Source organism: Pseudomonas sp. S2_A10 (genome assembly GCF_054668465.1).
On record NZ_CP162773.1, the window covers coordinates 2,007,694 to 2,052,500 of the forward strand.

At 60.3% G+C, this 44,807-nt stretch carries 47 protein-coding genes and 1 pseudogene (2 of these 48 only partly in view); 14 read left to right on the top strand and 34 right to left on the bottom strand.

Translation table 11 applies throughout. The features are described 5' to 3' along the window. The 5 genes in view from AB4N41_RS09255 to AB4N41_RS09275 are tightly spaced (at most 10 nt apart) and all read right to left on the bottom strand, a layout consistent with a single transcriptional unit that may run on beyond the window. Positions 1-557, bottom strand: partial view of an SCO family protein gene (locus tag AB4N41_RS09255; protein WP_252877191.1) — the 5' portion only. The gene continues 79 nt to the left of window position 1, outside the view; only the first 557 of its 636 coding nucleotides appear in the window; its start codon is at positions 555-557; its stop codon lies off the left edge, out of view. After that, complete coding sequence (cyoE, locus tag AB4N41_RS09260) at positions 554-1,453, bottom strand: heme o synthase (protein WP_252877192.1); 900 nt, start codon at positions 1,451-1,453, stop codon at positions 554-556. The genes AB4N41_RS09255 and cyoE overlap by 4 nt, the downstream gene beginning before the upstream one ends. Further along, on the bottom strand, positions 1,441-2,520 hold the full coding sequence (locus tag AB4N41_RS09265; protein WP_056791248.1) for a COX15/CtaA family protein: 1,080 nt from the start codon (positions 2,518-2,520) through the stop codon (positions 1,441-1,443). The genes cyoE and AB4N41_RS09265 overlap by 13 nt, the downstream gene beginning before the upstream one ends. A 10-nt stretch (positions 2,521-2,530) precedes the next feature. Next, positions 2,531-3,124 carry a hypothetical protein gene (locus AB4N41_RS09270; protein WP_236167896.1) on the bottom strand — a complete coding sequence of 198 codons (594 nt, stop codon included), beginning with the start codon at positions 3,122-3,124 and terminating at the stop codon, positions 2,531-2,533. Then, positions 3,090-3,830 carry an SURF1 family protein gene (locus tag AB4N41_RS09275; protein ID WP_252877193.1) on the bottom strand — a complete coding sequence of 247 codons (741 nt, stop codon included), beginning with the start codon at positions 3,828-3,830 and terminating at the stop codon, positions 3,090-3,092. The genes AB4N41_RS09270 and AB4N41_RS09275 overlap by 35 nt, the downstream gene beginning before the upstream one ends. A 70-nt stretch (positions 3,831-3,900) precedes the next feature. Here AB4N41_RS09275 and AB4N41_RS09280 point away from each other — a divergent pair, with 70 nt between their 5' ends. Then, on the top strand, positions 3,901-4,104 hold the full coding sequence (locus AB4N41_RS09280) for a twin transmembrane helix small protein (protein ID WP_016772330.1): 204 nt from the start codon (positions 3,901-3,903) through the stop codon (positions 4,102-4,104). Between the two features lie 9 nt (positions 4,105-4,113). On the opposite strand, the gene AB4N41_RS09285 is transcribed toward AB4N41_RS09280, so the two are convergent. The 4 genes from AB4N41_RS09285 to coxB all read right to left on the bottom strand — a co-directional run bounded on the left by AB4N41_RS09285 (position 4,114) and on the right by coxB (position 8,633). Continuing rightward, the gene (locus AB4N41_RS09285; RefSeq protein ID WP_095182286.1) at positions 4,114-5,001 is read right to left on the bottom strand and encodes a cytochrome c oxidase subunit 3; all 888 of its coding nucleotides are present in this window, start codon (positions 4,999-5,001) and stop codon (positions 4,114-4,116) included. 25 nt (positions 5,002-5,026) lie between these two features. After that, a complete protein-coding gene (locus tag AB4N41_RS09290) occupies positions 5,027-5,578 on the bottom strand; it encodes a cytochrome c oxidase assembly protein (protein WP_252877194.1) in 552 nt (183 codons plus the stop codon). A gap of 258 nt (positions 5,579-5,836) precedes the next feature. Continuing rightward, positions 5,837-7,423, bottom strand: a complete 1,587-nt coding sequence (ctaD, locus tag AB4N41_RS09295) for a cytochrome c oxidase subunit I (protein ID WP_016772327.1) — start codon at positions 7,421-7,423, stop codon at positions 5,837-5,839. Positions 7,424-7,505: 82 nt separating this feature from the next. After that, entirely contained in the window at positions 7,506-8,633 is a 1,128-nt protein-coding gene (coxB, locus tag AB4N41_RS09300) for a cytochrome c oxidase subunit II (protein ID WP_016772326.1), read from the bottom strand. Positions 8,634-9,003: 370 nt separating this feature from the next. Between coxB and AB4N41_RS09305 the strand changes: the two genes are divergently transcribed. Beyond that, complete coding sequence (locus tag AB4N41_RS09305; RefSeq protein WP_041476468.1) at positions 9,004-9,654, top strand: hypothetical protein; 651 nt, start codon at positions 9,004-9,006, stop codon at positions 9,652-9,654. A gap of 136 nt (positions 9,655-9,790) precedes the next feature. Here AB4N41_RS09305 and AB4N41_RS09310 read toward each other — a convergent pair whose 3' ends face one another. The 3 genes from AB4N41_RS09310 to AB4N41_RS09320 all read right to left on the bottom strand — a co-directional run bounded on the left by AB4N41_RS09310 (position 9,791) and on the right by AB4N41_RS09320 (position 13,432). Next, positions 9,791-11,317: a SulP family inorganic anion transporter gene (locus AB4N41_RS09310; protein ID WP_252868549.1), complete on the bottom strand. Its 1,527-nt coding sequence runs from the start codon at positions 11,315-11,317 to the stop codon at positions 9,791-9,793. 90 nt (positions 11,318-11,407) lie between these two features. After that, on the bottom strand, positions 11,408-12,136 hold the full coding sequence (locus AB4N41_RS09315; protein WP_016772323.1) for a carbonic anhydrase: 729 nt from the start codon (positions 12,134-12,136) through the stop codon (positions 11,408-11,410). Positions 12,137-12,373: 237 nt separating this feature from the next. Then, positions 12,374-13,432 carry a PA0069 family radical SAM protein gene (locus tag AB4N41_RS09320; protein ID WP_252877195.1) on the bottom strand — a complete coding sequence of 353 codons (1,059 nt, stop codon included), beginning with the start codon at positions 13,430-13,432 and terminating at the stop codon, positions 12,374-12,376. 271 nt (positions 13,433-13,703) lie between these two features. On the opposite strand from AB4N41_RS09320, the gene AB4N41_RS09325 reads away from it, so the two are divergent. Continuing rightward, positions 13,704-13,979 (top strand): hypothetical protein, encoded by a 276-nt coding sequence (locus tag AB4N41_RS09325; protein ID WP_095182282.1) that lies wholly within the window; start codon positions 13,704-13,706, stop codon positions 13,977-13,979. 59 nt (positions 13,980-14,038) lie between these two features. Here the strand turns inward: AB4N41_RS09325 and AB4N41_RS09330 are convergent, their stop codons facing one another. The 3 genes from AB4N41_RS09330 to AB4N41_RS09340 are packed head-to-tail and all read right to left on the bottom strand — an operon-like array spanning position 14,039 to position 17,886. Next, positions 14,039-15,340, bottom strand: coding sequence for a c-type cytochrome (locus tag AB4N41_RS09330; protein ID WP_252877196.1), 1,302 nt, complete (start codon positions 15,338-15,340; stop codon positions 14,039-14,041). 12 nt (positions 15,341-15,352) lie between these two features. Beyond that, positions 15,353-17,137 (bottom strand): GMC family oxidoreductase, encoded by a 1,785-nt coding sequence (locus AB4N41_RS09335; RefSeq protein ID WP_110599617.1) that lies wholly within the window; start codon positions 17,135-17,137, stop codon positions 15,353-15,355. 2 nt (positions 17,138-17,139) lie between these two features. Next, positions 17,140-17,886, bottom strand: coding sequence for a gluconate 2-dehydrogenase subunit 3 family protein (locus AB4N41_RS09340; protein ID WP_095182280.1), 747 nt, complete (start codon positions 17,884-17,886; stop codon positions 17,140-17,142). Between the two features lie 280 nt (positions 17,887-18,166). Between AB4N41_RS09340 and AB4N41_RS09345 the strand changes: the two genes are divergently transcribed. Next, positions 18,167-18,814 (top strand): phosphatase domain-containing protein, encoded by a 648-nt coding sequence (locus AB4N41_RS09345; protein ID WP_252877197.1) that lies wholly within the window; start codon positions 18,167-18,169, stop codon positions 18,812-18,814. Between the two features lie 5 nt (positions 18,815-18,819). On the opposite strand, the gene AB4N41_RS09350 is transcribed toward AB4N41_RS09345, so the two are convergent. The 3 genes from AB4N41_RS09350 to prlC all read right to left on the bottom strand — a co-directional run bounded on the left by AB4N41_RS09350 (position 18,820) and on the right by prlC (position 23,299). Further along, complete coding sequence (locus tag AB4N41_RS09350; RefSeq protein WP_252877198.1) at positions 18,820-20,847, bottom strand: M3 family metallopeptidase; 2,028 nt, start codon at positions 20,845-20,847, stop codon at positions 18,820-18,822. 113 nt (positions 20,848-20,960) lie between these two features. Next, positions 20,961-21,251, bottom strand: coding sequence for a YheV family putative zinc ribbon protein (locus AB4N41_RS09355; protein WP_016772316.1), 291 nt, complete (start codon positions 21,249-21,251; stop codon positions 20,961-20,963). After that, the gene (prlC, locus tag AB4N41_RS09360; RefSeq protein ID WP_252877199.1) at positions 21,248-23,299 is read right to left on the bottom strand and encodes an oligopeptidase A; all 2,052 of its coding nucleotides are present in this window, start codon (positions 23,297-23,299) and stop codon (positions 21,248-21,250) included. The genes AB4N41_RS09355 and prlC overlap by 4 nt, the downstream gene beginning before the upstream one ends. Positions 23,300-23,388: 89 nt before the next feature. On the opposite strand from prlC, the gene AB4N41_RS09365 reads away from it, so the two are divergent. Both AB4N41_RS09365 and AB4N41_RS09370 read left to right on the top strand, forming a co-directional pair. Continuing rightward, a complete protein-coding gene (locus tag AB4N41_RS09365) occupies positions 23,389-23,934 on the top strand; it encodes a gamma carbonic anhydrase family protein (protein ID WP_150637331.1) in 546 nt (181 codons plus the stop codon). Positions 23,935-23,962: 28 nt separating this feature from the next. Then, positions 23,963-24,613, top strand: a complete 651-nt coding sequence (locus AB4N41_RS09370; protein WP_150743239.1) for an HAD family hydrolase — start codon at positions 23,963-23,965, stop codon at positions 24,611-24,613. Between the two features lie 99 nt (positions 24,614-24,712). Here the strand turns inward: AB4N41_RS09370 and AB4N41_RS09375 are convergent, their stop codons facing one another. Continuing rightward, positions 24,713-25,804, bottom strand: coding sequence for an aminopeptidase (locus tag AB4N41_RS09375; RefSeq protein WP_252877200.1), 1,092 nt, complete (start codon positions 25,802-25,804; stop codon positions 24,713-24,715). Between the two features lie 58 nt (positions 25,805-25,862). Here AB4N41_RS09375 and AB4N41_RS09380 point away from each other — a divergent pair, with 58 nt between their 5' ends. Both AB4N41_RS09380 and AB4N41_RS09385 read left to right on the top strand, forming a co-directional pair. Next, positions 25,863-26,285: a PA0061/PA0062 family lipoprotein gene (locus AB4N41_RS09380; protein ID WP_056791288.1), complete on the top strand. Its 423-nt coding sequence runs from the start codon at positions 25,863-25,865 to the stop codon at positions 26,283-26,285. A gap of 39 nt (positions 26,286-26,324) precedes the next feature. After that, positions 26,325-26,744: a PA0061/PA0062 family lipoprotein gene (locus AB4N41_RS09385; RefSeq protein ID WP_095182275.1), complete on the top strand. Its 420-nt coding sequence runs from the start codon at positions 26,325-26,327 to the stop codon at positions 26,742-26,744. A 7-nt stretch (positions 26,745-26,751) separates the two neighbouring features. Here AB4N41_RS09385 and AB4N41_RS09390 read toward each other — a convergent pair whose 3' ends face one another. Further along, positions 26,752-26,991, bottom strand: coding sequence for a DUF1161 domain-containing protein (locus tag AB4N41_RS09390; protein ID WP_252877201.1), 240 nt, complete (start codon positions 26,989-26,991; stop codon positions 26,752-26,754). A gap of 240 nt (positions 26,992-27,231) precedes the next feature. Then, positions 27,232-27,663 (bottom strand): OsmC family protein, encoded by a 432-nt coding sequence (locus AB4N41_RS09395; protein WP_150637338.1) that lies wholly within the window; start codon positions 27,661-27,663, stop codon positions 27,232-27,234. A gap of 240 nt (positions 27,664-27,903) precedes the next feature. On the opposite strand from AB4N41_RS09395, the gene AB4N41_RS09400 reads away from it, so the two are divergent. Continuing rightward, positions 27,904-28,905 (top strand): LLM class flavin-dependent oxidoreductase, encoded by a 1,002-nt coding sequence (locus AB4N41_RS09400; protein WP_056791299.1) that lies wholly within the window; start codon positions 27,904-27,906, stop codon positions 28,903-28,905. A gap of 164 nt (positions 28,906-29,069) precedes the next feature. On the opposite strand, the gene AB4N41_RS09405 is transcribed toward AB4N41_RS09400, so the two are convergent. Continuing rightward, on the bottom strand, positions 29,070-29,294 hold the full coding sequence (locus tag AB4N41_RS09405; RefSeq protein ID WP_071173980.1) for a DUF1161 domain-containing protein: 225 nt from the start codon (positions 29,292-29,294) through the stop codon (positions 29,070-29,072). Positions 29,295-29,423: 129 nt separating this feature from the next. Then, positions 29,424-29,639, bottom strand: a complete 216-nt coding sequence (locus AB4N41_RS09410) for a dodecin (protein WP_016772305.1) — start codon at positions 29,637-29,639, stop codon at positions 29,424-29,426. Positions 29,640-29,805: 166 nt separating this feature from the next. On the opposite strand from AB4N41_RS09410, the gene AB4N41_RS09415 reads away from it, so the two are divergent. After that, positions 29,806-30,132, top strand: a complete 327-nt coding sequence (locus AB4N41_RS09415) for an ElaB/YgaM/YqjD family protein (RefSeq protein WP_039757078.1) — start codon at positions 29,806-29,808, stop codon at positions 30,130-30,132. On the opposite strand, the gene AB4N41_RS09420 is transcribed toward AB4N41_RS09415, so the two are convergent. Beyond that, positions 30,105-31,022 carry a LysR family transcriptional regulator gene (locus AB4N41_RS09420; RefSeq protein WP_252877202.1) on the bottom strand — a complete coding sequence of 306 codons (918 nt, stop codon included), beginning with the start codon at positions 31,020-31,022 and terminating at the stop codon, positions 30,105-30,107. The two genes, AB4N41_RS09415 and AB4N41_RS09420, sit on opposite strands and share 28 nt — an antisense overlap. A gap of 113 nt (positions 31,023-31,135) precedes the next feature. Between AB4N41_RS09420 and trpB the strand changes: the two genes are divergently transcribed. Together trpB and trpA are read left to right on the top strand one after the other, a co-directional pair. Then, the gene (trpB, locus tag AB4N41_RS09425; protein ID WP_016772302.1) at positions 31,136-32,368 is read left to right on the top strand and encodes a tryptophan synthase subunit beta; all 1,233 of its coding nucleotides are present in this window, start codon (positions 31,136-31,138) and stop codon (positions 32,366-32,368) included. Then, the gene (gene trpA / locus AB4N41_RS09430; RefSeq protein WP_076564881.1) at positions 32,368-33,177 is read left to right on the top strand and encodes a tryptophan synthase subunit alpha; all 810 of its coding nucleotides are present in this window, start codon (positions 32,368-32,370) and stop codon (positions 33,175-33,177) included. The genes trpB and trpA overlap by 1 nt, the downstream gene beginning before the upstream one ends. Positions 33,178-33,235: 58 nt before the next feature. On the opposite strand, the pseudogene AB4N41_RS09435 reads toward trpA, so the two are convergent. The 10 genes and pseudogenes from AB4N41_RS09435 to AB4N41_RS09480 all read right to left on the bottom strand — a co-directional run bounded on the left by AB4N41_RS09435 (position 33,236) and on the right by AB4N41_RS09480 (position 43,089). Continuing rightward, a pseudogene (locus tag AB4N41_RS09435) lies at positions 33,236-35,198 on the bottom strand (DUF7844 domain-containing protein). Then, entirely contained in the window at positions 35,195-35,515 is a 321-nt protein-coding gene (locus tag AB4N41_RS09440; protein WP_460138385.1) for a DUF2388 domain-containing protein, read from the bottom strand. Before AB4N41_RS09440 ends, AB4N41_RS09435 begins: the two are co-directional and overlap by 4 nt. A 27-nt stretch (positions 35,516-35,542) precedes the next feature. Next, a complete protein-coding gene (locus tag AB4N41_RS09445) occupies positions 35,543-35,860 on the bottom strand; it encodes a DUF2388 domain-containing protein (RefSeq protein ID WP_095182269.1) in 318 nt (105 codons plus the stop codon). Between the two features lie 108 nt (positions 35,861-35,968). Then, positions 35,969-36,286: a DUF2388 domain-containing protein gene (locus AB4N41_RS09450; RefSeq protein WP_095182268.1), complete on the bottom strand. Its 318-nt coding sequence runs from the start codon at positions 36,284-36,286 to the stop codon at positions 35,969-35,971. Between the two features lie 333 nt (positions 36,287-36,619). Beyond that, positions 36,620-36,835, bottom strand: a complete 216-nt coding sequence (locus AB4N41_RS09455) for a DUF1127 domain-containing protein (RefSeq protein WP_007911656.1) — start codon at positions 36,833-36,835, stop codon at positions 36,620-36,622. Between the two features lie 321 nt (positions 36,836-37,156). Beyond that, positions 37,157-38,650 (bottom strand): acetyl-CoA hydrolase/transferase family protein, encoded by a 1,494-nt coding sequence (locus AB4N41_RS09460; RefSeq protein ID WP_071173986.1) that lies wholly within the window; start codon positions 38,648-38,650, stop codon positions 37,157-37,159. A 214-nt stretch (positions 38,651-38,864) separates the two neighbouring features. Then, positions 38,865-40,298, bottom strand: a complete 1,434-nt coding sequence (locus AB4N41_RS09465; RefSeq protein ID WP_041476447.1) for an NAD(P)(+) transhydrogenase (Re/Si-specific) subunit beta — start codon at positions 40,296-40,298, stop codon at positions 38,865-38,867. Then, the gene (locus AB4N41_RS09470) at positions 40,298-40,618 is read right to left on the bottom strand and encodes an NAD(P) transhydrogenase subunit alpha part 2 (protein ID WP_003220416.1); all 321 of its coding nucleotides are present in this window, start codon (positions 40,616-40,618) and stop codon (positions 40,298-40,300) included. Before AB4N41_RS09470 ends, AB4N41_RS09465 begins: the two co-directional genes overlap by 1 nt. A gap of 15 nt (positions 40,619-40,633) precedes the next feature. Further along, entirely contained in the window at positions 40,634-41,755 is a 1,122-nt protein-coding gene (locus AB4N41_RS09475; RefSeq protein WP_056791317.1) for a Re/Si-specific NAD(P)(+) transhydrogenase subunit alpha, read from the bottom strand. A 434-nt stretch (positions 41,756-42,189) separates the two neighbouring features. Then, on the bottom strand, positions 42,190-43,089 hold the full coding sequence (locus tag AB4N41_RS09480; RefSeq protein ID WP_041476445.1) for a LysR family transcriptional regulator: 900 nt from the start codon (positions 43,087-43,089) through the stop codon (positions 42,190-42,192). A gap of 157 nt (positions 43,090-43,246) precedes the next feature. On the opposite strand from AB4N41_RS09480, the gene AB4N41_RS09485 reads away from it, so the two are divergent. Both AB4N41_RS09485 and AB4N41_RS09490 read left to right on the top strand, forming a co-directional pair. Continuing rightward, entirely contained in the window at positions 43,247-44,428 is a 1,182-nt protein-coding gene (locus AB4N41_RS09485; protein ID WP_024015035.1) for an acyl-CoA dehydrogenase, read from the top strand. 14 nt (positions 44,429-44,442) lie between these two features. Further along, positions 44,443-44,807, top strand: the 5' end (the start) of a protein-coding gene (locus AB4N41_RS09490; RefSeq protein WP_252877204.1) for a CaiB/BaiF CoA transferase family protein. The gene runs 856 nt beyond the window's last position; only the first 365 of its 1,221 coding nucleotides appear in the window; its start codon is at positions 44,443-44,445; the stop codon falls past the right edge of the window.

Genomic DNA, 44,807 nt, shown 5'->3' on the forward strand with positions numbered 1-44,807 from the left:
GTACCATCCGGCCCGATCACCGCCAGATTGCCGCTATGGTCCACCGTGTAATTCGGCTTACTCGTATCCGCCGGAATAAATGGAATACTCACCGCGTTCGCCAGCTTCTGCAGCTGTTCGATCGATGTCGGCGTCAGGCCAATGAACTGCGGATCGAAGTAGCCCAGGTACTGTTTCAACTGCTTCGGCGTATCGCGGTTGGGGTCAACGCTGACCAGCACGATCTGCAATTTATCCACAGCCTCTTTCGGCAGTTCACTCTTGATCTGTCGCAGTTGCGCCAGGGTGGTCGGGCAGATGTCCGGACAGAAGGTGTAGCCGAAGAACAACAGACTCCATTTGCCTTTCAACTCATCGATTGCAACCGGTTTGCCGTCCTGATCGGTCATGGTCACGTCCGGCAGGTTGCGGCTCTGCGGCAGCAGGATGATCCCGGCGTCGATCAGCGCAGTCGGGTCGCCCTGGCCTTTGCCGCTGAGCACTTTGTTGACGGTAAGCCCGAGGATCAGCGCGATCACGGCGACGAGGATGAAGACGGTTTTCTGGGTTCGGGTCATAGGTTCAACAGTAAGTAGTGGTCTACGAGCAGGGCGATGAACAACAGGAACAAGTACCAGATTGAGTACTTGAAGGTATTGATCGCCGCGTGCGGCCGAGTGCCACGGTACAGCACCACGGCCCATTGCAGAAACCTTGCGCCCAACGCCAGCGCACAGACCAGATACAGCACGCCGCTCATGTGAATCACGTAGGGCAAGAGGCTCACTGCCAGCAGCGCGAAGGTGTAGAGCAGAATGTGCACTTTGGTGTAGTGCTCGCCATGGGTCACCGGCAGCATCGGAATGTCGGCCTTGGCGTATTCCTCCTTGCGATGAATCGCCAGCGCCCAGAAATGCGGCGGGGTCCAGGCGAAGATGATCAGCACCAGCAACAGCGGTTCGGCGCTGACATGGCCGGTGGCGGCGGTCCAGCCGAGCAGCGGTGGCGCCGCGCCAGCGAGGCCGCCGATGACGATGTTCTGCGGCGTCGCACGCTTGAGAAAACCGGTGTAGACCACCGCGTAACCGAGCAGCGAGGCGAGGGTCAGCCACGCGGTCAGCTGATTGGTGAAAGTCAGCAGCAGCGCCTGACCGAGCAGCGCCAGCACCAAGGCGAAGGTCAGCGCCGCCGCAGGTGAAACCCGGCCTTCGGCCAAGGGACGTTTGTGCGTGCGCGCCATTACCGCATCGATACGCCGATCGACCACATGATTGACCGCCGCCGCACCGCCGGCACACAACGCAATGCCCAGATTGCCAAACACCAGCACTGTCCACGGTACGCCCGCGCGGGTGGCGAGGAACATGCCGACCAGCGAGGTGATCAGCATCAGCACCACGACTTTCGGTTTGGTCAGCTCCAGATAATCGCGCCACAGCGCTTGCGCCGCACGCTCGCCGGTCAGACTCGCCATGGCGTTTCTCCTTTCAATGCGATGGGCGCAACGGCAGGTTTGTGCGCACTCAAGCGCCAGCGCGCCAGCACCGGTTGGCTCACCCGCAGCAGGCTGGTGCGGGCGTGGTAATTGACCAGTACCAGCGTCAGCAACAGCGCCGCACCGCCAGCGTTATGGGCGACGGCCACCGGCAGCGGCAGATGAAACAGCACGTTGCTGATGCCGAGGGTGATCTGCGCGGCAAGGGCGATCAGCAGCAAACCGGCCAGTCGGGTCATGCCCACCACTTTCAACTGCCAGGCCAGACCGAGCAGTACGACCGTCACCAGCAGAGCGCCGATGCGGTGTGTCAGATGAATGGCCGTGCGCGCGTCGCTATCGAGTTGTCCGCCGAGATAATTCGGGCCGATGTGCTGGGTCAGGTGGAAACCGTTGGCGAAGTCCGCCGGCGGCAGCCATTGGCCGTGGCAGGTGGGGAAGTCGATGCAGGCCACCGCTGCGTAGTTGGAACTGACCCAGCCGCCCAAGGCGATCTGGCCGATCACCAGCAGCAGCCCCGCCGTCGCCCAATATTGCAGGCGCTTCGGTACCGTCAGCGCCGGCAGCACGCCGGATAACCTCAGCGTCAACAGAAACAGCAGACTCAACGTGGCAAAGCCGCCGAGCAAATGTCCGGTGACCACTTGTGGCCAGAGCTTGAGCGTCACCGTCCACATACCGAACGCCGCTTGGGCGATGACCACCGCCAGCAGAAACAGCGGCAGTTTCAGCGGCTGGCCCGGATGGCGCCGGTTGACCCACGCGCGCCCGGCCAGCACTGAAATCAGCAAACCGAGGGTGCCGGCGAAGTAGCGGTGAATCATCTCGTTCCAGCCCTTGTGCGCCTCCACTGGCGCGTCAGGGAAGTGCAGTTCGGCATGGGCCAGTTGCGCCTCGCTTTTCGGCACGCTGATAAAGCCGTAGCAGCCTGGCCAGTCCGGGCAGCCGAGGCCGGCGTGGGTCAGGCGGGTGTAGGCGCCGAGCAGCACTACAATCAGTGCCAGCAGGGTGGCAAACAGCGCGAGGCGAAATCCAGGTTTGGCCATGACGATGCCCTCATCCGATGTTCGACAGTTTCAGCAGATGCCGCAGGTCGTTAAGCAGATCCTTGCCCTTCACATTCGGCTCGTAACGCAGCACCAGATTGCCGTGTGGGTCGACGATCCACAGCTGCGGCACGGCTTTGTCGCCGGTGGTCTTGTTGAACACCCCGGCATCCAGCGGATAGCGCTGCAGCTGCGGATATTCACGGTCGAGCTTGGCGGCGTAATCGGCGCTCAGTGGTTGCGCGGCGGCGAGGGCGTGGCTGGCGCGGCCGGCTTCGCGGCCGAGGCTGATCTGGATCTGCCGCGCCAGATAAACCAGTTGCTGGCAATCGACGGCGCAATCCTTCGGCGCCGTGACCAGAATCTGCCAGCGCTGCTCGTCGGCCTGCACGCCGAGGTCGGCGCGGGTCTGGCCGTTGCCGATCAGCTCGCCGTGATAGCTGCGTCCTTCCGGCACCCAGAACTGCAATTTGTACATGCCGGTGGCGAGCAGCATCGGCCCGACCACGCCAAGCACGATCAGCAACAACTGAATGCGCCCGCGCCGGCGGCTGGGAACGGGTTTGGCCTCAGACATGCTGGGTGGATTCATGGCGCTTCCCATGGCGTTTCTCCTTTGCGTTGTGCCAGCCCAAATAGAGGTAAAGACCGAGCAGGGCCGTGGCCATGGCGAACCATTGCACGGCGTAGCCGAGGTGTTTTTCCGGACCCATCGCGACTACCGGCCAATCGGTCTGATAGCTGACCGGGCCGGGTTCGGCCCGTAATTCGTAGGCGAAGCCGTCGCGCTCCAGGGTTTGCCACAATTTGCCCGGCTCGACGGCGGTGATGGTCTGCGGCCAGACACTGCTGACCGGATCGGCGTGCAACTGGAACGTTGCGCCGGGGGCGACATAGACCCAGGCGTCGAGCGTCAGCGCCTCGGCGGGTGTCGTGAATTGCGGCGGCACACGCCGGTCGGGCCAAGGCAGCCAGCCGCGATTGACCAGCAGCCAGAGACCGCTGCGTTGATCCTGAAACGGTTGCAGCAGTTCAACGCCGACCTTGCCGCCACGCTGGCGGTTGTCGAGCAACAGGGTATGGGCGGGGTCGAACTGGCCGTGCAGGCGCACGCGGCGGTAAGCCGGGTCGGCGCTGGCGAGCAGTTCACTGCTGGCCAGCGGTTCGGCCACGCGACGTTCGGCATAACTGGCCAGCAGCGCGGTTTTCTCCGCGCCCCGGCCCAGTTGCCAGAAGCCCAGCGCAACCATCAGCGGCAGCAACAGCGCCACCACGACAGTGGGAATCACGCCCGGGCGAAAGCGCTTCATGGGCGCGCCATAAAGTCAGTCATCGCGATCGCTATACTCAATTGCATCGCCTGTCCCCCGGAGTCTTGCCATGTTCAAAGCAGCGATCGTCCTGATGCTGATTGCCACGGTCGTCAGCCTGTTCAGCGGCCTGTTTTTCCTGGTCAAGGACGACAGCAGCTCCAATCGCCTGGTCATCGCCTTGAGTGTTCGGGTGGCACTGGCCGTGGTCACCGTCGGCCTGATGGCCTGGGGTTTCTATAGCGGCCAGTTGGTGTCCCATGCGCCCTGGTAGCGCCAGCAGTCAGAGGACGTAAACGAAGAAGAACAAACCGATCCACACCACATCGACGAAGTGCCAGTACCAGCTCGCCGCCTCGAAACCGAACTGGTGCTCGTTGTCGAAGTGGCCTTTCATGATGCGCATCAGCATCACGAACAGGATGATCGTGCCGATGGTCACGTGGGCGCCGTGGAATCCGGTGAGCATGAAGAACGTCGCGCCGTAGATGCCCGAGCCGAGGGTCAACCCCAGCTCTTTATAGGCGTGGATGTATTCCTCGGCCTGGAAACCGAGGAACGCGATGCCCAGCAGTACGGTGATCGCCAGCCACAGTTTCAGTGCACCGCGATGGCCTTTCTTCAGCGCATGGTGGGCGATGGTGATGGTCACGCTGGAGCTGACCAGCAGAATGGTGTTGATCAGCGGCAGGCCCCACGGGCTGATGACTTCTTTTGGCGGCGGGAACAGTTTCGGATCAGGTGTGTGCAGCAGCGGCCAGACAAATTCGAAGTTCGGCCAGAGCATGTGCGCGATGCCTTTCGGCCCCTCACCGCCCAGCGCCGGCCCGGACACATGGCGCACATAGAACAGCGCGCCGAAGAAGGCGACGAAGAACATCACCTCGGAAAAGATGAACCAGCTCATGCCCCAGCGGAACGAGCGGTCCAGCTGCGGGCTGTACAGCCCCGCGCGACTTTCCTTGATCACCGCACCGAACCAGCCGAACAGCATGTACGCCAGCAGCAGGCCGCCGACGAAAAAGATCAGCGGGCCATGGGAATCCGGGCGTGCGGCCTTGAGATCGTTGAACCAGGTGGCGAGGCCGTACACGGTGACGAACATCCCGAGCGTGGCGATGATCGGCCATTTGCTCTGGGCCGGGACGTAATAATGCTCATGAGTTGCCATTTATTGTTCTCCTTATCGGCCACGCTCAACCGCCAGTGTTAACAGCCACCGGCGGATGTCGGGCGGTGATATCGAACAGCGTGTAGGACAGCGTCAGGTGCTTCACTTCCTTGGGCATGTCGCGGTCAACGATGAAACGCACCGGCATCTCGATCTGTTCACCGGGTTGCAGCACCTGCTGGGTAAAGCAAAAGCATTCGGTCTTGTGGAAAAACGCCGCGGCGTTGCTCGGCGCAATACTCGGCACCGCTTGCGCACTCATCGGTTTGTCGGTGGGATTGCGTGCGATGAAGACCATCTCGTTCACGGCGCCGGGATTGGCGGTCATCTCGTCGTGTTTCGGGTAAAAGTCCCACGGCATGTCGGCGGTGTTGGTCGAGAGAAACTGCACGCGCACCTGGCGCGACGTGTCCACTACTTGCTCCCCCGCATACTGGCCGCCGGTCTTGCCGTTGATGCCGAAGGCTTTGCACATCACGTCGTAGATCGGCACCAAGGCGAAACCGAAGACGAACATCGCCACCACCACCAGCAGCAGGCGGGTGACGAGCTTCTCCAGCGAGATCGAGTCAGCCATGGTTCATGCCTCCCTCGTGTTCCCTGGTGGCCGGTGATGCTGTGGTGAGGGGATTTATCCCCGACCGGCTGCGCAGCAGTCGTAAACCCGGCGCATGCGGTGTGCCTGATACACCCCGATTGCAGATTTTGGGGCTGCTGCGCAGCCCAACGGGGATAAATCCCCTCGCCACGGGGGATCTGTGTACATCCACAGAAGATATGTGAGCATCCACTGGGGATCTGTGCCTCTGTACACATTGCAAAAAACAGGAGGTGTTCATTTCACTTCCGGCGGCGTGGTGAAGGTGTGATACGGCGCCGGCGACGGCACGCTCCACTCCAGCCCTTCGGCGCCGTCCCACGGTTTGGCCGGGGCCGGTGCGCCGCCACGGATGGTCTTGATGACGATGAACAGGAAGAAGATCTGCGTGGCGCCGAACATGAACGCGCCGATCGACGAGACCATGTTGAAGTCGGCGAACTGCAGGTTGTAGTCCGGAATCCGTCGCGGCATCCCCGCAAGGCCGACGAAGTGCATCGGGAAAAAGGTCAGGTTCATGCCCACGAACGACAGCCAGAAATGCAGCTTGCCGAGGGTTTCGTCGTACATGTGCCCGGTCCACTTCGGCAGCCAGTAATAGGCCGAGGCGAAGATGCCGAAGATCGCCCCGGGCACCAGCACGTAGTGGAAGTGCGCGACAACGAAGTAGGTGTCCTGGTACTGGAAGTCCGCCGGGGCGATCGCCAGCATCAGCCCGGAAAAACCACCGATCGAGAACAGGATGACGAACGCCACGGCAAACAGCATCGGCGTCTCGAAGGTCATCGAGCCTTGCCACATGGTGCTGGCCCAGTTGAACACTTTCACACCCGTCGGCACGGCGATCAGCATGGTCGCGTACATGAAGAACAACTCGCCCACCAGCGGGATGCCGACCACGAACATGTGGTGCGCCCAGACGATGAACGACAGGAACGCGATGCTCGCCGTGGCATAGACCATCGAGGTGTAGCCGAACAGCGGCTTGCGCGCGAAGGTCGGGATGATCTGGCTGACCGCGCCGAACGCCGGCAGGATCATGATGTACACCTCGGGGTGGCCGAAGAACCAGAACACATGCTGGAACAGCACCGGGTCACCGCCGCCGGCAGCACTGAAGAAACTGGTGCCGAAGTGGATGTCCATGAGCATCATCGTCACGCAGCCAGCGAGCACCGGCATCACTGCGATCAGCAGAAACGCGGTGATCAGCCAGGTCCACACGAACAGCGGCATTTTCATCAGGGTCATGCCGGGTGCGCGCAGGTTGAGGATGGTCGCGACTACGTTGATCGCGCCCATGATCGAACTGATGCCCATCAAGTGGATGGCGAAGATGAAGAACGTAACGCTCTCCGGTGCATAAGTCGTCGACAGCGGCGCGTAGAACGTCCAGCCGAAATTCGGCCCGCCACCGGGGGTGAACAGGGTCGAGACCAGCAGCAGAAACGCGGCCGGCAACAGCCAGAAACTGAAGTTGTTCATCCGTGGCAGGGCCATGTCGGGCGCGCCGACCATCAGCGGGATCATCCAGTTGGCGAGGCCGACGAAGGCCGGCATCACCGCACCGAACACCATGACCAGACCGTGCATGGTGGTCATCTGGTTGAAGAATTCCGGCTGCACGATCTGCAGGCCGGGCTGGAACAGCTCGGCGCGAATGACCATGGCGAACGAGCCGCCCAGCAGGAACATGCAGAAGGCAAACCACAGGTACAGCGTGCCGATGTCCTTGTGGTTGGTGGTCAGCACCCAGCGCATCAGGCCTTTGGCGGGGCCGTGGGCGTGGTCGGCGTGACCGTGGTCATCGATGACAGCGCTCATGGCCGGTCTCCTTTACGAAGTTGGACGGGGCGGGCCGGGGCGCGCTGCCCCGACCGGTTCACTGAATACGCAATTGACCGGCTCATTTGCTTTCCGCCTGTTTCAGCTCCAGCACTTCTTTTGGCGTGACCATGTCGCCCTTGTTGTTGCCCCAGGCGTTACGTTCGTAAGTCACGACCGCTGCGATATCGACTTCCGACAGCTGTTTGCCGAACGCCGCCATGGCGGTGCCCGGTTTGCCGTGGTAGACGATGCTCAGGTGATCCTTGATCGGCCCGGTGGCGATTTTCGAGCCCTTGAGTGCCGGGAACATCGGCGGCAGGCCCTGGCCTTCGGCCTGGTGACAGGCCACGCAAGTGGTGTGGTAAACCTTGTCGCCGCGCTCCTTGAGCTCGTCGAGGGTCCATTCCTTGCTGGTCAGTTCTTTGAGCTGTGCGGCTTCGGCCTTGCGCTCGGCGAGCCATTTTTCGTAGTCGGCCTGCTCCTTGACCTCGACCACGATCGGCATGAAGCCGTGATCCTTGCCGCACAATTCGGCGCACTGGCCACGGTAGAGGCCGGGTTTGTCGATGCGCGTCCAGGCCTCGTTGACGAACCCGGGAATCGCATCGCGCTTGACTGCAAATGCCGGCACCCACCAGGAGTGAATGACGTCGGCGGAGGTCACCAGAAAGCGCACCTTGGCGCCGATCGGCAGCACCAGCGGCTTGTCGACTTCGAGCAGGTAGTGCTCGCCCTTGGCTTCTTTGTTGTGAATCTGTTCGGCGGGGGTGGCCAGGTTGCTGAAGAACTCAACGTCCTGGCCCAGGTATTTGTAGTGCCACTTCCACTGATAACCGGTGATCTGGATATCGATGTCCGGCTCGCTGGTGTCGTACATCTTGATCAGCGTCGCAGTGGCCGGGACGGCCATGGCCACCAGAATCAGCAGCGGCACGATGGTCCACATGATCTCGACGCCGGTGCTTTCGTGGAATTTGGCCGCGACCTGGCCGGTAGAGCGGCGGTGCACCATCATCGACCAGAACATGGCGCCGAAGACGATGATCCCGATCACCACACAGATCCAGAAAATGGTCATGTGCAGGTCGAATACTGCGTGACTGATTTCAGTCGCTCCAGGCGCCATATTCACAGTCCAGGCCGCGTTGGCCGGGCTGAAAATCGACCACAACAGGAGGCCCATCCAGACATGTGGATGTCGCATCATTGCGGGTTCCCCTTATCGTTCTTGTTATCCCGCCGGCGTATCGCCTGCGGCAAGGGAGCGGCTGCATCAGACTACGAACTTGAATCGCCGGGCCTTGCTGCGGGTGCAGTCGGGCGTCATCAGCTAACTCCATTCATTGGCGAGTATAGACAGCGCCCGGGATTTGCAACCCGGGCACGTAAATGAGCTGAAACACCCGGCGCTTGCGTTCAAGTGCCCGAATGGAGAAGGATGCAGACGAGTGGTGGCGAATGGATATAACGCAGCTGCATCAAGGATGAAATAATTATGACAAATGCGTCTTAGCGTTTTTCGTAAGCCAGCTAAGTTATGTCTTCCCTATTTCATTGCCTTGTTTCCTGGAGTTTTCATGAACACCGCCGCATTGCGCGAGCAGATCCAACAAGCCCAACAGCACGAAAAAGACACCGGCCTGCTGACCCGTCAGCTGGAAAGCAAGCTGCCTCACCTGCACCCGGCGATCCAGTTGCCGGAAGCCGACGCCCAGGGCGTTCTGACACGTTTTGTCGCCGCCTACATCGATGAAGTACCAGACCTGCTGGATGCAGCCAATGAAGTCGCCAGGGAAGCGGGAATCGAATCGCAGATCAAACCGGTGCTGAAGATCGCCGAGCAGTATTTCCTCCAGCCGCCGGCGATCATGGCTGGGCACGTCGGCCTGGACAGCCTGCTCGACGAGGCCTATCTGGCACACCGTTTTGTCGAAGAGGTCAACGACCTGTACATCAAGCATTTCGGCCAGCCATTGATCCCCTTGGACATGACGGTCGCCAACCTGATTGCTCACCAATTGATCGGTGAGGAATTCGCCAACCAACTGGACGAAGCGGTGCATCACGCGATTGACGAGATGCTCAACGAGGAAAGTTTTGCCCTGGAATCGGTAGAAGCCTACCGCGAAAAACTCAGCAGCCCGGACACTGGCGCGGCGTGGAAACGCTGGCCGTGCATGAGCCGCCGGTTGGGTGTGGGCCTCGAGCTCGATCAGCCTGCTGCGTAACCCTCATACACCATAGATGCAATGTGGGAGCGAGCCTGCTCGCGAATGCGGTCGATCATTCAACATCTCTGTTGGCTGATACACCGCTTTCGCGAGCAGGCTCGCTCCCACAGGGTTTGTGCTCAGGCAGGAAGATCTAGCCAGCCGCACCAATCCCGGTATTGGTCCGCACCCGCCCCTCAAGCCGTCGCTTCAACCCGCGCGATTCGATCAACAGCTTCGAACCCTTGGCCGCATTCGCCCGGCCCCATTCCTCAAGCAACTCGAGACACGAATGGTCGATGTAGCTCAGGTTGTTGAGCGGCACATGCACCGTCGTGCCGTGGGGAATGCTGCCCAGCACTTGAGTCAGCGCCGGCACTTTGAGGAACGTCGCCGCGCCGACCAGACGCAATTCCATCTCGCCGTCCTGCGGCAGGTCGATCAGGCTGATCTTAAGGCGCGAAGCCTTGAATGCCAGCTTCAACATTGTCAGACCGAAGCCGATCAGCACACCGGTGAGCAGGTCAGTGAAGATGATCGCCAACGCTGTAGCGGCGTAGGTGAACATCGGCATCCGCCCGTACCGACCCAGACCACGGAAGGCTTTCAGGTCGACCAGTTTGAAACCGGTATACACCAGCACACCCGCCAGGCTCGCCACCGGAATGCTTTGCAGCACGCTCGACAGCAACAGCACGAATGCCAGCAGCCACAGGCCATGGAAAATCGTCGAGTAGCGTGTGGTCGCACCGGCCTGGACGTTGGCCGAACTGCGCACGATCACCCCGGTCATCGGCAGCGCGCCGACCAGACCGCAGAGCATGTTGCCGACACCTTGCGCCGACAGTTCACGGTCGAAGTCCGAACGCACGCCGCTGTGCATGCGGTCCACCGCAGCGGCGGACAACAGGGTTTCGGCACTGGCGATAAACGCCACGGCGAACGCGGCAACCAGCAGTGTCGGGTCGGCCAGATTCATCAGGTCGGCCGGCTTGAGCCAATCGATCGCTTCGGCCAGGTTCGCCGGTACCTCAACGCGCTTGACCTGCAACGCCAGCAGCAGACTCGCCACGGTGGCCAGACCCACACCGAGCAATGCGCCGGGAATGAAGCGCAGCGAATGCGGGCGGAATTTTTCCCACAGCCACATCACCGCAATCGTCGACAGACCGAGCAGACCCGCCTGCCAGCCGAACGATGGCAAGGCTTGCGCTACGGCCGCCGGGAACGCCGTGAGGTTGTCGAGACCGGAAGGCTGCGGCTTGGCATCGAGCATCACATGGATTTGCGAGAGCACAATCAACACGCCAATGCCCGCGAGCATGCCGTAGACCACTGCTGGCGCCGTGACCCGAAACCAGCAGCCAAGCTTCAGCCGCCCGGCGACCAGTTGCAGAAAACCGGCGAGCAGCAGGATCGGCCCGAGCATCTCGATGCCATGCTGGCGCACCAGCTCGAAAACCAGCACCGCCAGACCCGCCGCCGGACCGCTGACCTGCAACGGCGAGCCCGCCAGCCAACCGACCACCAGACCGCCGATGATGCCGGTGATCAGACCTTTTGCCGGCGGCAGCCCTGACGCAATCGCGATGCCCATGCACAGCGGCAGGGCGACCAGAAACACAACCACGGAGGCGAGCAGCTCCCGTGGCAACACAGCTTTCAATTGAGCCGCACGCATGGCGATTCTCCCGAAGTTTTCTTCAGGCGTGGCGAGGCCGGACCGCTGAATCAGCGGCCGGCGTCATACCACACAGATTGTTGGGAAGATTTAGAAGCGCGCTTTGGGCGTCGCCACAGGAATCGGATGGCTGCCGTCGAGAGGCAGGAAACGACCCTGGTCCGCGTCGTAAGCTTTGATTTCGCTGGTTTCGATGTTGTAGACCCAGCCATGGATGAACAGATGACCGTTCGCCATGCGCGAGGCTACCGAAGGATGGGTACGCAAGTGCTGCAGTTGGGCGATGACGTTTTCCTCGGTGAGGATCGGCATGCTGTCTTTTTCGTCGGTGCAGTTGCAGTTGTCGTGCACCATGGTTTTCGCGACTTCAGCGTGGCGCAGCCAGGCTTTGACCGTCGGCATTTTTTCCAGGCTGTCGGGGTTGAGTACCGCGCGCATGGCGCCGCAATCGGAGTGGCCGCAAATGATGATGTGCTGCACGCCCAGCGCCAGTACCGCGTATTCGATCGCGGTGGAGACGCCGCCGTTCATCTGACCGTAGGGCGGCACCACGTTGCCGACGTTACGGGTAACGAACAGATCGCCCGGCGAGCTCTGGGTGATCAGCTCGGGAACGATGCGCGAGTCGGCGCAAGTGATGAACATCGCCTTGGGCGCCTGAGCGGTGGCGAGCTTCTTGAACAGTTCTTCCTGCTGCGGAAAAACGTCATGATGAAAGCGTAAAAAGCCATCAACGATCTGTCGCAGTGCTGCATCGGCGGATTGTGCTTCAGGGCTTTGCGCCGAGGCAGCCAACGACTGTTTATCCTTGTCACTCATGATTCATCCTCTTGTGCGGATTCAGGGAGTCTTCCCCGGTATTCCGGTATGAAGCCAGTGGCTGTTTAAACCATCCGGGTCATCCCGACCCGTCAGTCACTCGATGAACAAGGTAGCCGCCGAAACTTAACTGAAACTGAATCAAACGCTCTAGAACGTGTGTTCCAGGTCACAAAAAACGTGACTGGCGTGTTTCGGCGGAAGGATTCCAACCCGTCAACCCAAAGCCAATTGTCGCTAAATCAACGACATCTGGCGACCCGGCGGACAGAAGGCCGAGCAGTCGAGGTTATAGCCCTCGCGTTTGTTCAGGCCAAGCTTTTTGATGGCCTTGGCAAATCTTTGTGCGAGCAGGTCTGCAAACGGTCCTTCACCGCGCATGCGCGCACCGAAACGGCTGTCGTAGAGTTCGCCGCCGCGACTCTGGCGGATCAGGCTCAGCACATGGGCGGCACGTTGCGGATAGTGCGCCTGCAACCACTCCTCGAACAGCGGCGCGACTTCCAGCGGCAGGCGCAGCATCATGTAGGCAGCGCTTTGCGCACCGGCGGCGTGGGCCTCGGTGAGCAGGCTTTCGATCTCACTGTCATTGATCATCGGAATCATCGGCGAACACAGCACGCCTACTGGAATGCCTGCTTCGTGCATCACCCGGATCGCACGCAAGCGTGCCTTGGGCGCAGCGGCGCGTGGTTCAAGGATGCGTTTGAGTTCGTCGTCCAGGGTGGTCAGGCTGATCATCACCGACACCAGCCGTTGCTGCGCCAACTCGGTCAGCAAATCGAGATCGCGCAGAATCAGCGAACCTTTGGTGACAATGGTCACCGGATGCCGGTAACGCAGCAGCACTTCCAGGGTCTGACGGGTGATTTTGTATTCGCGCTCGATGGGCTGATACGGGTCGGTATTGGAGCCGAGATTGATCGGCGCACATTGATAGCCGGGTTTGCTCAGTTGTTCTTCAAGGATCTGGGCGGCATTGGTCTTGGCAATCAGCCGGGTTTCGAAATCCAGGCCCGGCGACATGTCCCAATAGGCGTGGCTGGGGCGTGCGTAGCAATAGATGCAGCCGTGTTCGCAGCCGCGATAGGGATTGAGCGAACGGTCGAAGGGCAGATCCGGCGAGGTGTTGCGGCTGATGATCGATTTGGCCTTCTCGATGATCACTTCGGTGTTTTGCGTCTCTGGCACTTCCTGATACCAGCCGTCGTCCTCGGCCACCGAACGACTGGGCGCAAAGCGGTTGTGCGGGTTGGTCGCGGTGCCGCGACCGCGAGGTGGCAATGGAATAGACATGAAAACGCCCCGATACTGTATATGCGCACAGTATCGGGGCGATCGTCATCTGGCTAGTGCCGCCGGGCGAGTGGTCAGTTGTGGTTGTTCATGTCCGCTATGTTCGCGGAGAGGAACAGCATTCAGGGCTTTCTCTGATCGTAACCGACGTTCTCACAACTGTGTGCACATACACCCTGTCAGATATGACAGTAGACGTGGTTGCAAGCGCCGTCTTAGGTTAAAGCCTCATGACTAATAACGTCTTGCCAACCGGAATGGATTGAATGTGATGCCAATCAGAATTTTGCTTGAAATTGCAGACATGGAACGCGACGGAAGTCCCGAGGTTGTTTTTTATCATTATGGCGATAACGCCACCGAAATGATGGACTACGACTACGCGCTATTTGCCTCTTCATCGCAGGCAAACGATCGCTATGACCTGCTTTCCGAAGAGGTTATCGATAGCGACGGGGATGGCGATATCGATAACCATGACAAGAGACTGTACTTGCAGTTGGCGGATGCGTTTGTGCAGTTCAGAGGTCTGAAATCGACACGATGAACACCGCTGACTCAACATGCGAAGTCATGTCGTGCCAGCGGTCTGTCGACACATTTCGCTCAGTTATGCGAGGTGAGCTGCCCAAGATCGTCACCGGAGGTCTGCTTCATATCCTCCGTACGCAACTCGGCAACATCGGCAGCTTTCACCGGCGCACCCTTGTTGCCCCAGCTGCCACGGATGAAACTCACCACATCCGCGACTTCCTGATCCGACAGGCGCCAGGCGAAACCGGGCATTGTGAAGGTCGATGGCGCGGTGTGCGTTGCCGGCAAAGTCCCGCCCTTGAGCACGATATGAATCAGCGAGGTCGGATCGTCGGTTTGCAGCACCGGATTGCCCGCCAGCGCCGGGAACACCCGTGTGTAGCCATGGCCGTCGGTACGGTGGCAGGCGGCGCAGTTGTCGATGTACACCGACGCGCCGCGTTGGCTGTCGTCGCCGTTCCACAGCGCTTTGGCCACTTTCTCGTCGTACTGATGCGGCTGATCCGCCGGGTCATTGGCCGGCAGTGATTTGAGATAGCGGGCAATCGCGGTGAGGTCGGCGTCGCTCATGTACTGCATGCTGTGGGTGACCACATCGCTCATGCCGCCGAACACTGCGCTGCGATCACTGCGCCCGGTCTTGAGGAATTGCACCAGTTGTTCTTCGCTCCAGCTGCCGAGGCCATCCTTGTGATCGCCGCGCAGGCTCTTGGCGATCCAGCCTTCCAGCGGCGCACTGCCGGCGAGGAATTCGCTGCCGTCCGCCGCGCTCAGGGATTTTTCCTGCATGGTCAGCGCACGCGGGGTGTGACAGGCGCCGCAGTGGCCGAGGCCTTCGACCAGGTACGCGCCACGATCGATCACCGGATCGGCCGACGTGGCCTGGTAATCCTCGACCTTCGGCGCGAACAGCCAGCGCCAGCCCATCAGCGGCCAGCGCATGCTCAACGGCCAGGGAATGTCGCTGGCCTTGTTCTCCTGCGCCACCGGTTCGACGCCGTGCATGAAGTAGGCGTACAGCGCTTGCATGTCGGCCTGGTTGACCCGCGCGTAGGACGGATACGGCATCGCCGGGTACAACGTGCTGCCGTTTTTGGCCACACCGTGGCGCACGGCCTGATCGAAGTCTTCGAAGCTGTAGTCGCCCAGACCGGTCTTGTCCGGGGTGATGTTGGTCGAGTAGATCGTGCCGATCGGCGTCTCCATTGGCAGACCGCCGGCGAACGGCTTGCCGCCCTTGGCCGTGTGGCAGGCCACGCAGTCACCGGCGCGGGCAAGGTATTCGCCTTTTTTGATCAAGGCTTGATCAACTTCAGCCGCATGGATAGCGGCGCTGCCAAGCAGCGCCAGGGTCGCGATAACGAAAGTTTTCATGGTCATCGCTCCTTAAGCCTGTACCAGCGGGCCGGGGTTTTTCAGGTATTGCTCGCGGATCGCTTTTGCCGACCAGTAGGTCAGCGCCGCCACCAGCCCGGTCGGGTTGTAGCCCAGGCCCTGCGGGAACGCCGAGGCGCCCGGGACGAATACGTTGTGCACGTCCCAGCTCTGCAAATAGCGGTTCAGGGCGCTGGTCTTCGGATCGGTGCCCATGATTGCGCCACCGTTGAGATGGGTGGTCTGGTACGAGGCGGTGTTGAAGTGGTCGCCGACCTGCTTGCCGATCACCGCGATCGCTTTCGGGCCCATGGCTTGGGCGATCTTGCCCATTTTCTCGACCATGAAGCGGTTCATCTTGATGTCGTTTTCCTGCCAGTCGAAAGTCATGCGCAGCAGCGGCAGGCCGTAGGCATCGCGGTACACCGGATCGAGATCGAGGTAGTTGCCACGGTAGGATTGATGCGCGCCGTGGGCGTCCATCGACACCTGGTGGGTGTAGTAATCGGCGGTGGCGCGTTTCCATGCGCTGCCCCAGGCCGGTGTGCCCGGCGGGTTCGAGGTGCCGGCAATCGGTCGACTGCCAGCCTGGTTGACCCACATCGGCGAACCGCCGACGAAGCCGTGCGGGCCGTGGTCGAAGTTGTCGGCGTTGAAATCGTCCACCGCCACGCCGTTGCCGCCAGCGCCGATGAAGTTGTTGGTGTGGGTGTCCTTGTCGAAGAAGGCCTTGATGGTGGCCATGTTCTGGTAGGCGAAGTTACGCCCGACCACGCCTTCGCCGCTGATCGGGTCGTACGGTTTGCCGATCCCGGACAGCAGCATCAGACGCACGTTGTGCAACTGGAATGCGCCGAGGATCACCAAATCCGCCGGCTGCTCGATCTCGCGGCCCTGGCCGTCGATGTAGGTGACGCCGGTCGCTTTGGACTTGCTGCTGTCGAGGTTGACCCGCAGCACATGGGAGTTGGGCCGCAGTTCGAAATTCGGCAGGGGCTTGAGCGCCGGCAGAATGTTCACGTTCGGCGAGGCCTTGGAATACATGTAGCAGACGTAGCCGCTGCAGAACCCGCAGAAGTTGCATGGCCCCATCTGTGCGCCGTAGGGATTGGTGTACGGCCCCGAAGTATTAGCCGAAGGCAGGTTGTAGGGTTTGTAACCGACTTCTGTGGCCGCTTTGCCGAACAGCTGTGCGGATACGGTGTTCTTCTGCGCTTGAAGCGGGAACGGGTTGGAACGATCCGCCGCGTATGGGTTACCGCCCTTGCCCTGACCAACCAGTTGGCCTTTCACCGTCCAGGCCTGGCCGGAGGTGCCGAAGACTTTTTCCGCGAAGTCGAAAAACGGTTCCAGCTCTTCATAGCTGACGCCGAAATCCTGAATAGTCATGTCTTTGGGGATGAAGCTTTTGCCGTAGCGTTCTTCATAGTGGCTGCGCATGCGCAACTCGATCGGGTCGACACGAAAGTGCACGCCCGACCAGTGCAGACCGGCGCCGCCGACGCCATTCCCCGGCAGGAACGCGCCCAGCTGGCGGTTGGGCAGGGCGATGTCGTTGACGCTGTGGCGAATGGTCACCGTCTCTTTGGAGATGTCCTGAAAGAGTTTCTTGCGCACGCTGTAGGTGAGTTCGTCGATCACCTGCGGATAGTTGCCGTCGGGGTAGGTGTCCTGCATCGGCCCGCGCTCCAGCGCCAGCACGTTGAGGCCCGCCTCGGTGAGCTCCTTGGCCATGATCGCGCCGGTCCAGCCGAAACCGACGATGACTGCATCAACCTTCTTCATTACCGTTGCCATGCTTACGCCCTCTCGCCGCGAATCGACACTGCCGGGAAGGGGTATTGCTCGTTGCGTTCCACCCAATCCATGAAATCGGCGCGGGCGCCGGGGAAACCGATCATGGTCCAGCCGACCATGCCTTTATTGCCACCGTGGATCGGGTCGCAGAAGAACCCTTCCTTGGTGTTTTGCAGCAGCAGATTGAAGAAAATCTTCGCCGGCACCGCATCGAACTGCGGCTTGCCGGCTTCGAGTTGCTTGAGCAAATCGTCTCGGGTAGCGCTGTCTTGCTCGGCAAATGTTTTACCGCTCAGACCTTTTACCCACTGATCCGTGGCGGCGATGCCGAGGCGATAGATGTCTTTGGGCACCAGTTTGCTCTGCCAACCCATCTCGGGTGCGGCGTCGGCATTGAACGGGCCTTGCATGTACCACAGGGCACCGGCGGCGTACGGGGTGTTCATCTGCCGGTCGATGTATTCCGGCACGCCGGCTTCGAGGGCACCGGGGCCTTGTGCGTCGTTGGGGATCAACTGGGCGACGGCGGCGTTGATGAATGCCCATTCTTCGGCGGTGAAAAAGCTCGGCTGATAATCACCCGCGCCAACAGCGGCAGGTTTTGCTGCGGCCGGCGCCGGTGTACTTTCAGGTGCGGCTTGCAGCACGCTGCTGCCCAGGCCGGTACCGGCAAGCGTGACCACCGGAATCAGGGTCAGGGATTTGCGCAAGAACTCACGCCGCGGGTTGTCTCGATCTTGATCAGACATGGGGGGCACCTCATCAGGCATAGAAGTCAGCCGCTTCTGCGAGCAGCTCGAGGAATTTTGCGTTGCGACGATCAGGGTCCGGTCGGGTAAAAGCCGTTCCCTCTGCAACATCATGTGACAAATGGTAGCAGGCTAAGCATCAAGAAAAACCGTTTGCACGGAAAAAAGCCCGGCGAGGCGCCGATTCACGTTTCTTTGACGGCCGGCTCACGGCGCGTTGACCGCTCAAAAGCGAAGCTGCAATTCCTCCCATGAAGATTGCCGAAACGGTCAGCCCAGCATGTCTCGAGTGCGCTTTTTCCCCGCGTTATGTTTTTCGCTTGTTGCACTGTTGCATGGCATTGCCGCCCGGGCGGCCGACGCCACGCCATCTCGCCCGGCCGAGTGGGCACAGCCGGTTGAGGCGCAGTTCAACCTGTTCCGCATGTCACCGACGCTGTATCGCAGCGCCTTGCCCAGCCGCAGTGCGGTGCCGCTGTTGAACGATCTGCATGTCGTCACCGTAATCAACTTCCTGCCTGACGCTGATAGCGACTGGCTCTCCGCGCCGGGCATCAAGCAGGTGCAACTGCCGTATCGCACCAACCACGTCGACGACAGCGATGTGCTCAAGGCTCTGCGCGCGATTCAGTCCGCCGAAGCCGACGGCCCGGTGCTCATGCACTGCAAGCACGGTTCTGACCGCACCGGTCTGATGGCGGTGATGTACCGGGTGGTGGTGCAGGGCTGGAGCAAAGAGCAGGCGCTCAAGGAAATGACCGAGGGCGGTTTTGGTGACAGTCAGCATTTCCACGACAGCGTGCGCTACGTGATGCAGGCCGATGTCGATCGGTTGCACGAAGCCCTGATCAATGGCGAATGCAGCACCAGTGCATTCGCCATGTGTTCGATGAAAAACTGGTTCGACTCGGCGCACGTCCAGCGTTGATCAGTTCAATCGGCTGGCGCAGGAAACAGTGCGCTGTCGATGGGTTTTCCGAGAAAGGCTTGCAGTGCGGCGGGCAGTGCCTGCCTGTCCCCCGAGAGCAGGTGTTCGCGCATGTCGCGGCCCGTCTGTTCGTTGAACAGACCTTCACGTTCGAAGCGCTTGAACGCCTCGCTCGCCAGCACACCCGACCATTTGTAGGCGTACAGCGAAGCCTCATAACCGGTAACCAGATAATCGCAGCTGTTGGCGAAGCGGCAGTAGGCCGGGATGGACAGGTGCGCGAACTCACTTTGCACATCCTCGACTACTTGCTGAACAGTGCGACCGTCACCGTGACAGCGGTGCAGTTCGAAGTCGACCAGCGCGTTCAGCAACAGCATTGCCGTCTCCCGGCTGCGCTGGATGCCTGTGGCGGAAAACGCGGTATTGGCCTGCGCTTCGGACAGACGCTCACCGCTCTGGTGATGCGTACCCAGCCAGCGCAGGAATTGCCCGGATAACGCCCATTTTTCGAACAGTTGCCCGACAAACTCGGCAGCGTCGCGGCTCAGATGCGAAATGCCGGACAGGTTGTAATGCGGCGAACGCGTCAGCACGTGATGCAGGCAATGGCCGAATTCGTGCAGCAGAACGCGCAGATCCTGCGGATCCAGCAGGTGCGTTTGCCCGTTTTCCGCTGCCGGGTAATTGCATTGAAGCGAGGCAATCGGCAGTAATGGTCGGCCTTCGGCGGTGATCCGTCGATTGCGCAGTACACCGGTCCAGGCATAGTCGTTGCCCGCGTCGCGGTGGAACGGGTCGATGTAGATGTAACCAACCGGTTGCTGACGCTCGCTGATTTCGAACAGGCGAACATTTTCTGCGAAACGCTCGTGGACGGTATTTTCGCTGATGCTGATACCGAACATATGCTCGCTGAAACGGCAGAGGCTGTGCAGTGTGGCTTGCAGCGCGAAGAACTCGCGCAGGTCCTGCTCCGCGCCGCCGGACTGCTTCAGGCGTAATTGCTCGGCGAGGAAATCGTGATCCCACGCTTCTAGCTGTTCAACCCCGTGCTCGCGGGCCAAGGCCTGCAAATCATCGGTCTCGCCCGCCAGTGACACGGCATTGCGGGCGATCTGCTGGCGCAGAAAACGGCCAACCTGATCGGTACCGGTAGCCATACGGTTGTGCAGGCGCAGATGGGCAAAGTTGTCAAAACCCAAGAGCCGGGCTTTGGCATGACGTGCGGCCAGCAGCGTCTGCAAAACCGGCCCGTTATCGAAGCGACCGGCCTGTGGCCCCTGATCCGAAGCGCGGGTGCACCAGGCTTTGAAATACTCCTCGCGCAGTCCGCGGTGTTGTGCCCGCCTCATGACCTGTTGGTAAGTGTTCTGATCCAGGGTCAGCCGCCACCCGGGCAGGCCGGCCTTGTGGGCATTGGCGGCCAGATGCGCCCGCATTTCGGCCGGCAGTCCCGCCAATAGCGCGGCATCGTCGATGTCCTTGCTCCATGCCGCGTTGACCGATTTGAGGTTGCTCATGAAGCGCTTTTCCAGCAGATCGATTTCGCCGTTCAATCGCGCCAGATCCTTGCGCTGCGCACTCGACAATTCGCTTCCCGCCAAGTGAAACCGGCGCAGGATTTTCGCCAGCGAGGCTTTGCGTGCATCACTGAAGCTGGCGGCTATGGAGCTCTGTGCCAATCGTTGATAAACCTGGAGCAACTGTCGATTGCCGGCCTTCGCAGTCTTGTAACGCTGCGCGGCGTGCGTACTCAGGGCTTCCTGCATCAACCACTGGGGCTCATCGGCATGACTGATCGAGAGGAATTCGATGATCGCCATGGTTTCATCCAGGCGCGCATCGGCTTCATCGATGGCAATTACCACGTCGTCCCAGTTGGGATGATCGACCTGAGTGGCGATGACGTTTTCGATGATCAGCAGGTTGTCGGCAACGATGCGCTCGACTGCTGGCAGCAGATGTTCGGCGCGTATCGCCGCCCAGGGCGGCAACTGCCAATGTTGCAGGAGTGGGTTGGTGTCAGGCATGGCGTCTTCCGTGAGAGAGGGCTGGATTGGCCAGCCTAATCAGGAAGCGCAGAGGCAAGGTGGTGGATAGATACCGCCACCTGCCGACGATGATCGGCAGGCAGCGGTCGTTGTCATTGTTGCTCGTCGGGCTTTTTCTTCAACTTGGGGTTGGGGAAGAACTGCACCGCCTGAACCTTTTTGTCGGCGGCAGGCTTCAGCGCGCTGGTATTGACCCGCGTGCCCAGCTCTTTGGGCACCGACAGGCCTTGCTCGTTGAGCGTGTCGGAGTAACCGCAGGCCACGCATTCGCGGTGCGGCACGCCGTCTTCGTTCCACATCATCAACTTGTCCGGCTCGCTGCACGCCGGGCAGACCGCCCCGGCGATGAAGCGCTTCTTGGTGATCACAGGGCCGTCGCTCATGCTGCCGCGTCCTCACTCAGGCCGCTGTGGCGAAGCAGCGCGTCGATCGACGGCTCACGGCCCCGGAAGTCGACGAACAGCACCATCGGTGCCTGGGAACCGCCGCGCGCCAGAATCGCTTCGCGGAACGCACGACCGGTTTCAGCGTTGAGCACGCCGTCCTCCTCGAATTTCGAGAAGGCGTCGGCGGACAACACTTCGGCCCACTTGTAGCTGTAGTAACCGGCTGCGTAACCGCCGGCGAAAATGTGCGCAAAGCTGTTAGGGAAGCGGTTGTACGCCGGTGGACGCATCACCGACACCTCGTCACGCACGCCCTCCAGCACTTGGGCCACGCTGCGGCTATCGCCGTGGGTGGCGTGCAGTTCGAAGTCGAACAGCGAAAACTCCAGCTGACGCACCATCATCAGCCCGGACTGGAAATTCTTCGCCGCGAGCATTTTTTCCAGCAGGTCCTGCGGCAGTGGCTCGCCGGTCTCGTAGTGGCCGGAGATCAGCGCGAGGCCTTCCGGCTCCCAGCACCAGTTTTCCATGAACTGGCTCGGCAGCTCGACCGCATCCCAGGCCACGCCATTGATGCCGGATACGCCAGCGTGTTCGACGCGGGTCAGCAGGTGATGCAGGCCGTGGCCGAACTCGTGGAACAGCGTGGTCACTTCATCGTGGGTCAGCAGCGCAGGCTTGCCGCTGTCGGCCGGGGTGAAGTTGCACACCAGATTGGCGACTGGGCTTTGCAGCGCACCGTCGACGGTGCGACGACGGTCGCGGGCGCCGTCCATCCATGCGCCGCCACGCTTGTTGGCGCGGGCATACAGGTCGAAGAAGAAGCGGCCGACGTGCTGGCCGTTTTCCTTGATCTCGAACAGGCGTACGTCCGGATGCCAGGTGTCGAAGCCTTTCTGCTCGGCGATCTCGATGCCGTACAAACGCTGGACGATGGCGAACAGACCGCTCAGGACTTTATCGATCGGGAAGTAGGCACGCAGGGTTTCCTGAGCAACGCTGTAACGCTGCTCGCGGAGTTTTTCACCGTAGAAACCGCTGTCCCAGCTTTGCAGATCGGCGCAGCCCTGTTCGGCGGCGTAAGCGCGCAGCTGTTGCAGATCCTGCGCGGCGAACGGCTTGCTGCGCTGGGCCAGATCACGCAGGAAGCTCAGCACCTGATCGCTGGATTCGGCCATTTTCGTCGCCAGGCTCAGTTCGGCGAAACTGGCGAAGCCCAGCAGTCCGGCCAGTTCCTGGCGCAGGTCGAGGATCTCTTCCATCACCGGGCCGTTGTCGTTCTGCCCGGCATTCGGGCCTTGATCCGAGGCACGGGTGCAGTAGGCGGCGTAGACTTCTTCGCGCAGCGCGCGGTCTTGCGCGTAGGTCATCACCGTGTAATAGCTGGGGAATTCCAGAGTGATCAACCAGCCATCCAGACCTTTGGCCTGGGCGGCGGCAGCCATTTGCGCCTTGGCCGAATCGGTCAGGCCGGCGAGGGCGGCTTCATCGGTAATATGTTTGGTCCACGCCTGAGTGGCGTCGAGCAATTGGTTGGAGAAGCGGCTGCCGAGCTCGGACAGCTTGCTCTGCACTTCGGCGTAACGTTTCTGCTCGGCTTCCGGCAGATCGATACCCGACAGACGGAAATCGCGCAGGGCGTGTTCCAGAATGGTTTTTTGCGCGACGTCGAAATTGGCAGCTTCCGGACTGTTGGCCAGCGCTTCATACGCCTGGAACAGTTCGCGGTTCTGGCCCATCTCGGTGGAGTAGGCGCTCAGAGCCGGCAGGCACGACTCGTAGGCTTCACGCAATTCGGCCCTGTTGCACACGGCGTTAAGATGGCTGACCGGGCTCCATGCCGCACCGAGGCGATCGTTGAGTTCGTCCATCGCCAATACCAGACCGGCCCAGGTCGGGTTCTTGCCCTGGGTCTTGAGAATTTCGGCGATGGCGGCGCGGTTGTCCGCGAGAATGGTTTCGATGGCGGGCAGGACGTGTTCGGCACGGATCGTGGAGAACGGCGGCAGGTCGTAGGACTGCAAAAGAGGGTTGTTCACGCTCACGGTTGGCACCTTGGCTGGAAGAAACATGCGCCCATCTTAATTACAATCGACACTCACCGCAGCTATCGGCGACAGAGAGAGAACTAATCGTGTCCCTTCGCAAATACCAAAATCACACCCCCCGCTTGAGCAACGGCGCATTCGTCGACGGTTCGGCGGTGGTGATCGGCGACGTCGAAATTGGCGCAGACAGCTCGGTCTGGCCGCTGACGGTGATCCGTGGCGACATGCACCGCATCCGCATCGGTGCGCGCACCAGCGTGCAGGACGGCTGTGTGCTGCACATCACCCACGCCGGCCCGTTCAACCCGGACGGTTTTCCCTTGCTGATCGGCGATGACGTGACCATCGCCCACAAGGTCATGCTGCACGGCTGCACCGTTGGCAGCCGCGTATTGATCGGCATGGGCAGCATCGTCATGGACGGTGCCGTGGTGGAAGACGATGTGATCATCGGCGCCGGCAGCCTGGTGCCGCCGGGCAAGCGCCTGCAGAGCGGCTTCCTGTATGTCGGCAGCCCGGTCAAGCAAGTGCGCCCGCTGACCGAAAAGGAAAACGCCTTCTTCACCTACAGCGCGGCGAATTACGTCAAGCTCAAGGACCTGCATCTGGCCGAAGGCTACGACCAGCTCTGAATCGCCCTACACCTGCTCGGGAATTTCCATGCATTACCAGACTGTACTGTTCGACCTCGATGGCACCCTGACCGACCCGCGTGAGGGCATCACCCGCTCAATTCAATTTGCCTTGGCCAATCTCGGCATCGACGAGCCGGACCTGAGCAAACTGGAACACTTCATCGGCCCGCCGCTGCTGCAAGCGTTCATGCAGTTTTACGACTTCGACGAGGCCAAGGCCTGGGAAGCGGTGAATTTTTACCGCGAGCGCTTCAAGGTCACCGGCCTCTACGAAAATCGGGTGTTCGACGGGGTGACGCCGCTGCTGGAGACCTTGAGCGGGCAGGGGCGGCAGTTGTACATCGCAACGTCCAAGCCTTGGGTGTTCGCCCGCGAGATCGCCCGGCACTTCGACTTCGCCCGCCACTTCAAGGTGATCTACGGCAGCGAGCTGGACGGCACGCGGACCAACAAGGTTGAGCTGATTGCGCACCTGCTTGAGGAAGAACGCCTGGACCCGGCACAGACCCTTATGATCGGTGATCGCAAGCATGACCTGATCGGCGCCCGCAGCAACGGCCTGGATGCGGCGGCGGTGGGCTATGGGTTTGGCAGCTTCGAGGAATTGAACGCCGAATCGCCGGCTTATCACTTTGAAACTTTGAATGCGTTGCATCAGGCTTTTTTGCAGCGCTGAGCAGATGGCTATCGCTGGCAAGCCAGCTCCCACAGGTTAGCGATTCTTCAGGCTCACCGCTGTCCCTGTGGGAGCTGGCTTGCCAGCGATGAGGCCCGTTCAGCCGCTGGTGGACTCAGGAACTGCCAAGGCCCTCAAAGCCGCCTTACGCTCATCAACCGGCAATCGCCCCAACCGCTCAACCTCGGCATAGAACCTTAGCCAATCCCCTTCTACTTGGCGGAACACCGCCGCGAACGCCGGCACCCACTGGTCATACAGCCCGAACGGCAACAGTCGCGCGTTGTTCAGCGGCGCATTGACCCAGGCGTCATAGCGCTTGTCTCCGGCCCACTGACTGTCGCGCATTACCCGATACTCCCGGCGCAAGCGCTCGAATTCAGCTGCTTTGTGCTCACGCATTTGCTCAACCGACAGCGGCTGCGCATACAGCGTCTCCAGTCGTGAACGCGTGGCGAGTACCAGTTCGATGAACTGGTCACGCTGCTTGAGCCTGGCATCCGACTCCGCTGGCAGCCCACGAAATGCGCGCCACTGCCGCGTGCTTTCCTGCTCGACGAAGGTGGCGAATGACTCGTTGAACTCGGTGTCGTCCTTCACATAGAACTTCTGGTGCGCCAGTTCATGAAAGATCAGCGTGGCCAGTCGCTCATCGCCCCAGCCCATCATCGAATTGAGGATCGGGTCATTGAACCAGCCGAGCGTCGAGTACGCCTCGACCCCGCCGATCGACACGTCCATGCCCTGCAAGCGTTGAATCGCCGCTTCGCCACGGGCTGCGCTCTGGCTGTAGTAGCCGCGATAGGCCACGCAGCCGGCAATCGGGAAGCAGTGATTCTGCGGTGTCAGGGAGAACTCTTGAGTAGCGAACACATTCCACACCACGTAAGGGCGATGGATATCGGCGTACAGGCGATAGCTCTGGTTATCCGGCAAATGCAGATGCTCGCTGGCAAAGGTACGGGCCTTTTGTGATTGAGCCAGATGCGCGCGCAATTTGGCATCGCGGCTGGGGTCGGCAATGACCTTCTCCACCGGCTCCCGGGCGCGCAGCAATTGCAACTGGCCGCTGGCGAGCTGGCTGTAATAGCTGACGCTGGCGCAACCGTTGAGCAACAAAAACAACACACCCGGAAACAAAATCGGAAAAACGCGATCAAGTAACCCAAGGCTGGAAAACGGCCTGATCAAAATAAGAAATTCCCCGGAAAGTCTGCCCCAAGACTATCCCGCCTCAAGGAGCACCGCTATGCGCATGTTCATGCTGACAGGAGGCCTGCTGACGCTGGCCGGTTGTGCCGGATTCGGAATGCCCGACCCCGACCCCTCGCAAGCCTGGATCGATCTTGACGCTCGCCAACACGACACGGCGCTGCAAGCCGTTCAAGTCGATGCCACCCAGGCCATCGACAAACGCTATTTCGAAGTGCAGCCCGGCAGCCATGAGCTGAAGGTGCGCTATCAATTCCCGGTCGAGGCCACCAATATCGGCCCGACTGCCGAACCGCTGTGGCGCGATTGCCAGTTGAGCGTGAAATTCAAGGACTTCAACGCCGGCCAGCGCTATCAGCTGCAGGCTGGCAGCATCGGCTTCAGGCCTTGGGCCAAGCTGTATGACGAACAGCGCAAGGTTGTCGGTCAGGGCACACCGGCGGGCTGTCAGAGCAGTTGATCGGCGCTATGCTGGAAATCCCGTCTAAGGATATCGATCATGCGCAAGTTGACGACATTGCTGGCCGCCAGTGTGCTCGCCGGTTGTCAGAGCCCGTTGCCGGCGGCCGATCCAGACAAAGCCTGGGTCGACTTCGCCATGCCTACCCCCGGCGGCAAGGTGCTGATGGCCGAGCGCCTGGATAAACAGCGCTCGCGCGACGGACGGTTTTTTCAGGTGACGCCCGGTAGTCATGAGCTCACCGTGCGCTTTGACTTCGAAGTATTCGGGGGTGGTCAGGGCATGGATACCGATCCGCAAGAGCGGCTGTGTTACATGACCGTGCCCTATGAACACTTCGAGGCCGGGCAGCGTTACCGCCTTGAGGCCCGATCGCTGGCCTTCACGCCAAGTGCACGCTTGATCAATCGTCAGGGGCAGATCGTTGCCAACGAGCGGCAGATCAATTGCGTGCCGTGATAGGCAATCAGCTATCGTTTTTCTGATAGATGATTCGCTTGGTGCCGTTCTCGCAAGTACCGACGATCATGGCCGAGTCATGCTGCTTCGCCTCTTCCGCCGTGATGATTTCAAGGGTGTACGTTGGCACCGCTTTCGCCTGAATTTTGACCTCGATTTCCTTTCTAAGCTCCTCGCATTTTTTGGGGGCTGCGATTGCGGACGTGGCCAGTGCACTGCAAAGGATCGCCAAGCCAATACGTTTCATCGATGAAGCTCCTTGAGGCAGCGCGCACGGGTGTGCGCTGAAGCTGCTTTCGATTATTCGACCACATTTCTGCAGAGCGGGTTCTGACTTTGCTCACACCTTGTATTAATTGCCGGCCGCTGAGCTGGTTTCGAGACTGCCTTCGCGAGCAGGCTTTTTCCCACACTGAATCTGCGTCGTGCACAAATCCCCTGTGGGAGCGAGCCTGCTCGCGAAGGCGTCAGCCCTGCAAACGCCCAATCAGCTGACCAGCGAAGCCTCAAGCGTGATCTTCGCATTCAACACCTTGGAAACCGGGCAACCTTCCTTGGCCTTGTTGCTCAGTTCTTCAAACTGCTGCTGAGTTGCGCCTGGAATCTTCGCCTTGAGAATCAGCTTTACCGCAGTGATTGCGAAGCCGCCGTCAACCTGATCGAGGGTGACTTCAGCGTTGGTGTCGATGCTGTCTGCCTTCAGGCCGGCATCGCCGAGAATCATCGAAAACGCCATGGAGAAGCAGCCGGCGTGAGCCGCGCCGATCAGTTCTTCCGGGTTGGTGCCCTTGCCGCCCTCAAAGCGCGCCTTGAAGCCGTACGGTGCTTCCCGCAGTACGCCGGTTTCGGTGGAGATCGAGCCGAGACCGGTTTTCAGATCGCCTTTCCAATGCGCCGATGCCTTTTTCACGATAGCCATGTCTGCCTCCTCAAATGTGGCGCGGAACGCCGCGCCGTCGCGGTTTTTACTAGCAAGGCTTCTGAGGATAGACGGCGGAACAAAGTTCAGCCTGGCTGAATCGTTGACTTTTTTAGTAGGAAATGTCGCCGCTGCTATTGAATCTCGGGTATATGCCCTCATTCCATAAAACACGCTTATGGATTTGGCAGGTTTTCGCTCGCAAGAAAAACCTGCCTCCCCACCCGGAGATGCAGGTTCATGAAAAAACTGTCCGACGTAAAATTTTCCACCCTCGACCTGGTGCCAGTGCGCGAAAACGGCAGCGCGGCGCAATCGCTGCGCAACTCGCTGGACCTGGCGCAGCATGCCGAGAAATTCGGCTACACGCGCTTCTGGGTCGCCGAACATCACAACATGGACGGCATCGCCAGTTCGGCAACTTCGGTGTTGCTCGGCTATCTGGCCGGAGGCACGTCGACGATCCGCGTCGGTTCCGGCGGGGTAATGCTGCCCAACCATGCGCCGCTGGTGATCGCCGAGCAGTTCGGCACCCTCGAGAGCCTGTACCCGGGACGGATCGACCTGGGTCTGGGCCGCGCGCCCGGCTCTGACCAGATGACCGCCCGCGCCTTGCGCCGTGAGCGCTCGGGCAGCGCTGACGACTTCCCTGAAGACGTTGCCGAACTGATGCGCTACCTCGGCCCGCGCACCCCGGAGCAACGGGTGATCGCCATGCCCGGCACCGGCACCAACGTGCCGGTCTGGCTGCTCGGCTCAAGCCTGTTCAGTGCGCAATTGGCGGGTGAGCGCGGCTTGCCTTACGCCTTCGCCTCGCACTTCGCGCCGCGCTTCATGCACGAGGCGATCCGCATCTACCGCAATCACTTCAAACCGTCGGCGGTGCTCGACAAGCCGTACGTGATGCTCGGCGTGCCGCTGGTGGCAGCGGATACCGATGAGCAAGCCGATTACCTGGCGACGTCTGTGTACCAGCGCATTCTTGCGCTGATGCGTGGCCAGAGCCTGGTGCAGCGTCCACCGGTGAAAACCATGGACGGCCTGTGGCTGCCCCATGAACGTGAAGCGGTGGGCGATTTCCTCGGTCTCGCCATGGTCGGCGGCCCGCAGAAGATCCGCGCCAAGCTTGAGGTGTTGATCGAGCAGACCCAGGCGGACGAGCTGATTTTCACCAGTGATCTTTACGAACACGCCGATCGCATCCATTCCTACGAATTGTTGGCCCAAGTCATGAAGGGATAACGCGAACCCTTGTAGGAGCTGTCGAGTGCAACGAGGCTGCGATCTTTTGATTATGATTTGAAATCAAGATCAAAAGATCGCAGCGTCCCGCAGCTCCTACCCGGAAAATCATCGTCCACAAAAAAGCCGACGCATCCACGTCGGCTTTTGTATTTCAGGCGCAATCAACCTCGCTTGTAGACGATGTCCTTGCTGCCGCCTTCGCAACTGCCGACGACGTCGCCATCAGCGGCCGCACCCTTGTCGACAACTTCCAGCGAATAACCGGATACGCCTTTGGCGTCGAGCTTCGCGGCGATTTCGCTTTTCAGCTCTTCACAAGGCTTCCCGGCTGCAAACGCACCACCCGCAAGGCTCAACAAACCTACTGCCAACATGAACTTCTTCATCGGTCGCACTCCCTGGTCGGATTGAATGAGGCGGGCATCGGGTCATCCACCCGATGCGCTCACCTTGTAGCGCTTTGCCATTCCCTATGGCACTCGGCCAGCGCGCAAGTTCAGAAGACTAGCTCAAACTCAGCTGGCGGCAATCTTGAAGCCGACTTTCAGCGTTACCTGAAAGTGCGCCACCTGGCCGTTTTCGATGTGGCCACGGGTTTCGGTCACTTCAAACCATTCCAGATTGCGCAGGGTTTTGTTGGCTTCGGCCAGTGCGTTGTTGATGGCGTCTTCGATGCTGGTGGTGGACGAACCGACCAGCTCGACTTTCTTGTACGTGTGATGGTCACTCATGGCGTTCTCCTTGGGTTGGAATGGCGTGTGAAATTGAGCCTAGCAGGCAATTGCACTGTTGATTTCGGCGCCTCTGCGCTGCCGAAGTTCAGAATTTCTGCACTTTCTCGAAGTGGTGAAGTCCCAACCAACACACGCCACTCATCACCAATGCAGGAGAGCCACCATGGCCAACACCTCTTTACGTAAAGCCTCGTTGCAAAGCATGGAAGCCGAGATCGAGAGTCTGCTCAAATCGTTGGAAAGCTTGAAAGACGATGCTTCGGACGAGTCGCGCAAGACCCTCAAGGCGCTGAAAAGCAATGCCGAAAGTGCATTGAAACATTCCCGTCATCTGCTCAGCGACGCGTACGAAGAAGTCAAAGTGAAAACCCGCGAGACCGGCATTGCCACTCGTGATTACGCGCAGGAACATCCTTGGACCACAGCCGGTGTGGCTGTCGGTGCAATCGGTCTGCTCGCTGCCTACTTTTTGTTCAAGCGCGGTGAGTGATCAGGCTGGCGCAGCTCGTTTTTGAGCCACTGCGCCAGTTGCCGGGCGCGCCCGTCCGCGGCGCGCTTGGGTAGCCACAACGCCAGTTGCGCCGGGGTTTCGCAGAAGCCCCACGGCGCAACCAGGCGACCCGCCTTCAGGTCTTCAGTTACTAACGGCTCCGGTGCGATTGCCACGCCGAGACCTGCAACAGCCGCCTCCAGCAAATAATACAAATGCTCAAAACCTTGCCCGAGCTTCAACGCCTTGGAATCGAGGTGGTTTTGCTGTGCCCAGCTGGGCCAGGCTTGCGGGCGAGAGGTGGTGTGCAGCAAGGGCTGCTTGAGCAATTCTGCGCCAGGAGCGTCGTGCAGGTTCTGATAACCGCTGAATAACGGGCTCATCACCGGGCCGATGCGTTCCGCCGCCAGTTCATAGACCTGCATATCGGCCGGCCACGGTGGCTCGGCGAACAGCAATAGCGCATCGAGTCCCGGGCGCCGAGGGTCGAGATCGCCTTCACCGGCCGACAGGTGCAGTCGCAGATCAGGCAAATCGGCATTCAACCGCCCCAGGCGCGGAATGAACCAGCGCGCCAGCAGACTCCCCGAACAACCAAGCACGAACGGCGCATCGGCAGTGCTTTGGGTCAATTCCGCACAAACAGTGCGCAAGCGATCGAACGCCTCAGCGCTGGCATCGCGCAGACGCACGCCGGCATCTGTGAGTTTCAAGCCGCGCCCATCCTTCACGAACAGACTCACGCCGAGATGTTCTTCAAGCGCTTTCAGCTGGCGGCTGACCGCGCCGTGAGTGACATGCAGCTGCTCGGCAGCCTGACTGACGCTGTTCAGACGGGCGGTGGCCTCGAAGGCGCGCAAGGCATTGAGCGGGGGAAGGTCGTGGCTCATGGTATCTGTGAGTTTTCCTGACAGGTTGCGGCGATCTTATCGGTTTTCAGCCTGGAAAGTCAGGGGTAGAGTGGTCGTCATTGTCTTCTGACCGAATTCACCTGGAGCGACCCATGACCCAGACTTCGAACACCTCTGATCTGCGTAACGGCCCTGACGCCAACGGCCTGTTCGGTGCGTTCGGTGGCCGTTATGTAGCGGAAACCCTGATGCCGTTGATCCTCGACCTGGCCCGCGAATACGAAGCGGCCAAGGAAGATCCGGCATTCAAAGAAGAATTGGCCTACTTCCAGCGTGATTACGTCGGACGTCCGAGCCCGCTGTATTTCGCCGAACGCCTGACCGAGTTCTGCGGCGGCGCCAAGATCTACCTCAAGCGTGAAGAGCTGAATCACACCGGCGCGCACAAGATCAACAACTGCATCGGCCAGATCCTGCTGGCGCGGCGAATGGGCAAGAAGCGCATCATCGCCGAGACCGGCGCCGGCATGCACGGCGTGGCCACGGCCACCGTTGCTGCGCGTTTCGGTCTGGACTGCGTGATCTACATGGGCACCACCGACATCGAACGTCAGCAGGCCAATGTCTTCCGCATGAAGCTGCTGGGCGCTGAAGTCATTCCGGTCGTGGCTGGCACCGGCACCCTGAAAGACGCGATGAACGAAGCCCTGCGTGACTGGGTGACCAACGTCGACAACACTTTCTATCTGATCGGCACTGTGGCCGGCCCACACCCTTATCCAGCAATGGTCCGCGACTTCCAGGCCGTCATCGGCAAGGAAACCCGCGATCAGTTGCAGGCTCAGGAAGGTCGTCTGCCGGACAGTCTGGTGGCATGCATCGGTGGAGGTTCCAACGCCATGGGCCTGTTCCACCCGTTCCTCGATGACAAGAGCGTGGAGATCATCGGCGTCGAAGCCGCCGGTTACGGCATCGAAACCGGCAAGCACGCGGCCAGCCTGAACGGCGGTGTGCCGGGCGTGCTGCACGGTAACCGCACCTTCCTGCTGCAGGACGACGATGGGCAGATCATCGACGCCCACTCGATTTCCGCTGGCCTCGACTATCCGGGCATCGGCCCTGAACACGCCTGGTTGCATGACATCGGCCGCGTCCAGTACACCTCGGTGACCGACGACGAAGCGCTTGAAGCGTTCCACAAATGCTGCCGTCTGGAAGGGATCATCCCTGCCCTGGAAAGCGCTCACGCCCTGGCCGAAGTGTTCAAACGTGCACCGAAGCTGCCGAAGGATCACCTGATGGTGGTCAACCTCTCGGGCCGTGGCGACAAGGACATGCAAACCGTAATGCACCATATGCAACAGTCGCAGCAGGAGAAACACTGATGAGCCGCCTGCAAACCCGCTTTGCCGACCTCAAGCAACAGAACCGCGCCGCGCTGGTGACCTTTGTCACCGCTGGCGATCCTGACTACGACACTTCGCTGGCAATCCTCAAAGGCCTGCCGGCGGCAGGTGCCGACGTGATCGAACTGGGCATGCCGTTCACCGATCCGATGGCTGATGGCCCGGCGATCCAGTTGGCCAACATCCGTGCACTGGGCGCCAAACAGAATCTGGCGAAAACCCTGCAAATGGTTCGCGAATTCCGTGAAAGCAACAGCGACACGCCGCTGGTGTTGATGGGTTACTTCAACCCGATCCACAAATTCGGCGTCGAGCGCTTTATCGCAGAAGCCAAGGATGCCGGCGTCGATGGCCTGATCGTGGTCGACATGCCACCAGAGCACAATGAAGAACTGTGCGACCCGGCGCAGGCTGCTGGCCTGGACTTCATCCGCCTGACCACGCCGACCACCGACGACGCGCGTCTGCCGCGTGTGCTCAACGGCAGTTCCGGTTTTGTCTACTACGTGTCGGTCGCGGGTGTCACCGGCGCCGGTGCAGCGACTCTGGAACACGTGGAAGAGGCGGTTGCACGTCTGCGTCGGCATACCGACCTGCCGATCAGCATTGGCTTCGGTATCCGTACACCGGAGCAGGCTGCGGCCATCGCGCGTCTGGCTGACGGTGTGGTGGTGGGCTCGGCGTTGATCGATCACATCGCCAGTGCCGATACGCCTGAGCAGGCCATCGATGGCGTGTTGAGTCTGTGTTCGGCGCTGTCCCAAGGCGTGCGCAAGGCTCGCGTCTAAAGCCGCAGGGGAAAACAAAAAAGGCTTCAGAACAGGCGTTCTGAAGCCTTTTTTGTGCTCAGGGCAATTGCAGTCCGCCCGAAGCCTTGTGCAGTTTGCGCAGATGCTCGCCAATCTGTTTCACGTTGGCCTCGCTGGCGGCAATCTCGGCGGCGCGCTTGGGTTCAAGCAGCTTGCGCACTTCGGTATCGAGATCGCCGGACAGTGCCAGCAGCTTCTTCTGCCGCTGGCTGCTTTCCGCTTCCAGTCGGCCAAACTCGCTCGGCTGGGGCAGTCCGTAACCTTTAGAGTCGAGCAGTTCCGCCGGGCGGCTGAGGAAACCACTGTTGGCGAGAATCTCCTGCAAGGTCGCGTTGGCCTTGTCCATGCCGCCGTTTTCCAGCTCGCGGGCGCCGAGGTAACGTTGCTTGACCTCATCCTGTGCCAGCAACAACTGTCGGCGGAAACTCGCCTGCTCAAGCAGCAACAGCGCCGCGCTGGTGCGCAGGTCGGCGCGGTCGAACCATTCGCGGCGTTGCTCAGCGCTGAGTGCCAGCCAGTCTTCGACAGTGGTCTGCTTGATCGGCAGCTGCTTCTTCAATACATCGAACATCGCTTGATAGCGATCGCGGAACGAGTCGAAGCGGTAACCCAGACGCAGCGCTTCTTTCGGATCGTCGAGCACACTGGTGTCGGCCAGACCACGGCCCTTGAGCACCTCGAGCAAACCGTTGGGCATGATGCTGTCGAGGCCGACCAGTTGGCTGTTATTGCTGCCGCTGCGCAACAGTTTCAAGCCTTCCACCGCGCAGTTGTTGGACAGGAAGAAATAGTTGCCGTCGTAGCTCCAGTGCATCTCGGCGGCATGTTCGACCACGCCTTCGATTTCCTCGCGAGACAGACTCAACGGCACCGAAGCGAGGCTGCGCAGCTCGGTCTTGGTGTACTCGTCGATCACCTGTGCCAGCGGCAACACGAACAGCCGCGACGGGTATTTGCCGACCAGTCCGTCCCAGCTCGACAGCTGCACATCGCCAACGAAAGCGCGATAGGACAGCACCAGATGCTGATCGAGGTCGAGGCGGCAATCCGGGCCGCGCGGGCGACCGGGGGCGCAGATCACCAGGCGCAACATGCTGTGGCCCCAGCGACTGACCCAGTTCTGATTGGCCTCGGCCAGCAGGTAATCGACAGCGTAGACCCGTTCCGGATCGACTTGTCCCAAGGGTTGCTTGGCGAAGTCATTGCCCGCATTGAGAAAGGCAAAGCTCTTGCTGCAGGTGTCCTGCAGCTGGCGGCGCCCAGCCGAAATGTTCCTTGTAGTAGCGATACAGCGCCGGGCGGCGGCAGGCGTAGCTCGGGTCGAGGAGGAAGTACTCCATGTTGACCGCGACGAATTCCTTGGGACTGGAAATTTCGTAGAGGTCCGGGCTGCGGGCGATCTGGCGGTTGTGTTGTTCACGCTCGCCACGGCGGCCGACGTACTGTTGCCACCCGGCCAGGTCAAGCAGGCGCGGGTCGTCGCTGATGGTGAAGCGCCGACCGTTCTGCCCGCGACACTCATCGGGAATACCGATCAGCCCGGCGCTGTTGAAGCGTCGGGTGCAGCGCTGGATCAACGTGCGCTCGGCGCTTGGCCATAAACGCGCGCGGTCGTAGATATGCGTGATTTCGTGCAGCACTGTGGCCAGCAGTTCCTGGCGCACAGTGCCGTGGGGGCGATTGGTTTTCTCTTTCGCCGCGCTGCCATCGGTGAGAGCGACGAGAAGCTTGCGATTCAGATCAAGCTCGGCAACGAGCGTTGCCTGCCCGTAAGCGTTGGCAGGCATGTCGTCGGTCCAGCCGACATCGATACGCCGATCCAGCCGCTCGATGAAGCTCGGCGGCAGTTTCGCCATGGCCTCATCAATCAGCGCCTGACTGGCCTGTTGTTGAGCCGGGCTCAGACCCTCGGTCTTGAGCCGCAATTGCAGGCCGGCGTGGGCGCTGTTGCCAAGCAGCAACAACGCCCCGGCCAGCAGCCAGGCGCCAACGGACCTCACAGTGCGAGGATGGCTTCGGCGAGTACCTGGTCACTGGCGTCGCGCGCTTCCGGCACCCGTGTACGCAATGTGTTGAGAGCGACCTCGAGGTGCGCGCCACGGATGTCGCCGTTGCTGGCGACGAAACTGGCGGCGTCGTCGTGGGCTTCGCGGATGATTTTCGAATCGCGAATCGACGTGGTGGTATCGGAGGTGAAATCGATGCTGCGCTGGGAGGCACGAACGATGATGTTACTGGTGGCTACCAGGGTGTGCGCCTGGGCCACATCGGCCAACACAAACAGGCCAAGGGCGGCAGCAATCAGCGGGCTACGCATGGAACGACTCCGGAAGGACAAGGATAACTATTGGACGAGAATTGCTTCTGCCAGTTCAAGGTCGCTGGCATGAAGTTTCGGCCGGGTTTTGCGCAGGTAATGCAGCGCGGATTCCAGCCGTGCGCCTCGCCATTCACCGTCACTGGCGACGAAGGCGGCCGCGTCATCATGGGCGGCGAGCAGCAGTTTACGGTCGAACGGCGCAGAAGACACCATGCTGGTGGCGTAACCGCTGACAACCGTGCCTTGGGTCGATGCATTGAAAGCATCGAAGGCGTTGGCAGACATCGCCCAGCAGGCGGTGAATAAAGTAGAAGAGATGAGCAGAGTTGGAAGAAAGCGCATGGGACTCGACAACTGTTAGCGAGCCTGAAGGCTAGCGCAAATGCCCGGGCCAGAGCCAGCGTTGAAACATCGGGACACGGCTGGCGTGTCCCGCAATACCGCAAGCGATCAGAGCGTCAGAATGGCCTGAGCCAATTGGGCATCGGTGGCATTGAGTTGTGGCACCTGATGGCGGATGTGATCGAGCGCGCTTTCCAGCTTCACCCCACGGATATCGCCTTCGCTGGCCACGAAGCTGGCGGCATCGTCGCGGGCGGCGAGGACGATCTTGTCGTCACGGAACGAGGAGGTCACATCGGAAGTGGCGTCGGAAGTGGCTTTCAGCGCGCCGACGATCGAGTCGGTGGTGACGATGAAACTGGTAGCACTGGCGTTGGCAGCCACGGCCAGCAGGGCGGCGGCACTGAGCAGGCGAAGACGGGTCATGATGTAACTCCTTTGGATAAACCGTAGTGAGAGGTGGCTCGGTATCTGAGGAGTCAGACGCCTGTTGCGCAACGTTCGCCACGTTCTGCATGGATATTAGGCTGCCAAATCCGGTTCGCCCAGTGGTGGCCAGTGACACTCCGAAGGTTCTGCATAACTGTACTGGTGTTATCTGAGGTTTTCGTAAATTGTATCTGTTCTCGTTCAGTCATGCGTTTTAGACCATTCAAGGCCCTGAAACGACAAAACCCGTCGTGGTTGCCCACGACGGGTTTTGCTTGTGCAATTCGGGTTGCTGGCGGTGGGTCTGACGACCAGAGCCAGCGACGCTGCTTAGCGCCAGAACGGCTTGCTCAGCTCTTCGTAGCGTTGTGCTTCGCTGATACCGGCGTCGGCCAGCAGACGCGAATCCAGACGGGCCAGTTGGTGGCGGCTGGAGATGCGGCGCTGCCACAACATCAGGTTGGCGATAACGCGCAGAGGCAGGGAAGCCTGGGTGTTTACAGCTTTGTCTTCGAAGAACAGTTCGGAACTGAGTGTACGTTCCATGGTTGACATCCTTCCGCTTGTGGCGGGATCAGGTAGTGGTTTGACTGGTGCCCATGATCCTCTCGTTTGGATAGTCTCTGTAGATACAGTTCATTTGTATTGTGAGTGAGCAGTTAACTGTTTATGGATGGTGTACGGGTCGAAATTGGGCAAACTGTACCTGTCTGCACTTGATTGGTGCATTTCGGCTCGTATCAGGGGGTTGAGTCGGAGTTTGCGCTAGGAAAAGACCGGTACAGCAGTACAGTTTTTTGCGATCCTGTTTCTCGCGGGCATCCCTCGAGGCAAAACTGTGTTTGCCTCGGTGGTAATCTGTGTGGATCACACTGCCAGCATGCGCCCGGTTTCTTCCAGGTTCATATGCCAGCTCAGGGCTTCGCGCAGAATATGCGGGGTGTGACCGCCGATTGCACAGGCAGCGCTGAAGTAATCATTCAGTGCCTGGCGGAAGTCCGGATGCACGCAGTTGTCGATGATCACTCGTGCGCGCTCCCGTGGCGCCAGGCCACGCAGGTCGGCGAGGCCGACTTCGGTCACCAGAATGTCGACGTCATGCTCGGTATGGTCGACGTGGCTGACCATCGGCACCACGCTGGAAATCGCGCCACCCTTGGCGATCGATTTGGTCACGAATACCGCCAGATGCGCATTGCGCGCGAAGTCGCCGGAGCCGCCGATGCCGTTCATCATCCGCGTACCGCAGACATGGGTGGAGTTGACGTTGCCGTAGATGTCGAACTCCAGCGCGGTGTTGATGCCGATTATGCCCAGACGGCGCACTACTTCCGGGTGATTGGAGATCTCCTGTGGCCGCAGAATCAGTTTGTCCTTGTACTTCTCCAGGTTGCCGAACACGTCGCTGTTGCGCCGCTCGGACAGGGTGATCGAACTGCCCGAGGCAAAGCTCAGCTTGCCGGCATCGATCAGGTCGAAAGTCGAGTCCTGGAGCACTTCCGAATACATGGTCAGGTCTTCGAACGGCGAGTCGATCAAGCCGCACATCACCGCGTTGGCGATGTTGCCGATGCCGGCCTGCAGTGGGCCAAGCTTGTTGGTCATGCGCCCGGCCGCGACTTCCTGCTTGAAGAAGGTGATCAGGTGTTCGGCAATGGCGTTGGTATCAACGTCCGGTACCGATACTGTGGACGGCGAGTCCGACTGCTGAGTGATGACAATCGCAACGATCTTCTCCGGTGGAATCGGGATCGCCGTGCTGCCGATGCGATCGTCGACTTTCACCAGCGGGATTGGCGTCCGCGTCGGGCGGTACGTCGGGATATAGATGTCGTGCAGGCCTTCGAGGTTGGCGTTGTGGGCCAGGTTGATTTCGACGATCACTTGTTTGGCGAAGATCGCGAAGCTGGCCGAGTTGCCCACCGAAGTGGTCGGCACGATATGGCCTTGTTCGGTGATGGCGACTGCCTCGATGACGGCGATGTCCGGCAGCTTCAATTGCTGGTTGCGCAGTTGCTCTACGGTTTCCGAGAGATGCTGGTCAATGAACATTACTTCGCCGGCGTTAATCGCCTTGCGCAAAGTGCTGTCGACCTGAAACGGCATGCGCCGCGACAGCACGCCGGCCTCGGTCAGTTGCTTGTCGAGGTCGTTGCCCAGGCTGGCGCCAGTCATCAGGCTGATCTTCAGCGGCGTGACCTTGGCGCGCTCGGCCAGTGCGTGGGGAACGGCCTTGGCTTCGCCGGCGCGGGTGAAACCGCTCATGCCGACGGTCATGCCGTCCTCAATCAGAGCGGCAGCGTCGGCAGCGCTCATCACTTTGTCCAACAACGAAGGCAGGCGAATACGGTCACGGTACATGGATTATTATCTCGGGCAACGAGTAGCAGGATGCGCAGTCTAGTGAATTTGGCCGGCGCCTGTCCCGCTACCAAGGTCGCAAACGAGGCCTCTATTTCGCGGGTTTGCAGTAAAACACCGTTACCGGATCTGCAACAACGCGGCAAATTGTCCAGCGTCTGGCGCAAACAAAAACGCCCCGACAAGTCGGGGCGTTCGTTATTGCAACGGGTGATTACTCGACCGCTTTGACCATGTCTTCGATGACTTTCTTCGCATCGCCGAAAACCATCATGGTTTTGTCCAGATAGAACAGTTCGTTGTCCAGACCGGCATAGCCGCTGGCCATCGAGCGCTTGTTGACGATGATGGTTTTGGCCTTGAACGCTTCGAGAATCGGCATGCCGGCAATCGGTGACTTCGGATCGTTCTTCGCGGCCGGGTTGACCACGTCGTTCGCGCCGAGCACCAGCACCACGTCGGCCTGACCGAACTCGGAGTTGATGTCTTCCATCTCGAACACCTGGTCGTAAGGCACTTCGGCCTCGGCGAGCAAAACGTTCATGTGCCCAGGCATCCGACCGGCCACCGGGTGAATCGCGTACTTCACGGTTACGCCGCGATGGGTCAGCTTCTCGGTCAATTCCTTCAGTGCGTGTTGTGCACGGGCCACTGCCAGACCGTAACCCGGGACGATGATCACGGTGTCGGCGTTGGTCAGCAGGAAGGTTGCGTCGTCAGCCGAGCCGGATTTCACCGGGCGGGCTTCCTGCGCACCGGCAGGACCCGCATCTGCCGTATTGCCGAAACCGCCGAGCAGTACATTAAAGAAGGAGCGGTTCATCGCCTTGCACATGATGTACGAGAGAATCGCACCGCTCGAACCCACCAGCGAGCCGGCAATGATCAGCATCGAGTTGTTCAGCGAGAAACCGATGCCCGCCGCCGCCCAGCCGGAATAGCTGTTGAGCATCGACACCACCACCGGCATGTCAGCGCCGCCGATCGGGATGATGATCAGCACGCCCATCACGAACGCCAGCGCCAGCATCAGTGCGAACGCCGTAAGGTTGCCGGTGAACATGAAAGTCAGACCGAGAACCAGCGTTGCCAGACCCAGAATCGCATTGAGCTTGTGCTGGCCACTGAACTGTACCGGTGCGCCCTGGAACAGGCGGAACTTGTACTTGCCCGAGAGCTTGCCAAAGGCAATCACCGAACCGGAGAAAGTGATCGCACCGATTGCCGCACCGAGGAACAGCTCCAGACGGTTGCCCGCCGGGATCGCATCGCCCAGCTGTTTAACGATACCCAACGACTGCGGCTCAACCACTGCCGCAATGGCAATGAACACCGCCGCGAGGCCGATCATGCTGTGCATGAACGCTACCAGTTCCGGCATCTTGGTCATTTCAACGCGTTTGGCCATGATCGAACCGGCGGTGCCGCCGACCAGCAGGCCAACGATCACATAACCGATGCCAGCCGTGGCCAGTTCAGCGCCCAACTTATAGATGAGGCCGACCGTGGTGATGATGGCCAGTGCCATGCCAAGCATGCCGAACAGGTTGCCGCGCCGCGAGGTGGTCGGGTGCGACAGGCCTTTGAGGGCCTGGATAAAGCAGATCGACGCGATCAGGTAGAGCGTCGTCACGAGATTCATGCTCATTACTTCGGCGCCTCTTCTTTTGCTTTCGGGGCTTTCTTCTTGAACATCTCAAGCATGCGGCGGGTGACCAGGAAGCCACCGAACACATTGACCGCCGCCAGTGCCACAGCCAGCGTGCCCATGGTCTTGCCCAAAGGCGTGACTGTCAGCGCAGCGGCGAGCATGGCGCCGACGATCACGATCGCCGAGATCGCGTTGGTGACTGCCATCAACGGCGTGTGCAGCGCAGGCGTAACGTTCCAGACCACGTGGTAACCGACATAAATCGCCAGCACGAAGATGATCAGGTTGTAGATACCGGGGGAGATAAGCTCTTCCATCGTCTGAATCCCTGCTTAGGCGTTTTTGCGGATGACTTGGCCGTCGCGGCACATCAGGCACGCGGCGACGATGTCGTCTTCGAGGTTGACGTCGAACTGGCCTTCCTTGGTGAACACCAGCTTGAGGAAGTCCAGCAGGTTGCGTGCGTACAGCGCCGAAGCGTCGGCGGCGACTTCACCGGCGAGGTTGGTCGGACCGACGATCGTCACACCGTTTTCCACAACGACCTGATCGGCGACGGTCAGCGGACAGTTGCCACCCTGAGCGGCCGCTAGGTCGATGACCACCGAGCCCGGCTTCATCTGCGCCACGGTCTCGGCGCTGAGCAGCGTCGGCGCCTTGCGGCCCGGAATCAGCGCAGTGGTGATGACGATATCGGCCTGCTTGGCGCGCTCGTGCACGGCCTGGGCCTGACGCTGCATCCAACTCGCCGGCATCGGCCGCGCGTAACCGCCGACACCGACGGCGCATTCGCGCTCTTCATCGGTCTCGTAAGGCACGTCGACGAACTTCGCGCCGAGGGATTCGATCTGTTCCTTCACCGCTGGGCGCACGTCGGACGCTTCGATCACCGCACCCAGGCGTTTCGCCGTGGCAATCGCCTGCAAACCGGCCACGCCTGCGCCAAGAATCAGCACCCGCGCCGCTTTCACGGTACCCGCAGCAGTCATCAGCATCGGCATGAAGCGTGGGTAATGGTGAGCCGCGAGCAACACCGCTTTGTAGCCGGCGATATTCGCCTGCGACGACAACACATCAAGACTCTGCGCCCGCGAGGTGCGCGGCGCCGCTTCGAGGGCGAACGCGGTAATGCCGCATTCGGCCATCTTCGCGATGGTCTCGTTGTTGAACGGGTTGAGCATGCCCACGAGCACCGTGCCGCGCTTGATCAGCGGCAGTTCGGCATCGCTTGGCGCGACCACTTTGAGAATCAGCTCGGCGCCAAACGCGTCATTGGCGCTGCCAATGCTTGCGCCGGCCGCTTCATAGGCACTGTCGACGACACTGGCTTTGACGCCAGCGCCGCTTTGCACAGTGACCTTATGGCCTTGGCTGATCAGCTTCTTGATGGTTTCCGGGGTTGCAGCAACCCGTGTTTCACCGGTCTGGGTTTCGAGAGGAACACCAATGTGCACGTCAAATCTCCTGCGTGATCTTATTGAGTAAACCCATGCACTACGGATGGTGCGACTGGGGCGGCCGATCAGCACGATCCCGCCGAATCAGGGCGGGGCGCGGCATTTTGCAGGCGAACTTTATGCCCTTCAAGGGATTATGACGGGTGACGGAAAATTAACTACAAGTCATGCCGTGACCGAATGTCGCAGATGGCCAGTTGAACTCCTTGCAGGCCGTGCCCTGCAAGGATTCTGGCTGAATTTGAAAAAAATTCGCATCGGTGGCGTGAATAGGCAGCAATGAGTCGCCATTAGAGGCTCAAAGCCACGTGTTTGGCAGCTTGTGGGACGTCTGTACGACTTTCGGATACAGTCTGCTCAGAAGCGACAAATAGTTATATCTGTAGGGCTTTTGTTTTTCTGACTACGGGGTTAGGTATTGCGCAAAGCCTTTATTCTTCTAGGCTGTAGCTCTGCGCTTGATTTACCAGCCAGTCACGAAATGCCTTCAGCGATGCCGATTCGACCTTTCGCTCCGGAATCATCAGGTAATAGGCCTTGATGCTGGAGAGCGCTTGAGAGTTGGCAACCACCAGACGTTTCTCTGTCAGCTCGCGCTGAATCAGAAACGGCGGAATCAGCGCAACGCCCATGTCGTGCATGGCTGCCTGGGCAAGCATGGAGAATAGCTCGTAGCGTGGACCTGTCATGTCGCGAGGGATATTCAGTTGCTGCGAGTTGAACCATTGGCGCCAGGCGTAAGGTCGGGTGGTTTGCTGCAGCAGCGGTAGTTCAGCGATGGCTTGCGCTGTCAGATGCTTGCGATCGCCGAGTAGGGCGGGGCTGCACACCGGCATCGGATTCTCGCCCATCAATCTGTGGGATTCGGTACCCGACCAGTCGGCGTCGCCGAAGTAAATCGCGGCATCGAATTCGGTGTCGGCAAACAGGAACGGCCGGGTGCGGTTGGTCAGGTTGACGGTCACTTCCGGGTGCTTGAGCTGGAAATCCTTGAGCCGTGGCAGCAGCCATTGCGTGCCGAAGGTCGGGACGACTGCGAGCTCGATGACGTTGGTGCCCTGCTGGCCCATCACGGAAAGGGTGTCGCGCTCCACTGCATCGAGCTGAGTCGCCACCCGACGGCTATATGAAAGACCCGCCTCGGTCAGTTTCACTCCACGTCGCGAGCGTCGGAACAGTTCCACGCTGAGGAAGTCTTCCAGGCTGGCGATCTGTCGGCAAATGGCGCCTTGGGTGAGCGACAGTTCTTCAGCAGCACGGGTAAAGCTCTCATGGCGGGCGGCAGCTTCGAAACTGATCAGGGCGGCGGTGCTGGGGATCTTCCTGCGCATGTACGTCAACCTCACTAATGCGCCGCATAAAAGGCTATTCGCGACGGTACGGAGTGAGAAATTAGCACAACAGAATGCGAAATCCTCGTTTGCTCCGACGGCGAACCGCGCCTAGGATCAATGCCACGTTAATTCACCCGATTGCGAGGGCACACTCATGGGCGGTAAAGCTAGCTTCAACTGGATCGATCCCCTGCTGCTGGATCAACAGCTCACCGAAGAAGAGCGGATGATCCGCGACACCGCCGCGCAGTTCGCTCAACAGAGTCTCGCCCCGCGTGTGCTCGAAGCTTTCCGTCATGAAAAGACCGACCCGGCAATCTTCCGCGAGATGGGTGAAGTCGGCCTGCTCGGTGCGACCATTCCCGAACAATACGGTGGCAGTGGTCTGAACTATGTCAGCTACGGCCTGATTGCCCGTGAGGTCGAGCGCGTCGACTCCGGCTATCGCTCGATGATGAGCGTGCAGTCCTCGCTAGTGATGGTGCCGATCAACGAATTCGGTACCGAAGCACAGAAGCAGAAGTACCTGCCGAAACTGGCTTCCGGCGAATGGATCGGTTGCTTCGGTCTGACCGAGCCGAACCACGGTTCCGATCCGGGCGCGATGATAAGCCGGGCGCGCAAGGTCGATGGCGGCTACAGCCTGACTGGCGCGAAGATGTGGATCACCAACAGCCCGATCGCTGACGTATTCGTGGTCTGGGCCAAGGACGATGCTGGCGACATCCGTGGTTTCGTTCTGGAGAAAGGCTGGAAAGGTCTGAGCGCTCCGGCGATTCACGGTAAGGTCGGCCTGCGCGCTTCCATCACCGGCGAGATCGTCATGGACAATGTGTTCGTGCCGGAAGAAAACATCTTCCCAGACGTCCGAGGTCTGAAAGGTCCGTTCACCTGCCTCAACTCCGCGCGCTACGGCATTTCCTGGGGGGCGCTGGGCGCGGCCGAGTTCTGCTGGCACACCGCGCGTCAATACACTCTGGATCGTCAGCAATTCGGTCGACCGTTGGCCGCGACTCAACTGGTACAGAAGAAACTCGCCGACATGCAGACCGAGATCACTCTGGCGCTGCAAGGTTGCCTGCGCTTGGGCCGGATGAAGGACGAAGGTACCGCCGCCGTTGAAATCACTTCGATCATGAAGCGCAACTCCTGCGGCAAGTCGCTGGATATTGCGCGGATGGCGCGCGACATGCTCGGTGGCAATGGTATCTCCGATGAGTTCGGCGTGGCCCGTCACCTCGTCAACCTGGAAGTGGTGAATACCTATGAAGGTACCCATGACGTTCACGCGCTGATCCTCGGGCGTGCGCAAACCGGTCTGCAGGCGTTCTATTAATAGGAGGGCGGACCATGGGCGCGCTGTCGCATCTACGGGTACTGGATTTATCACGAGTGCTGGCCGGGCCTTGGGCCGGACAGATCCTCGCCGACCTGGGCGCCGAGGTGATCAAGGTCGAGCGCCCGGGCAATGGTGATGACACCCGCGCCTGGGGCCCGCCCTTTCTTAAAGACGCTTACGGCGAGAACACATCGGAAGCGGCTTATTACCTCTCGGCAAACCGCAACAAGCAATCGGTGACCATCGACTTCACCCGGCCTGAAGGGCAGAAGCTGGTGCGCGACCTGGCGGCGAAGTCGGACATTCTGATCGAGAATTTCAAGGTGGGCGGTCTGGCGGCCTATGGTCTGGACTATGAGTCGCTAAGGGTTCTCAA

What these genes read in the sequence shown, in the direction of transcription:
- cyoE (WP_252877192.1), bottom strand. Translation starts at nt 1,453, where the DNA reads ATGGCGAGTCTGACCGGCGAGCGTGCGGCGCAAGCGCTGTGGCGCGAT.
- AB4N41_RS09265 (WP_056791248.1), bottom strand. Translation starts at nt 2,520, where the DNA reads ATGGCCAAACCTGGATTTCGCCTCGCGCTGTTTGCCACCCTGCTGGCA.
- AB4N41_RS09270 (WP_236167896.1), bottom strand. Translation starts at nt 3,124, where the DNA reads ATGGGAAGCGCCATGAATCCACCCAGCATGTCTGAGGCCAAACCCGTT.
- AB4N41_RS09275 (WP_252877193.1), bottom strand. Translation starts at nt 3,830, where the DNA reads ATGAAGCGCTTTCGCCCGGGCGTGATTCCCACTGTCGTGGTGGCGCTG.
- AB4N41_RS09280 (WP_016772330.1), top strand. Translation starts at nt 3,901, where the DNA reads ATGTTCAAAGCAGCGATCGTCCTGATGCTGATTGCCACGGTCGTCAGC.
- AB4N41_RS09285 (WP_095182286.1), bottom strand. Translation starts at nt 5,001, where the DNA reads ATGGCAACTCATGAGCATTATTACGTCCCGGCCCAGAGCAAATGGCCG.
- AB4N41_RS09290 (WP_252877194.1), bottom strand. Translation starts at nt 5,578, where the DNA reads ATGGCTGACTCGATCTCGCTGGAGAAGCTCGTCACCCGCCTGCTGCTG.
- ctaD (WP_016772327.1), bottom strand. Translation starts at nt 7,423, where the DNA reads ATGAGCGCTGTCATCGATGACCACGGTCACGCCGACCACGCCCACGGC.
- coxB (WP_016772326.1), bottom strand. Translation starts at nt 8,633, where the DNA reads ATGATGCGACATCCACATGTCTGGATGGGCCTCCTGTTGTGGTCGATT.
- AB4N41_RS09305 (WP_041476468.1), top strand. Translation starts at nt 9,004, where the DNA reads ATGAACACCGCCGCATTGCGCGAGCAGATCCAACAAGCCCAACAGCAC.
- AB4N41_RS09310 (WP_252868549.1), bottom strand. Translation starts at nt 11,317, where the DNA reads ATGCGTGCGGCTCAATTGAAAGCTGTGTTGCCACGGGAGCTGCTCGCC.
- AB4N41_RS09315 (WP_016772323.1), bottom strand. Translation starts at nt 12,136, where the DNA reads ATGAGTGACAAGGATAAACAGTCGTTGGCTGCCTCGGCGCAAAGCCCT.
- AB4N41_RS09320 (WP_252877195.1), bottom strand. Translation starts at nt 13,432, where the DNA reads ATGTCTATTCCATTGCCACCTCGCGGTCGCGGCACCGCGACCAACCCG.
- AB4N41_RS09325 (WP_095182282.1), top strand. Translation starts at nt 13,704, where the DNA reads ATGCCAATCAGAATTTTGCTTGAAATTGCAGACATGGAACGCGACGGA.
- AB4N41_RS09330 (WP_252877196.1), bottom strand. Translation starts at nt 15,340, where the DNA reads ATGAAAACTTTCGTTATCGCGACCCTGGCGCTGCTTGGCAGCGCCGCT.
- AB4N41_RS09335 (WP_110599617.1), bottom strand. Translation starts at nt 17,137, where the DNA reads ATGGCAACGGTAATGAAGAAGGTTGATGCAGTCATCGTCGGTTTCGGC.
- AB4N41_RS09340 (WP_095182280.1), bottom strand. Translation starts at nt 17,886, where the DNA reads ATGTCTGATCAAGATCGAGACAACCCGCGGCGTGAGTTCTTGCGCAAA.
- AB4N41_RS09345 (WP_252877197.1), top strand. Translation starts at nt 18,167, where the DNA reads ATGTCTCGAGTGCGCTTTTTCCCCGCGTTATGTTTTTCGCTTGTTGCA.
- AB4N41_RS09350 (WP_252877198.1), bottom strand. Translation starts at nt 20,847, where the DNA reads ATGCCTGACACCAACCCACTCCTGCAACATTGGCAGTTGCCGCCCTGG.
- AB4N41_RS09355 (WP_016772316.1), bottom strand. Translation starts at nt 21,251, where the DNA reads ATGAGCGACGGCCCTGTGATCACCAAGAAGCGCTTCATCGCCGGGGCG.
- AB4N41_RS09370 (WP_150743239.1), top strand. Translation starts at nt 23,963, where the DNA reads ATGCATTACCAGACTGTACTGTTCGACCTCGATGGCACCCTGACCGAC.
- AB4N41_RS09380 (WP_056791288.1), top strand. Translation starts at nt 25,863, where the DNA reads ATGCGCATGTTCATGCTGACAGGAGGCCTGCTGACGCTGGCCGGTTGT.
- AB4N41_RS09385 (WP_095182275.1), top strand. Translation starts at nt 26,325, where the DNA reads ATGCGCAAGTTGACGACATTGCTGGCCGCCAGTGTGCTCGCCGGTTGT.
- AB4N41_RS09390 (WP_252877201.1), bottom strand. Translation starts at nt 26,991, where the DNA reads ATGAAACGTATTGGCTTGGCGATCCTTTGCAGTGCACTGGCCACGTCC.
- AB4N41_RS09395 (WP_150637338.1), bottom strand. Translation starts at nt 27,663, where the DNA reads ATGGCTATCGTGAAAAAGGCATCGGCGCATTGGAAAGGCGATCTGAAA.
- AB4N41_RS09400 (WP_056791299.1), top strand. Translation starts at nt 27,904, where the DNA reads ATGAAAAAACTGTCCGACGTAAAATTTTCCACCCTCGACCTGGTGCCA.
- AB4N41_RS09405 (WP_071173980.1), bottom strand. Translation starts at nt 29,294, where the DNA reads ATGAAGAAGTTCATGTTGGCAGTAGGTTTGTTGAGCCTTGCGGGTGGT.
- AB4N41_RS09410 (WP_016772305.1), bottom strand. Translation starts at nt 29,639, where the DNA reads ATGAGTGACCATCACACGTACAAGAAAGTCGAGCTGGTCGGTTCGTCC.
- AB4N41_RS09415 (WP_039757078.1), top strand. Translation starts at nt 29,806, where the DNA reads ATGGCCAACACCTCTTTACGTAAAGCCTCGTTGCAAAGCATGGAAGCC.
- AB4N41_RS09420 (WP_252877202.1), bottom strand. Translation starts at nt 31,022, where the DNA reads ATGAGCCACGACCTTCCCCCGCTCAATGCCTTGCGCGCCTTCGAGGCC.
- trpB (WP_016772302.1), top strand. Translation starts at nt 31,136, where the DNA reads ATGACCCAGACTTCGAACACCTCTGATCTGCGTAACGGCCCTGACGCC.
- trpA (WP_076564881.1), top strand. Translation starts at nt 32,368, where the DNA reads ATGAGCCGCCTGCAAACCCGCTTTGCCGACCTCAAGCAACAGAACCGC.
- AB4N41_RS09440 (WP_460138385.1), bottom strand. Translation starts at nt 35,515, where the DNA reads ATGCGTAGCCCGCTGATTGCTGCCGCCCTTGGCCTGTTTGTGTTGGCC.
- AB4N41_RS09445 (WP_095182269.1), bottom strand. Translation starts at nt 35,860, where the DNA reads ATGCGCTTTCTTCCAACTCTGCTCATCTCTTCTACTTTATTCACCGCC.
- AB4N41_RS09450 (WP_095182268.1), bottom strand. Translation starts at nt 36,286, where the DNA reads ATGACCCGTCTTCGCCTGCTCAGTGCCGCCGCCCTGCTGGCCGTGGCT.
- AB4N41_RS09455 (WP_007911656.1), bottom strand. Translation starts at nt 36,835, where the DNA reads ATGGAACGTACACTCAGTTCCGAACTGTTCTTCGAAGACAAAGCTGTA.
- AB4N41_RS09460 (WP_071173986.1), bottom strand. Translation starts at nt 38,650, where the DNA reads ATGTACCGTGACCGTATTCGCCTGCCTTCGTTGTTGGACAAAGTGATG.
- AB4N41_RS09465 (WP_041476447.1), bottom strand. Translation starts at nt 40,298, where the DNA reads ATGAGCATGAATCTCGTGACGACGCTCTACCTGATCGCGTCGATCTGC.
- AB4N41_RS09470 (WP_003220416.1), bottom strand. Translation starts at nt 40,618, where the DNA reads ATGGAAGAGCTTATCTCCCCCGGTATCTACAACCTGATCATCTTCGTG.
- AB4N41_RS09480 (WP_041476445.1), bottom strand. Translation starts at nt 43,089, where the DNA reads ATGCGCAGGAAGATCCCCAGCACCGCCGCCCTGATCAGTTTCGAAGCT.
- AB4N41_RS09485 (WP_024015035.1), top strand. Translation starts at nt 43,247, where the DNA reads ATGGGCGGTAAAGCTAGCTTCAACTGGATCGATCCCCTGCTGCTGGAT.